Origin of the sequence: Burkholderia sp. IDO3 (genome assembly GCF_003366075.1) — a bacterium.
In the GTDB taxonomy this organism is placed as follows: domain Bacteria; phylum Pseudomonadota; class Gammaproteobacteria; order Burkholderiales; family Burkholderiaceae; genus Burkholderia; species Burkholderia anthina.
Map to the genome: position 1 here is coordinate 172,254 of NZ_CP028963.1, position 56,568 is coordinate 228,821.

The 56,568-nt window shown below is 67.4% G+C and carries 54 protein-coding genes and 1 riboswitch (1 of these 55 cut by a window edge); of the genes, 40 read left to right on the forward strand and 14 right to left on the reverse strand.

What is annotated here, in order from left to right; translation table 11 throughout:
* Positions 1–201: 201 nt before the first annotated feature.
* Positions 202–1,779: a TIGR04222 domain-containing membrane protein gene (locus DCN14_RS15190; protein WP_096506669.1), complete on the forward strand. Its 1,578-nt coding sequence runs from the start codon at positions 202–204 to the stop codon at positions 1,777–1,779.
* Between the two features lie 149 nt (positions 1,780–1,928).
* Here the strand turns inward: DCN14_RS15190 and DCN14_RS15195 are convergent, their stop codons facing one another.
* The 3 genes from DCN14_RS15195 to DCN14_RS15205 all read right to left on the reverse strand — a co-directional run bounded on the left by DCN14_RS15195 (position 1,929) and on the right by DCN14_RS15205 (position 5,412).
* On the reverse strand, positions 1,929–2,228 hold the full coding sequence (locus DCN14_RS15195; RefSeq protein WP_096506668.1) for a flagellar protein FliT: 300 nt from the start codon (positions 2,226–2,228) through the stop codon (positions 1,929–1,931).
* A gap of 22 nt (positions 2,229–2,250) precedes the next feature.
* On the reverse strand, positions 2,251–3,753 hold the full coding sequence (gene fliD / locus DCN14_RS15200; protein WP_096506667.1) for a flagellar filament capping protein FliD: 1,503 nt from the start codon (positions 3,751–3,753) through the stop codon (positions 2,251–2,253).
* A 171-nt stretch (positions 3,754–3,924) separates the two neighbouring features.
* Complete coding sequence (locus tag DCN14_RS15205; RefSeq protein WP_096506666.1) at positions 3,925–5,412, reverse strand: flagellin; 1,488 nt, start codon at positions 5,410–5,412, stop codon at positions 3,925–3,927.
* Between DCN14_RS15205 and DCN14_RS37990 the strand changes: the two genes are divergently transcribed.
* Entirely contained in the window at positions 5,411–5,695 is a 285-nt protein-coding gene (locus tag DCN14_RS37990) for a hypothetical protein (protein ID WP_143331694.1), read from the forward strand. The two genes, DCN14_RS15205 and DCN14_RS37990, sit on opposite strands and share 2 nt — an antisense overlap.
* Positions 5,696–5,930: 235 nt before the next feature.
* Positions 5,931–6,143, forward strand: coding sequence for a 30S ribosomal protein S21 (gene rpsU / locus DCN14_RS15210; protein WP_006401410.1), 213 nt, complete (start codon positions 5,931–5,933; stop codon positions 6,141–6,143).
* A gap of 122 nt (positions 6,144–6,265) precedes the next feature.
* Here the strand turns inward: rpsU and DCN14_RS15215 are convergent, their stop codons facing one another.
* Positions 6,266–8,389: a TonB-dependent receptor gene (locus tag DCN14_RS15215; protein WP_096506665.1), complete on the reverse strand. Its 2,124-nt coding sequence runs from the start codon at positions 8,387–8,389 to the stop codon at positions 6,266–6,268.
* A 228-nt stretch (positions 8,390–8,617) separates the two neighbouring features.
* On the opposite strand from DCN14_RS15215, the gene DCN14_RS15220 reads away from it, so the two are divergent.
* On the forward strand, positions 8,618–9,931 hold the full coding sequence (locus DCN14_RS15220; RefSeq protein WP_240327369.1) for a PepSY-associated TM helix domain-containing protein: 1,314 nt from the start codon (positions 8,618–8,620) through the stop codon (positions 9,929–9,931).
* 13 nt (positions 9,932–9,944) lie between these two features.
* Here the strand turns inward: DCN14_RS15220 and DCN14_RS15225 are convergent, their stop codons facing one another.
* Positions 9,945–10,547 carry a DNA-3-methyladenine glycosylase I gene (locus tag DCN14_RS15225; RefSeq protein WP_096506664.1) on the reverse strand — a complete coding sequence of 201 codons (603 nt, stop codon included), beginning with the start codon at positions 10,545–10,547 and terminating at the stop codon, positions 9,945–9,947.
* A gap of 141 nt (positions 10,548–10,688) precedes the next feature.
* Between DCN14_RS15225 and DCN14_RS15230 the strand changes: the two genes are divergently transcribed.
* Both DCN14_RS15230 and DCN14_RS15235 read left to right on the forward strand, forming a co-directional pair.
* On the forward strand, positions 10,689–11,570 hold the full coding sequence (locus tag DCN14_RS15230) for a BadF/BadG/BcrA/BcrD ATPase family protein (RefSeq protein ID WP_096506663.1): 882 nt from the start codon (positions 10,689–10,691) through the stop codon (positions 11,568–11,570).
* Between the two features lie 291 nt (positions 11,571–11,861).
* Positions 11,862–12,695, forward strand: coding sequence for a Cof-type HAD-IIB family hydrolase (locus DCN14_RS15235; protein ID WP_096506662.1), 834 nt, complete (start codon positions 11,862–11,864; stop codon positions 12,693–12,695).
* A gap of 105 nt (positions 12,696–12,800) precedes the next feature.
* On the opposite strand, the gene aqpZ is transcribed toward DCN14_RS15235, so the two are convergent.
* Positions 12,801–13,544, reverse strand: coding sequence for an aquaporin Z (aqpZ, locus tag DCN14_RS15240; protein WP_096506661.1), 744 nt, complete (start codon positions 13,542–13,544; stop codon positions 12,801–12,803).
* Between the two features lie 300 nt (positions 13,545–13,844).
* Here aqpZ and DCN14_RS15245 point away from each other — a divergent pair, with 300 nt between their 5' ends.
* Positions 13,845–14,141 carry an H-NS histone family protein gene (locus tag DCN14_RS15245; protein WP_096506660.1) on the forward strand — a complete coding sequence of 99 codons (297 nt, stop codon included), beginning with the start codon at positions 13,845–13,847 and terminating at the stop codon, positions 14,139–14,141.
* 101 nt (positions 14,142–14,242) lie between these two features.
* On the opposite strand, the gene DCN14_RS15250 is transcribed toward DCN14_RS15245, so the two are convergent.
* Positions 14,243–15,307, reverse strand: coding sequence for a glycosyltransferase family 4 protein (locus DCN14_RS15250; protein WP_096506659.1), 1,065 nt, complete (start codon positions 15,305–15,307; stop codon positions 14,243–14,245).
* A 665-nt stretch (positions 15,308–15,972) separates the two neighbouring features.
* On the opposite strand from DCN14_RS15250, the gene flhD reads away from it, so the two are divergent.
* The 24 genes from flhD (at position 15,973) to metF (ending at position 40,890) form a co-directional block, all read left to right on the forward strand.
* Positions 15,973–16,293: a flagellar transcriptional regulator FlhD gene (gene flhD, locus DCN14_RS15260; protein WP_096506658.1), complete on the forward strand. Its 321-nt coding sequence runs from the start codon at positions 15,973–15,975 to the stop codon at positions 16,291–16,293.
* A 92-nt stretch (positions 16,294–16,385) separates the two neighbouring features.
* Positions 16,386–16,940 carry a flagellar transcriptional regulator FlhC gene (gene flhC / locus DCN14_RS15265; RefSeq protein WP_096506657.1) on the forward strand — a complete coding sequence of 185 codons (555 nt, stop codon included), beginning with the start codon at positions 16,386–16,388 and terminating at the stop codon, positions 16,938–16,940.
* 177 nt (positions 16,941–17,117) lie between these two features.
* Positions 17,118–17,978: a flagellar motor stator protein MotA gene (gene motA, locus DCN14_RS15270; protein ID WP_096509040.1), complete on the forward strand. Its 861-nt coding sequence runs from the start codon at positions 17,118–17,120 to the stop codon at positions 17,976–17,978.
* A 13-nt stretch (positions 17,979–17,991) separates the two neighbouring features.
* A complete protein-coding gene (gene motB, locus DCN14_RS15275) occupies positions 17,992–19,011 on the forward strand; it encodes a flagellar motor protein MotB (protein ID WP_096509041.1) in 1,020 nt (339 codons plus the stop codon).
* Positions 19,012–19,118: 107 nt separating this feature from the next.
* Positions 19,119–19,496, forward strand: a complete 378-nt coding sequence (locus DCN14_RS15280) for a response regulator (protein ID WP_096509042.1) — start codon at positions 19,119–19,121, stop codon at positions 19,494–19,496.
* A 33-nt stretch (positions 19,497–19,529) separates the two neighbouring features.
* Positions 19,530–21,731 (forward strand): chemotaxis protein CheA, encoded by a 2,202-nt coding sequence (gene cheA / locus DCN14_RS15285; RefSeq protein WP_096509043.1) that lies wholly within the window; start codon positions 19,530–19,532, stop codon positions 21,729–21,731.
* Between the two features lie 48 nt (positions 21,732–21,779).
* Positions 21,780–22,295: a chemotaxis protein CheW gene (gene cheW / locus DCN14_RS15290; protein ID WP_096509044.1), complete on the forward strand. Its 516-nt coding sequence runs from the start codon at positions 21,780–21,782 to the stop codon at positions 22,293–22,295.
* Between the two features lie 37 nt (positions 22,296–22,332).
* A complete protein-coding gene (locus DCN14_RS15295; RefSeq protein ID WP_115531414.1) occupies positions 22,333–24,261 on the forward strand; it encodes a methyl-accepting chemotaxis protein in 1,929 nt (642 codons plus the stop codon).
* Positions 24,262–24,264: 3 nt separating this feature from the next.
* Positions 24,265–25,242 (forward strand): CheR family methyltransferase, encoded by a 978-nt coding sequence (locus tag DCN14_RS15300; protein WP_096509062.1) that lies wholly within the window; start codon positions 24,265–24,267, stop codon positions 25,240–25,242.
* On the forward strand, positions 25,239–25,967 hold the full coding sequence (cheD, locus tag DCN14_RS15305) for a chemoreceptor glutamine deamidase CheD (RefSeq protein ID WP_115531415.1): 729 nt from the start codon (positions 25,239–25,241) through the stop codon (positions 25,965–25,967). Before DCN14_RS15300 ends, cheD begins: the two co-directional genes overlap by 4 nt.
* On the forward strand, positions 25,964–27,055 hold the full coding sequence (locus DCN14_RS15310) for a chemotaxis response regulator protein-glutamate methylesterase (protein WP_115531416.1): 1,092 nt from the start codon (positions 25,964–25,966) through the stop codon (positions 27,053–27,055). Before cheD ends, DCN14_RS15310 begins: the two co-directional genes overlap by 4 nt.
* A gap of 67 nt (positions 27,056–27,122) precedes the next feature.
* Positions 27,123–27,518 carry a chemotaxis response regulator CheY gene (gene cheY, locus DCN14_RS15315; protein ID WP_096508167.1) on the forward strand — a complete coding sequence of 132 codons (396 nt, stop codon included), beginning with the start codon at positions 27,123–27,125 and terminating at the stop codon, positions 27,516–27,518.
* A 1-nt stretch (position 27,519) separates the two neighbouring features.
* On the forward strand, positions 27,520–28,251 hold the full coding sequence (cheZ, locus tag DCN14_RS15320; protein ID WP_096508168.1) for a protein phosphatase CheZ: 732 nt from the start codon (positions 27,520–27,522) through the stop codon (positions 28,249–28,251).
* A 244-nt stretch (positions 28,252–28,495) separates the two neighbouring features.
* A complete protein-coding gene (locus tag DCN14_RS15325) occupies positions 28,496–28,999 on the forward strand; it encodes a DUF2844 domain-containing protein (protein WP_096508227.1) in 504 nt (167 codons plus the stop codon).
* 16 nt (positions 29,000–29,015) lie between these two features.
* Positions 29,016–30,272, forward strand: a complete 1,257-nt coding sequence (locus DCN14_RS15330) for a DUF3443 domain-containing protein (protein WP_096508169.1) — start codon at positions 29,016–29,018, stop codon at positions 30,270–30,272.
* Between the two features lie 142 nt (positions 30,273–30,414).
* Positions 30,415–30,912 (forward strand): VOC family protein, encoded by a 498-nt coding sequence (locus DCN14_RS15335; protein WP_096508170.1) that lies wholly within the window; start codon positions 30,415–30,417, stop codon positions 30,910–30,912.
* Between the two features lie 400 nt (positions 30,913–31,312).
* Positions 31,313–32,509 (forward strand): flagellar biosynthesis protein FlhB, encoded by a 1,197-nt coding sequence (gene flhB, locus DCN14_RS15340; protein ID WP_096508171.1) that lies wholly within the window; start codon positions 31,313–31,315, stop codon positions 32,507–32,509.
* Complete coding sequence (flhA, locus tag DCN14_RS15345) at positions 32,506–34,608, forward strand: flagellar biosynthesis protein FlhA (RefSeq protein WP_096508172.1); 2,103 nt, start codon at positions 32,506–32,508, stop codon at positions 34,606–34,608. Before flhB ends, flhA begins: the two co-directional genes overlap by 4 nt.
* Positions 34,605–36,380 (forward strand): flagellar biosynthesis protein FlhF, encoded by a 1,776-nt coding sequence (gene flhF, locus DCN14_RS15350; protein ID WP_096508173.1) that lies wholly within the window; start codon positions 34,605–34,607, stop codon positions 36,378–36,380. Before flhA ends, flhF begins: the two co-directional genes overlap by 4 nt.
* Positions 36,373–37,182, forward strand: a complete 810-nt coding sequence (locus tag DCN14_RS15355) for an AAA family ATPase (protein WP_096508174.1) — start codon at positions 36,373–36,375, stop codon at positions 37,180–37,182. Before flhF ends, DCN14_RS15355 begins: the two co-directional genes overlap by 8 nt.
* A 15-nt stretch (positions 37,183–37,197) precedes the next feature.
* The gene (locus DCN14_RS15360) at positions 37,198–37,932 is read left to right on the forward strand and encodes an RNA polymerase sigma factor FliA (protein ID WP_096508175.1); all 735 of its coding nucleotides are present in this window, start codon (positions 37,198–37,200) and stop codon (positions 37,930–37,932) included.
* A 77-nt stretch (positions 37,933–38,009) separates the two neighbouring features.
* Positions 38,010–38,132: riboswitch (S-adenosyl-L-homocysteine riboswitch) on the forward strand.
* 32 nt (positions 38,133–38,164) lie between these two features.
* Positions 38,165–39,583 (forward strand): adenosylhomocysteinase, encoded by a 1,419-nt coding sequence (ahcY, locus tag DCN14_RS15365; RefSeq protein WP_096508176.1) that lies wholly within the window; start codon positions 38,165–38,167, stop codon positions 39,581–39,583.
* A gap of 98 nt (positions 39,584–39,681) precedes the next feature.
* A complete protein-coding gene (locus tag DCN14_RS15370; RefSeq protein WP_096508177.1) occupies positions 39,682–40,035 on the forward strand; it encodes a phage holin family protein in 354 nt (117 codons plus the stop codon).
* A 24-nt stretch (positions 40,036–40,059) separates the two neighbouring features.
* Positions 40,060–40,890: a methylenetetrahydrofolate reductase [NAD(P)H] gene (gene metF / locus DCN14_RS15375; protein ID WP_096508178.1), complete on the forward strand. Its 831-nt coding sequence runs from the start codon at positions 40,060–40,062 to the stop codon at positions 40,888–40,890.
* A 94-nt stretch (positions 40,891–40,984) separates the two neighbouring features.
* Here the strand turns inward: metF and DCN14_RS15380 are convergent, their stop codons facing one another.
* Positions 40,985–42,463 carry an amidase family protein gene (locus DCN14_RS15380; RefSeq protein WP_096508179.1) on the reverse strand — a complete coding sequence of 493 codons (1,479 nt, stop codon included), beginning with the start codon at positions 42,461–42,463 and terminating at the stop codon, positions 40,985–40,987.
* Between the two features lie 79 nt (positions 42,464–42,542).
* Positions 42,543–43,235, reverse strand: coding sequence for a dienelactone hydrolase family protein (locus DCN14_RS15385; protein WP_096508180.1), 693 nt, complete (start codon positions 43,233–43,235; stop codon positions 42,543–42,545).
* A 270-nt stretch (positions 43,236–43,505) separates the two neighbouring features.
* Here DCN14_RS15385 and DCN14_RS15390 point away from each other — a divergent pair, with 270 nt between their 5' ends.
* Together DCN14_RS15390 and DCN14_RS15395 are read left to right on the forward strand one after the other, a co-directional pair.
* Positions 43,506–44,585, forward strand: coding sequence for a nitronate monooxygenase (locus DCN14_RS15390; protein WP_096508181.1), 1,080 nt, complete (start codon positions 43,506–43,508; stop codon positions 44,583–44,585).
* A gap of 499 nt (positions 44,586–45,084) precedes the next feature.
* Positions 45,085–46,227, forward strand: a complete 1,143-nt coding sequence (locus DCN14_RS15395; RefSeq protein ID WP_096508182.1) for a branched-chain amino acid ABC transporter substrate-binding protein — start codon at positions 45,085–45,087, stop codon at positions 46,225–46,227.
* Positions 46,228–46,321: 94 nt separating this feature from the next.
* Here the strand turns inward: DCN14_RS15395 and DCN14_RS15400 are convergent, their stop codons facing one another.
* On the reverse strand, positions 46,322–47,536 hold the full coding sequence (locus DCN14_RS15400) for an MFS transporter (RefSeq protein ID WP_096508183.1): 1,215 nt from the start codon (positions 47,534–47,536) through the stop codon (positions 46,322–46,324).
* A 282-nt stretch (positions 47,537–47,818) separates the two neighbouring features.
* On the opposite strand from DCN14_RS15400, the gene DCN14_RS15405 reads away from it, so the two are divergent.
* The 3 genes from DCN14_RS15405 to DCN14_RS15415 all read left to right on the forward strand — a co-directional run bounded on the left by DCN14_RS15405 (position 47,819) and on the right by DCN14_RS15415 (position 50,521).
* Positions 47,819–48,478: a pyridoxamine 5'-phosphate oxidase family protein gene (locus tag DCN14_RS15405; protein ID WP_096508228.1), complete on the forward strand. Its 660-nt coding sequence runs from the start codon at positions 47,819–47,821 to the stop codon at positions 48,476–48,478.
* A gap of 354 nt (positions 48,479–48,832) precedes the next feature.
* Entirely contained in the window at positions 48,833–49,126 is a 294-nt protein-coding gene (locus DCN14_RS15410) for an H-NS histone family protein (RefSeq protein ID WP_096508184.1), read from the forward strand.
* 237 nt (positions 49,127–49,363) lie between these two features.
* On the forward strand, positions 49,364–50,521 hold the full coding sequence (locus DCN14_RS15415) for a cation diffusion facilitator family transporter (RefSeq protein ID WP_096508185.1): 1,158 nt from the start codon (positions 49,364–49,366) through the stop codon (positions 50,519–50,521).
* 31 nt (positions 50,522–50,552) lie between these two features.
* Here DCN14_RS15415 and DCN14_RS15420 read toward each other — a convergent pair whose 3' ends face one another.
* The 3 genes from DCN14_RS15420 to DCN14_RS15430 all read right to left on the reverse strand — a co-directional run bounded on the left by DCN14_RS15420 (position 50,553) and on the right by DCN14_RS15430 (position 52,403).
* Positions 50,553–51,023, reverse strand: a complete 471-nt coding sequence (locus tag DCN14_RS15420; protein WP_006477376.1) for an Lrp/AsnC family transcriptional regulator — start codon at positions 51,021–51,023, stop codon at positions 50,553–50,555.
* A 79-nt stretch (positions 51,024–51,102) separates the two neighbouring features.
* Positions 51,103–51,762: an exonuclease gene (locus DCN14_RS15425; RefSeq protein WP_096508186.1), complete on the reverse strand. Its 660-nt coding sequence runs from the start codon at positions 51,760–51,762 to the stop codon at positions 51,103–51,105.
* Positions 51,759–52,403 (reverse strand): MBL fold metallo-hydrolase, encoded by a 645-nt coding sequence (locus tag DCN14_RS15430; RefSeq protein WP_096508187.1) that lies wholly within the window; start codon positions 52,401–52,403, stop codon positions 51,759–51,761. Before DCN14_RS15430 ends, DCN14_RS15425 begins: the two co-directional genes overlap by 4 nt.
* Positions 52,404–53,060: 657 nt before the next feature.
* Here DCN14_RS15430 and DCN14_RS15440 point away from each other — a divergent pair.
* Positions 53,061–53,672, forward strand: a complete 612-nt coding sequence (locus tag DCN14_RS15440) for a septal ring lytic transglycosylase RlpA family protein (RefSeq protein ID WP_096508188.1) — start codon at positions 53,061–53,063, stop codon at positions 53,670–53,672.
* Positions 53,673–53,756: 84 nt separating this feature from the next.
* Here the strand turns inward: DCN14_RS15440 and rsmI are convergent, their stop codons facing one another.
* Positions 53,757–54,635: a 16S rRNA (cytidine(1402)-2'-O)-methyltransferase gene (gene rsmI, locus DCN14_RS15445; RefSeq protein WP_096508189.1), complete on the reverse strand. Its 879-nt coding sequence runs from the start codon at positions 54,633–54,635 to the stop codon at positions 53,757–53,759.
* A 46-nt stretch (positions 54,636–54,681) separates the two neighbouring features.
* Here rsmI and DCN14_RS15450 point away from each other — a divergent pair, with 46 nt between their 5' ends.
* The 3 genes from DCN14_RS15450 to DCN14_RS15460 form a co-directional block, all read left to right on the forward strand.
* Positions 54,682–55,110 (forward strand): YraN family protein, encoded by a 429-nt coding sequence (locus DCN14_RS15450; RefSeq protein ID WP_172441947.1) that lies wholly within the window; start codon positions 54,682–54,684, stop codon positions 55,108–55,110.
* Between the two features lie 126 nt (positions 55,111–55,236).
* Positions 55,237–55,821: an SIS domain-containing protein gene (locus DCN14_RS15455; RefSeq protein WP_096508191.1), complete on the forward strand. Its 585-nt coding sequence runs from the start codon at positions 55,237–55,239 to the stop codon at positions 55,819–55,821.
* 17 nt (positions 55,822–55,838) lie between these two features.
* Positions 55,839–56,568, forward strand: partial view of a BON domain-containing protein gene (locus DCN14_RS15460; protein WP_096508192.1) — the 5' portion only. Its footprint extends 68 nt past the window's final position; only the first 730 of its 798 coding nucleotides appear in the window; its start codon is at positions 55,839–55,841; its stop codon lies beyond the right edge, outside the window.

The following is a 56,568-nucleotide window of genomic DNA, read 5'->3' on the forward strand; positions in this document are numbered from 1 at the left end:
TGTCCGCAGAGCGGCGTTGTGCAATCGGTCGAGTCCGCATGACTTCCCGGTGCTGTGCAGTCACGTCGACGCAAGGGCGTATCGGCGTCGGCCGGTCGTTTCCTGCGTGGTTTCACCGTCGCGCCGGTATGCGAGAATCCCTCGCAACGACAACTCCAGACGTCGATCGCGGCGGCCGTCCGCGCATCGCGCCGACTTTCGATGGCAGCCCTTCCGTCCTCTCCGACCACAGGCGATGTCTGCGTGCCGACCGACGCGCAGCAGGCGCTGCTCGCGCGCCTGCAAGCCTATTCCCCCGATGACTCGAATGCCGCGCTGCCGTACAGCCGGCGCCTTGCCGACGCGCAAGGCTGGACGCATGCGCACGCGCTCGCCGTGATCGACGAATACAAGCGCTTCGCATTCCTTGCACAAGCGGCCGGGCATCCGGTTACGCCGTCGATCGCGGTCGACGCCGCGTGGCATTTTCATCTGCAATACACGGTCGAGTACTGGGACGTGTTCTGCGCCGGTGTACTGCACGCGCGCCTGCATCACATGCCGGGCACCGGTGCGCCGGACGAAGCCGAGGTGTATGCGCAGCGCTACCGCGACACGCTCGGCAGCTATCGCCGGCTGTTCGGCTGCGAGCCGCCCGAAGCGATCTGGCCATGTCCCGATGCGCGGCCGGCCGACGCCGGAGCGCCGCGGGCGGAAGCGGGCAGGGCAGCAGCGGAGCCGGAGCGTGCGGCCGGTCCCGCAGTCCGCCGGACATGGCGCGACCGGCTGCCGAAGGCGATCGTGCCGGCGGCTGCCGCGAGCGTCATTGCGACGGCCGCATCGGCACGGGACTTCGACGTCCTGAACTACACGGGCCCGCAATTTCTCGCGTTCTATGTACCCGTCTGCATCGCCGCGCTGCTGCTGATCGTGGTGCTGCAACAGATCGAATACCGGTGTCGGCGCAGGCGCGCGCAGGAAGTCGCGTCGGGCCTGACGGTCGAGGAGGCCGCGTATCTCGTCGGCGACGAGGCGCGAGCCGTGCAGGTCGCGACGCTGTCGCTCGTTCGCTCGGGTGCGATCGACTTGCTGCCGGGCGGGCGAGTCGGTGCACGTGTGCTGGGGGCGCGCGTGCAGATCGTCGATGCGTCACGGGCCGGCGCATACGCGGGCGAATGCGAATGGCTGGCGGCACAGCCTGCCGGGGAAGCGAGCTTCGGCGCGTTCCGTCAGCTTCTTGCGCGCCGCGTGTCCGGCTATGCGAGCGCGTTGCGCGGGCGCGGCTGGCTGTGGGCTTCCGGTGAAATGCGGGCGGCGCGGATGGCCGCGCGTGCGGTCGCGCTGGTCGTGCTCGGCACGGGGGCGGCGAAGCTCGCGGTCGGGCTCGGTCGGGGCCGGCCGGTTCTGCTGCTCGCCGTCAGCATGGTGGCATTCGCGATCGCATACCGCATCGTCGCGCGGCGTCTGACGGGTTTCGGACGCAGCGGCCTGACGGTCGGCGCACGGACGGCGCTCGCCGCCCAGCGGAGCGCGCGCCGTGACGAACCTGATTCGCCGGACGCGCTGTTGTGGGCCGCCGCGCTGTCCGGCGCCGGCGTGCTCGCGGGCACCGCATGGGCCGCGCATTCGATCCTGCTGATGGAGCCGCCGCCGGTGCCGCCAAGCGCTGCCCGCGGCGGCGGATCCGTTGGTTCGACGTCCAGCTCGTCCGATTCCGGGACGAATTGCTCGTCGTCGAGTTCGTGCAGCTCGAGCTCGTGCAGTTCGAGCAGTTGCGGCGGGTGTTCGTCGAGTACCTGAATGCGATTCGCGTTGCGCCGTGCCGTCGGTGCGTACCGGATCGACGGACAAAAAAAATACCCGCGCGAACGCGGGCACGAGTCGAACGAGCACGCCCTTACTTCGGCGTGTAGTGCTTGTTGTCCGTCGGTACGTCTTCGCGGGCGCCGTTACAGGCGCGCCATGTGGTGATATTCGCTGACGGCCTGCACACGCCCCATGGCCGCGTGATACTCGTCGGCGAGTTCGCGCTGCGCGAGATGCGCTTCGGCAAAAATACGCGCGTTGCTGGCCTGAATGCGGCGAATCGCGGCGAGACCTTCCGGCGGCTGGCTCGCCGTCATCGTCATGAGCAGCGGCGAGCGGACTTCCGCGAGACGCGCGGCTTCCGCCCAGTCGGCCATCGACGCTGCGTGTTCGATGTCGTCGGTGAGCGCGTTCAGCCGCTCGATCAGTTCGTGCTGTTCCATTTTTCCGCCTCGTGCACGCTGCTTACTTGTTGTTCGACAACGCGCCGGCGCTGTTCGTGCCGCCGAACAGCTGCGTCAGGTATTGCGAATTGTTGTTCATCGTCGCCATCAGCGTGTTCAGCGCGGTGAATTGCGCCTGGTACTGGTTCGTCAGTTGAGTCGTGTAGTCGGCCAGGTTCGACTGCTGTTGCGTGATGCTCTTCAGGTCGGCGTTGAGTGCGGACGTCCGCACGTCGATCAGGCCGCCCGTCTGGGTGAATTTGGTGATGGCCGTCGACATTTGCGCGCCGATGCCGTTGGTCGAGTTGAACAGTGCGGCGACGCCCGCCGCGTTGTTCTGCAGCGCGGTATTGAGCTTGGTGCTGTCGGCCTGCAGCGTACCGTCGGCCTGCAGCGTGATGCCGATCGACGACAGCGTCAGCGTCGAGTTGCCGCTCTTCACGCCCGTCGTGGCGAGCGACGCGAGCGTGTTCTTGATGGTGTTCAGCGTCGAGTCGCCGAGCAGCGGGCCTTGCGTGGTCGCGCCGGACGTGAACTGGGTGAGCGTGCCCATCGTCGTGACGAGGGTGTTGTACAGGCTCACGAAATTGTTGATCGCCGTGGCTTGCGACTTCGTGTCGGGCGCGATCGTCAGGGTCTGCGCCTGCGCGTCGCCGACCGCGGCGGACGTCAGGTTCAGCGTGACGCCGGCGATCGCCGAAGTCACCGTGTTGGTCGAGCTCGTTGCGCTGATGCCGTTGATCGAGAACGCGGCATCCTGGCCGGGCGTGCTCTGCGACCAGGCGGCATTGGGGTTGATGGACGTGAAGGTCGACGGACCGCCATTCTGGCCGGGGACGGACGTGACGCCGAGATTCGACAGTCCGGCGTCGTCGCTCAGATTGCTGACCGCGACGCTGATCGTGTTGGACGCGCCGGTCGATGCCGAACTCAGCACGAGGTGGGCGCCGTCGGTGCCGGTGACGACCGTTGCCGTGATGCCCGGGTTGCCCGATGCGCCGTTGATCGCGGCCGCGATGCCGGCCACCGTGTTGTTCGAGCTGTCGACGTTGACGGAGAACGACTGGGTGCCGAGCGACAGGGCCAGCGTGCCGCTGCCGAGGCCCTTGGTCGGGTCGGTGAAGCCGACCGACGACAACGCCTGCGCGGACGCGACCCGGCTCACGTTCACGTTGTAGGTGCCGGCGACCGCGCCCTGGCCGGCCGTCGCGGTGAGGCCGTCGCCGCTCGGCGTCGCGGTGAAGGTGCTCTGCAGCGTGCCGTTGGTGAGGGTCGTCAGGCCGGCCTGCAGCGCGCTCAACGCGGCCGACAGCGTGCCGTACGCGGAAATCTGGGTGTTGTCGGAGGTTTGCTGCGCGGTCAGCGCGGATGTCTGGCCGGCCGTTTTCGCGTTCACGAGCGCCGTCACGAGGGAGTTGACGTCCATCGTCGTGTTGCCGGTCGAGCCGCTGATGATCGACTGCGCGGCTTGCTGAAGCGCGCTGTCCGCGTTGGCGCTGGACGTACTGGTGTTGACGGTGGACATATGATGGCTCCGTGCCCCGGATGAGCGATGCGTATGGGGTTATCGAACGCGTAATGCGTGAAGGCCTGCGGTGTTGCGTTTTCGGTTGATTTCGGCCTGTACAGGCCAAAGCGCCCGGGGCGCCGCGCGTTGCTTTGCGCGAAACCCCGGGCGTGACAGCGAGAAGCGATATTACTGCAGGAGCTTCAGGACCTGCTGCGGCAGCGAGTTCGCTTGCGCGAGCACCGAGATGCCGGCCTGCTGCAGCACCTGTGCCTTGCTCAGGTTCGCGGTTTCCTGCGCGAAGTTCGCGTCCTGGATTTGCGACTGGGCTTGCGACAGGTTGGTCGACTGCGTTTGCTGCGTCGTGCTGATCGCGGTGAAGCGGTTTTGCGCGGCGCCGAGGTTTGCCTGCATGTTGTTGACGGTCGCCAAGGCATTGTCGATCGATTCCATTGCCTGCGTTGCGCCGTCCGTCGTGCTGATATCGATGTTGGCGACCTTCGGCGGCGCATTGTTGGCATTGACCGAGGTGATGCCGCTGGATGCGGCGGCAGCATTCGCGCCCATGAAAAACGCACCGTTGCTCGTCAGGAACGACGTGGCGGTCAGCGAGCCGCCTGCGGTACCGGTTGCGTTGGTCACCGTGAACAAGGCGTTGATTGCCGGAGTCGACAGGCCCGCGCCGTTCTGATCGAAGAACTGGAAGTTGCCCGAGCCGTCGGTCTTGACCGTCACCGATGTGATGGCAGCACCTGAAGTGACTGCTGCGCCGCTCTGATCAAGACTCAGGCCGGAAATCGTGCCGAGGAGGGTGCCTGCAGTACCGGGCGCTGCCGTAGTGTTGGCGGTGTTGCCGGCGTTGATCGCAGCCAGGTCCGTGACTGCCGCCGCGTTGGCTGCCGTCTGGGTCGCCGTACCCGAGAGTGCCCCCTTCGGCGTGAGCGTGAGCGCCGTGCCGGAGCCGGTCACGGTGCCGGAGAACAGGGAACTGGTGGCCGTTGCCGACAATGCTTGGTTGTTCTGGTCGGTGAACGTGAAGCCGCCTTTGCCGTCGGCCAGGACGTTGATCGACGTAACCGTTGCGCCACTCGTGACCGCGTTGCCGTTGTTGTCGAGGCTAAGGCCCGACAGCGTGCCGACTGTCGAACCTTTTGCCGGCAGGCCGGTACCCAGGGTGAACGCAGAAACGTTCTGCGTCAGGTTCAGCGAAATCGTCTGACCGACGTTTGCGCCAACCTGGAAGCTGATGTTACCTGCCGAACCATCCAGCACATTCTTGCCGTTGTAGTTCGTTTGCGAAGCGATACGGTTCACTTCAGCGATCTGCTGCGTGACTTCCTGTTGCAGCGCTTGCTGGTCGCTCGACGACAGCGAGCCGCTCGAGGATTGCACGGCCAGCTGGCGGATACGCTGCAGGCTCGACGTGATCTGCGACAGGCCGCTCGATGCGGTCTGGATCATCGACACGCCGTCGTTCGCGTTCGACACGCCCTGGTTCAGGCCGTTGATCTGCGTTTGCATGCGGGTCGCGATTGCGAGGCCTGCCGCGTCGTCGGCCGCGCTGTTGATGCGCTTGCCCGAGGACAGGCGGGTGATTGCCTGCGACAGGGCGTTTTGCGAGCCGTTGAGGTTCTGCTGAGCAACCAGCGAGTTGATGTTGCTATTGATTCCGAGCATGGAAATTCTCCTGTTTAAGCCGAAAGCCCTGGAAAGCCGTTTTGGCATCGGCGGAAGCACTCGTTCATTGCTGGCCGCCTCAGAGCAGGATTTCGGCGGCCCAAAACAAAACTTGAGGGCATCGTTATCATTCGGCCCGATTTTTTGTCGTTCTTTGTCATTTCGACCGGACCCGACACGGCGCCGGATAAAAACGGGGGCGGAATGGCTCGGCTGCGATGTGGTGCGGATGCGCACGCGCGATCGACAAAAGGATGGTTTTGTCTGTGATTCCCTGATATGATGGCGGGCTGAATTGAGATTTTCTGTCACGCCTATGCCGTTACGGCATTCCTGCTGGCAGTCAAACGCGGCGCTGCACGCGGCTTGTGAAGCGTACTCGCGGTGCTTTCCGCCTCTCTTTTCCGGCCTCCGAGGCCGTATTTCCGCTCGTTTCGCCTGTTGTGGGAACGCCCGGATGGCCGGTGCGTGGCGCTTGGCCGCTACGTTTTTGACCGTTTAAGCAATTTAGGAACGACATGACGACGATTCTTCTGAAAGAAAACGAGCCGTTCGAAGTGGCGATTCGCCGCTTTCGCCGTGCTATCGAAAAAAATGGCCTGATCGCTGAACTGCGCGAACGCCAGTCCTACGAAAAGCCGACCGCAGTCCGCAAGCGCAAGAAGGCAGCAGCCGTCAAGCGCCTGCACAAGCGCCTGCGCAGCCAGATGCTGCCGAAGAAGCTCCACTAAGAGCGTCTGACGGTTCGCCGCGAAACGGCGGAGTGTGCTTCGAAAGAAGCCGCTCCGCCGTTTTGCTTTTTGGCGCCGGTTTGGCGGTTTCGACCGGCGGCTCGGGCCGCCGGCCGCTTCGCTCAGAAGTCGATTTTTGCGTTCAGGCTCACCGTGCGCGGGTCGCCCGGCTTCACATAGTCGGCGTACTGGTATTCCCAGTAGCGGCGGTTCAGCACGTTGTCGATCGATGCGCGCAGCGTCACGTCGTGGCGGCCGATGCGCGTCAGGTAGCGCGCGCCGGCATTGACGACGAGGAAGCCGGGCGCGTCGAGCCCGCCCGCCGCGCGTAGCGGCGTCGCGCCGGTGAATTTCGCGTCGATGCCGAGCGTCAGGCCCGGAACGCCCGGCACCGCATAGCCGAGGTCGCCCGCAAGCACGAAGCGTGGGGCGCCCGCGACGCGGTTGCCATTGTTGCCGATCCCGTTCGCATACCACGCGTCGAGCAGCATCGCATCGACGCCCGCGTGCCAGCGCGCGCCGAGTTTCGCGCGCGCGCCGAATTCGATCCCCTGGATCACCGATTCGCCATCCTGCACGTAGACGTTCGCGGCGTTCGCATATTCGGCGCTGCGCTCGACGCGGAACAGCGCGGCCGTCGCGCTCCAGCGCGCATGCTCGCTCTTGATCCCCAGTTCGTACTGCTTGCTGCGCAGCGGCTTGAGCGTCTGGCCGGCGTTGGCGTAAACGTCGTTCACGCGGCTGCCGGGCTCGAGCGATTCGGTGTAGCTCGCGTATGCGGTGGTGGTCGGCGCGAGCTTGACCATCACCGCGAACGTCGGCGTCACGACGCCGTTCCGGCTGTAGCCGGGATCTTCGGCGCCGCTCGACTCGAACGAGCGCTGCTCGTAGTTCATGTAGCGCACGCCGGCGAGTACCGACCAGCGTTCGGTGAGTTGCACGGTGTCGCTCGCGAACAGCGATTTCTGCGTGATCTCGCTCGTGCGGTACTGGACGAAGCCGTGCGGGCTCTCGTAGCGGTACGGGTTCGGCGAATAGAGATTGCCCGTGCCGAGCGGCACGTACACGCTGTTCGCCGAATAGTCGTTCGTCTGTTTCTGCCATGACGCGCCGAGCACGATCTGGTGGCTGAACGGGCCGGTGCGCACCTTGCCCTCGACCATCGCGCGCCACTGGCTGAAGCGGTTGTCCTCCAGCCCGGCATAACGGCTGTCCGAGTAGTCGCCGGCCGCATTCTCCAGGGACAGCGTGCTTTCGTTGCGGTCGCGCGTCGACCGGCTGTAGCTGTACGCGACGTCGAGCTGCCAGTCGGGCGCGAGCTGGTACTGCAGCCCGGCCGTGTAAAGCTGCAGGTTTGTGTTCAGGTACTGGTCCTTGCCGCCGAGATTCGTCGTGCCGCCGCTGATCGTCGCGGGTAGCGCGCCGCCCGGATAGCCGCCGACGAAGATCGACGGCGTCTGGCCCGACGCGCGGCGCTCCTGGTACAGCGCGCCGAACGTCACCGACAGGTCGCGGGTGAGGTTCGCCTGCAGCGCGAGCGACACGCTGTCGCGGCGAATGTTGCCGTCGTTGTACGTCTTGCCCTCCTCGTGCGTCGCGTTCAGCCGCGCGCCGAACATGTTGTCCGGCCCGAAGCGCTGGCCGAGATCGGCGTGCTCGGTCCAGACGGCGGTGCTGCGATAGCCGACGTCGATGCTGCGCACGGGTTCGGCGGTCGGCTGCTTCGTCACGTAGTTGACGACGCCGCCAGGCGTCACGAAACCGTAGAGGAAACCGCCGAGCCCTTTCAGCAACTCGACGCGTTCGAGCTGCTCGTACGGCATGGTGACGCCGTACGAGATGAACGGCAGCCCGTCGATCTTGTAGCCGTTCTGCCAGTCGAGCTGCATGCCGCGCACGGTCACGTAGTTGGCCCACGCGCTGTATGCGCCGCTGTTGTCGGACACGGCCGCATCGTTCGCGAACACGTCGCCGAGCTTGTACGGCTGACGTGCCTCGAGTTCTTCGGACGTCACGATGGTCGTCGAGAACGGCGTGTCGAGCTGGCGGCGCGCGCCGAGCGCGCCGGCCGACAGCTCGTCGGTCAGGTGCTGCGGCGAATCGTGCGCGGCCGTGATGTTGAGGGCCGGCAGCAGCGCGGCATCGCCGGGCGAATCGTCCGCGTGCGCGAGCGACGCGGCGAAGCAGGCGAGGACGGCCGCCATACGGCGCGGGCGAACGGGAGGACAGGCGAGGCAGACAGTCATGGCAGGTGAATAAAAACGCGAGTAAGAATCATTCTCGTTGCGTTAAAATGTCGCGCATCGTATCAAAACTCGCGTCACGCGCAACAATTCCATGCCGCGCGCAAGGACTTCCGGCCGAGCATCGTCACGGCGGGACGGTTGTCGCGGCGCCTTACAGCCAATGACCTGCATCACGTCGATCCCGAGCCGCCATTCGTGCCGGCCCGCTTTCCTTTCGCGGGGCGCGCGATGAATGCGCTCCTGCGACCGTTTCTCGTTCGCCTGCACCGCTGGTTCGGTCTGGCGATCGCGCTGTTCCTGTTCGTCGCGGGCCTCACCGGCGCGCTGATCGCATGGGATCACGAGCTCGACGCCGCACTGAACCCGGATTTCTACGTCGCGCGCAGCGATGCCGCACCGCTGACGCCGCTCGCACTCGCGGCGCGCGTCGAGGCTGCCGATCCGCGCGTCCAGGTGACTTACCTGCCGCTGGCAACCGAGCCGGGACACACGCTGCAGGCGGGCGTGACGCCGCGCGCCGATTCGGCGACCGGCCGGTTGCCCGTGCTCGATTTCAACCAGATCGCGGTCGATCCCGCGACGGGCGCCGTGCAAGCGCGCCGCGAATGGGGCGCGCTATCGCTCGCGCGGCTCGATCTGATGCCGTTCATCTACCGGCTGCACTATTCGCTGTTTCTGCCCATGTATGGCGGGATCAACTTCGGGTTCTGGGTGATGGGCATGGTCGGCATCGTCTGGGCGCTCGACAGCCTGATCGCGCTGGTGCTCGCGTTTCCGAACCCGAAGAGCTGGCGCAAGTCGTTCGCGTTTCGCGTGCGCCGCGGCGGTTATCCGCTCGTATTCGATCTGCACCGCTCGGGCGGTGTCTGGGTGTGGGGACTGCTGCTGGTCGTTGCCGTCACATCGATTTCGATGAATCTCGCCGTGCCGCTCGTGCGTCCGCTCGTGTCGCTGGTTTCGCCGCTTGCCGAGACGCCGTACACGAATCCCGAACATTTTCCGCCGGCCCCGCCGGGCAGCCATGTGCTGCCGCGCGAGCGGATCGTCGAACTCGCGCGCTCGGCCGGACGCGAAGCCGGGATCGCCGCGCCGCCCGGCGCGCTGCTGTTCGCGCCGGCGATGAACGTCTACGCGGTCGGGTTCTTCACGCCCGGCAACGACCACGGAGACGTCGGGCTCGGCAACGCGTGGCTCTACTGGGACGCGGTGACCGGCAAGCCCGTTGCCGCGCAGGTGCCGGGCCGCGGCTCGGCCGGCGACCTGTTCATGCAGGCGCAGTTTCCGCTGCACTCGGGGCGGATCGCCGGCGTGGCGGGCCGTATCGCGGTGAGTGTGCTCGGCATCGTCATCGCGATGCTCAGCGTGACGGGTATCTGCATCTGGGTGAAGAAGCGCAGCGCACGGGTGCGGGCGGCGCGCAGCGTGCGCGCGGGCAGCCGCGCCGACGTCGTTACGCGTGGCGCGCCAGGCGACAGGCCAGGCCGCGACGGGGCGCGGGCGCCTGCCGATGCCCGGCGAGTTACCGATCCGGCCGGCCGATAAGGCTTCGCCGCTTTCAGCCCGCGTTGCCGCGCCGCGCCGGCTGCTTGCCGCCGAGCGCCGCACATTGCGCGTGGCACGGGCAGCCGACCTCGTGGTCGTTGACCATCCCGGTTGCCTGCATCAGCGCGTAGCAGATCGTCGAGCCGACGAACTTGCAGCCGTACGCCTTCAGCGCCTTGCTGAGCGCATCGGACTGGGCGGTCGACGCGGGGGCGTCGCGATACGACTGCCACGCATTCTGGATCGGCGTATGGTCGACGAACGACCACATGAATTGCGCGAGCGACCCGTGCTCGTCACGAATGCGCTGCACGGCCCGCGCATTGGTCACCGCGGACTCGACCTTCGCGCGGTTGCGCACGATGCCCGGATTCTCGAGCAGTTTCTCGATGCGTTTCGGCGTGAAGCGCGCGACCGCGTCGACGTCGAATTCCGCGAAGGCTTCGCGATAGCCGGCCCGCTTGTTCAGGATCGTCGACCATGACAGCCCCGCCTGCGCACCCTCCAGGATCAGCATTTCGAACAGGTGGCGGTCGTCACGCGACGGCACGCCCCATTCGGTATCGTGATAGTGAGCATCCGCTTCCGTCTTCACCCAATTGCACCGCTGCGACATCGTCCGCCTCGTTCCAGTGTCGATTCGATCGTGCCAGCATAGCGGAAGCCCCATGCACGGGATAGCTGGCCGAACGGCAGATGGGCGTGCGGTGCCGATCCGGTTAAGCTTGGCGCCTGTTCGAATCAGCGGGGTCAAGGCATGACGGCATTACTTTTTGCGATCGGCATCGACGGTGGCGGCACGGGCACGCGCGCGGTGCTGGCCGATCGGCACGGGAACGAGCTCGCGCAGGGGCGCGGCGGTCCGTCGGGCCTTGGCCTCGGCATCGAGCGCGCGTGGGCATCGATCGGCGCGGCCTGTGCCGACGCGTTCGGGCGCGCGGGGGGCGCGTTCGACTGGTCGCAGTGCGCGCTCGGCTGCGGGCTCGCGGGCGTCAACAATGCCGCGTGGCTTGCCGCGTTCCGCGCGCAGGCGCCGCTCGGCGCGCTCGCGATCGAGAGCGACGCCTATACGACCGTCGTCGGCGCGCACGGCGGCGCGCCGGGGCTCATCGTCGCGCTCGGCACGGGCAGCATCGCGGCGTCGCTCGATGCGGCGGGCACCTGCCGCATTTCGGGCGGCTTCGGCTTTCCGTCCGGCGACGAGGCGAGCGGCGCATGGCTCGGCATGCGCGCGCTCGCGTACGCGCAGCAGGCGCTCGACGGTCGCGTGCCGCGCGACGCGTTCGCCGACGCGCTGTTCGCGGAGACGGGCGCGCACGACCGCGACGCACTCGTCCAGTGGTCGTGCGATGCGAGTCAGACGATCTACGCGAGCCTTGCGCCGATCGTGCTTGCACACCGCACCCATCCTTATGCTGCCGCGCTGATCGCGCAGGCCGGCGACGAGATCGGCAAGATGATCGATGCGCTCGATCCGCATCAGGCGCTGCCGGTCGCGCTGTGCGGCGGGCTGGCCGACGCGCTTGCGCCGGCGGTGCCGGCGCGCCATGCCGCCCGGCTGCGCGCACCGATCGACGATTCCGCGCACGGTGCGTTGCGGCTCGCGCTGCGGACGTTGAAAGAAGCCGAAGCGGGTTGAACGGGAAAACGGCAGACTTGCCGGCGAAGGGCGAAGGGCGAAGGGCGAAGGGCGAAGGGCGAAGGGCGAAGGGCGAAGGGCGAAGGGCGAAGGGCGAAGGGCGAAGGGCGAAGGGCGAAGGGCGAAGGGCGAAGGGCGAAGGGCGAAGGGCGAAGGGCGAAGGGCGAAGGGCGAAGCCCGGCACACCGTCCCCGTCCCCATTCCCAGCCGCCCAACCGCCCGACGCGTCCACGTGCACGACGTTAAAATGACGGTTCCGCAGAATCCTGCGCGTCTTTTACCCCGCCCGATATGTACAAAGTCATCGCCACCGATCTCGACGGCACCCTGCTGAACAGCGACCACCAGCTCGATCCGTACACGATCGAGACCGTCCGCCGGCTCGACCGCGACGGCCTGCAGTTCGTGATCGCGACGGGGCGCCATTACGCGGACGTCGCCGGCATCCGCGACGTGCTGGGCATTCGGCCATACCTGATCACGTCGAACGGCGCGCGCGTGCATGCGCCGGACGACACGGCGATCCATGCGCAGGACATCGATCCGGCGATCGTCCGCGGCCTCGTGCAGCCGGGCGTGGTCGGCGCGCACGGGCGCGTGATCGTCAACCTGTTCACCGACCGCGGCTGGCTGATCGATCGCGACGCGCCGCACCTGCTCGAATTCCACCAGGATTCGGGTTTCCGGTACGACGTGATCGACATGGCCGCGCACGACGGCGCCGACATCGCGAAGGTGCTGTATATCGGCGAGCCGGCCGATCTGGCCGTGGTCGCCGAGCAGATGCGCGCGCAGTTCGGCGATGCGCTGTACGTCACGTACTCGCTGCCCGACTGCCTCGAAGTGATGACCGCGAACGTGTCGAAGGGCCGTGCGCTACGGGCGGTGCTGGCGCGGCTCGGCGTCGACGCCGGCCGCTGCATCGCGTTCGGCGACAACATGAACGACATCGATCTGCTCGAAACCGCCGGTCATGCGTTCATGATGAACAACGCGAATCCCGATCTGATCGCGCACCTGCCCCACATCCCGCGCATCGGCAACAACTTCGACGCGGGCGTCGCCCGTCACCTGCGCACGCTGTTCGCGCTCGAGGACACCCTCGACGGCGTCGCCGCTTCCTGAACGGAAATGAAAAACGGGCGCCCAGGGCGCCCGTCGAAATGACCTGCCTCGATATTGTTGGACAGCGTGAGGCTCGCTGCTCTGCTCGCGTGACCCCGTAGTGTTTTATTCGCTTGTGCGAGCGGATGCGGGCAGCAGGTCGACGGTATCGTCGCGCCCGGCGACCAGCGGGTAAATGATCCCGGCGAGCACCGCGCCGATCAGCGGCGCGACCCAGAACAGCCAGAGCTGGCCGATCGCATCGCCGCCGACGAACAGCGCCGGGCCGGTCGAGCGGGCCGGGTTCACCGACGTGTTGGTGACCGGAATCGAGATCAGGTGGATCAGCGTCAGGCACAGCCCGATCGCGATCGGCGCAAAGCCGGCCGGCACACCGCGCTTGTCGGTCGCGCCGAGAATCACGAACAGGAAGAAGCCCGTCATCACGACTTCGCAAATGAACGCCGCGCCGAGCGAGTAGTGGCCGGGCGAGCGATCGCCGAAGCCGTTCGTCGCAAAACCGCTGCTGACGACGTCGAAGCCCGGCTTGCCGGAAGCAATCAGATACAGCACGAACGCGCCGATCGTGGCGCCGACGACTTGCGCGACGATGTACGGTGCGAGATCGCGCGCCGGGAAGCGGCCGGCGACCGTCAGGCCGACGCTCACGGCCGGATTCAAATGACAACCCGAAATATGGCCGATCGCGAATGCCATCGTCAGCACGGTCAGGCCGAATGCAAGGGCGACGCCGGCAAAGCCGATGCCGAGGCCCGGAAAGGCGGCAGCCAGCACGGCGCTTCCGCACCCGCCGAGCACCAGCCAGAACGTGCCGAATACCTCTGCAGCCAGACGCTGAGAAAGATTCATGTAAGGACCTCGTTCGAGTGGATTGATGACAGTCGGACGACGCGTTGAATAATCTCATCGCCCGGATTCGGTCTGGATTATAGGAAATGAATCGGCTCGGTGAGGGTCAACGATTGTTAAATTTGAATGGCTGACGAATGGCTCTTATTAGAATAAGTCCGCATTCTCGATATAGCCGAATCGGTTAAAAATGACAGCATTAATTTCGAAGGGCAGCGCGTCAGTGCAGATGACGTAACAGGTGTCGATGTTCCGGCCGGACTCGCCGGAACCGCATCATCGAAAAAGGGGAGTCGAAAAGTGTCTCAATACGCGAAACTCAAGGCGCAGATCGCGGATCTGCAGGCCCAGGCGGAAGACGTGCGGCGTCAGGAAGTGGCGGCGGTGATTGCCGACGTCCAGCGAATGATTGCCGAATATGGCCTCACGGCCCAGGATCTGGGCTTCTCGGAGCGAGCGCGACGCGGCCGGCCGCCGAAAAAGGCGCCGCTGCCGCCGAAATACCAGGATCCGAAGACGGGTGCGACCTGGAGCGGACGCGGCAAGCCGCCGAATTGGATCGCCGGGAAAAACCGCGATCGTTTCCTGATCGAATGACCTGTAAAAAAGAAAAAGCCGCATCGACGATGCGGCTCTTTGGTTTTACGCACCGAATTTCGGCGCGAACTTTACAGAATATTTCCCGATGAGTTTCGGCGTCAGGCGCTCGCGACCCGGCGCAAGGCCGGTTGTTTTGCCGCCGTGCAAAGCGATTCGTAAGTTTCGACATAACGTCGCGCCATCGCTTTCGCGCTGAAACGCGTGTCGAAGCGTGCACGAATCGCGTCGCGCGACAGGCTGTCGATCCGGTGCAGCGCACCGACCGCGCCCTGCACGTCCTCGACGATGAAGCCGGTTACGCCGTCCTCGATCACCTCCGGCACCGAGCCGCGGTTGAACGCCACGACCGGCGTGCCGCAAGCCATCGCTTCGATCATCACCAGCCCGAACGGCTCCGGCCAGTCGATCGGGAACAGCAACGCCTTCGCGCCCGACAGGAACGCCGGCTTCTGCGCTTCGTTGATCTCGCCGATGAATTCGACATGCGCTTCGCCGAGCAGCGGCTCGATCACTTCCTTGAAGTAGTCGGCGTCGGCCTTGTCGACCTTCGCGGCGATCTTCAGCGGCAGCCCGCTTTGCGCGGCGATCCGGATCGCGGTGTCGACGCGCTTTTCGGGACAGATCCGGCCGAGGAACGCGAGATATTCGGGCTTCACGCCGGGCTGCGGCGTGAGCAGCGTGTCGGGCAGCCCGTGATACACGGTGCCGGCCCACGCGGCTTGCGGCAGCGGCTTGCGCTGCGAGTTCGAGATCGACACGACCGGCGATTCCGGAAACGCGTCGAACACCGGCTGCAGCTCCGGCAGGTCGAGGCGGCCGTGCAGCGTCGTCACGTACGGGGTGTCGAGACGCGACATCAGCGCGAACGGCAGGTAGTCGAGGTGGAAGTGCAGCACGTCGAATTCGTGCGCGACGCGGGCCACCTGCTCGATGAGCCGCATATGGGGCGCCATCGAATCGCGAATCGACGGGTCGAGCCGCAGTGCGCGCGGCCACGCCGCCTCGAGACGGGCGGACGTGACGGAGTCGCCGCTGGCGAACAGCGTCACGTCGTGGCCGAGCTCGACGAGCGCCTCGGTGAGGTAGGACACGACACGCTCGGTGCCGCCGTAGAGCTTCGGCGGGACAGCTTCGTAAAGCGGCGCGATCTGGGCAATACGCATGGGCGTTCTCCAGTGTCGACCAGCGTGAGCGCTCGAGTGCGTGTGCTGGTCCGATGCAAGGGTTTCGGAACTCGCCGACGCACGCTTTGTGCGGTACGTGGCCCGGTTCGTGGCGCGGTGCGCGGGACGTCGGGCGGCAAGCTGCGGGGCGGGCCGGCGCGGCTCACGCCGCCGCCCATTGGAGTCCATTATCGATATCGCCTTCCGGGGTTCGAGTGTTTTTTCAAACACTTAAGGCTTGTTACACGATGAAATACGCGAAAACCCCGATAAAAAGGGCGCATAAACACGAAGCGAGACGGACGCAACTATTGTTGCGCTATCGTGAAAAAGCACTATAATTTTTACCGATTCACTCGCCGGCAGCCTTGCCGGACGGTCTTTCGCCGAATTCGCCCGATGCCGAAACCCATTCGGTCGAATCCGCGCCCAACGCGCCCCGCCGCTTTCTTCCTTTCAATTCGCCTTGTCGGAAAAATTCCTACACGGTTTACAGACAAATCCTGCATGGCATACGCCACTTCGCTGATACCGGCATAAATGCCGTTTGGCCAAAATTCGCCCTGTAAGACTATAAACGTGCCGATCCGGCGCCGAGGGCGACGTGATCGAGCAAACGTTTTCATAACACGAAAGGCCAAAGCAAAGTTTTTAACGGGGGAATCATGAGCGCTACCAGCGAAATGCTCAGTGAGATCAAAGAGGTCAATCTGTCGTACCTCCTCCTCGCGCAGCGCCTGCTGCGGGAAGACAAAGCGATGGGCATGTTCCGCATGGGAATCTCGCAGGAACTGGCCGATGTGCTCGCGAACCTCACGCTCGCCCAGACGGTGAAGCTCGCCGCGTCGAACCAGATGCTGTGCCGTTTCCGCTTCGACGATCACGCGTTGCTGGCCTCGCTCGCCGACAAAGGGCGCAGCGACGTCGTCACGCACGCGCACTCGGCCATCCTGATGGCCGGACAGCCGGTCGAAAGCATCCGCTGATCCTCCCCGCCTTGCGTTCGTCCCGGCGTAGCGCGCCGGCGGGCGGCGTATTGGCCATTCTCCGAACAACGTCACGCGGACGGTTATTCACCATGGCAAGCAAAAGCGTCGTGATCGAGGTGAAGGAAATCACCCTCGCCATCGAACTGATCGAACTGGGCGCCCGGCTGCAGCTGCTGGAGGCGGAGACGAGCCTGTCGCGCGACCGCCTGATCAAGCTGTACAAGGAACTGAAGGGCGTATCGCCGCCCAAGGGGATGCTGCCGTTCTCGACCGACTGGTTCATGACGTGGCAGCCGAACATCCACTCGTCGCTGTTCTACAACATCTACCGGTTCATGCAGGACCACGGTCGCTGCGAGCCGATCCAGTCGATCGTGAAGGCGTACCGGCTGTATCTGGAACACGTGAGCCTGTCCGGCGACGAGGCTGCGCTGAGCCTCACGCGCGCGTGGACGCTCGTGCGCTTCTTCGACTCGGGGATGCTGCAGACGACCCCGTGCACGCGCTGCGGCGGCCACTTCGTCGCGCATGCGCATGATCCGCATCAAGGTTTCGTCTGCGGCCTGTGCCAGCCGCCGTCGCGCGCGGGCAAGACCCGCAAGGCCGCCGCCGCACGCGCGGAGCTGGCCGCCGCGGCCGCCTGAGCGCCGCCGGGCGCGGGGCGGGCGGGAGCCACCCGGCTCCGCGCGCCCCGCGAACCGGCCGGGATTGCTGGTAAACACCGCCGCGCCGCCGCCCCACGGCCGCCAAAGTTTTCCTGACGACTGCCGTAAACCTGTTTAACGGCGGTCTCCCCGCCGGTCTTTCGTGAGGGACAGGCAGTGCTGATTATCGTGGGAACACTCGTGACGCTGTTGTCCGTCTTCGGCGGTTATGCGCTGGCAGGCGGGCACCTGGGCGCACTGGTCCAGCCGCTCGAGATCCTGATGATCGTGGGCGCGGGCGTCGGCGCATTCGTCCTCGGCAACGGCATGAAGACCATCAAGGCGACGCTGCGCGTGCTCCCGACGCTCTTCAAGAGCTCGAAGTACACGAAGGACGTCTACATGGAGCTGATGGCGCTCTTGTACGTCGTGCTCGCGAAGGCGCGCAAGGAAGGCACGCTGACGCTCGAGGCCGACATCGACGATCCGGACAAGAGCCCGATCTTCACGCAATACCCGAAGATCCTCGCCGATCGCCACATCGTCGAATTCCTGACCGACTACCTGCGCCTGATGGTGGGCGGCAACATGAATGCGTTCGAGATCGAGAGCCTGATGGACGAGGAGATCGAGACGCACCACGCGGAAGGCGAAGCGCCCGCGCACGCGCTGATGCGCGTCGGCGACGCGATGCCGGCGTTCGGGATCGTCGCGGCCGTGATGGGCGTCGTGCACACGATGGCGTCGGCCGACAAGCCGCCCGCGGTGCTCGGCGCGATGATCGCGCAGGCGCTGGTCGGCACGTTCCTCGGGATACTGCTGTCGTACGGGCTGATCGGGCCGCTCGCGAGCCTCGCGGAGCAGCGCGTCGCCGAATCGACCAAGATGTTCCAGTGCATCAAGGTGACGATCCTCGCGAGCCTGAACGGCTATGCGCCGGCGATCGCGGTCGAGTTCGGCCGCAAGGTGCTGTTCTCGACCGAGCGTCCGTCGTTTGCCGAGCTCGAAGAGCACGTGCGCCGCGTGAAGGCGAAGTGACGCGGAGCGCCCGATGAGCAAGAACACGGATCGCGCGATCGTCGTGAAGCGGGTGGCGCCGCAGAAGAAGGGCCATCACGGCGGCGCATGGAAGCTCGCGTATGCGGATTTCATGACCGCGATGATGGCGTTCTTCCTGCTGATGTGGCTGCTGGGCTCGGTCACGCCGGTGCAATTGAAAGGAATCGCCGACTACTTCAACACGCCGCTGAAGGCCGCGCTGTTCGGCAGCGGCGATCGCAGCGCGCAGGAAGCCAGCATCATCAACGGCGGAGGGCGCGACCTGTCGAGCCTCGACGCGGGCACGCTGCGCCGCACGGACGGCACGACGCCGCTCGCGGAGCGCGTCGCGAAGCCGATCGACGAGCAGTCGCGCGCGCAGGCGCAGGGTGCGCTCGAGCGGCTCGAGCAGGCGCGCCTGCACGATCTGCAGATCAAGCTGATGGCGGCGATCGAGGCGAACCCGACGCTGCGCCAGTTCAAGCAGCAGATCCGCATCGATTCGACGCTGATGGGCTTGCGCATCGAGATCGTCGATACGCAGAAGCGGCCGATGTTCGCGATGTCGAGCGACCAGGTCGAGCCGTACATGCGCGACATCCTGCGCGAGATCGGCAAGACGCTGAACGACGTGCCGAACCGGATCATCGTCCAGGGCCACACCGACGCGGTGCCGTACGCGGGCGGCGAAGGCGGCTACAGCAACTGGGAGTTGTCCGCCGACCGTGCGAACGCGTCGCGCCGCGAGCTGATCGCGGGCGGCATGGACGAGGCGAAGGTGATGCGCGTGCTCGGCCTTGCATCGACGCAGAACCTGAACAAGGCCGATCCGCTCGATCCGGAAAACCGCCGGATCAGCGTGATCGTGCTGAACCGCAAATCCGAAGACGCGCTGATGCGCGACGACCAGACGACCACGACGCTGTCGGCCGACGCGGCGGGCTCGAAGCTGCTGGCGCAGCAGCTCGGCGGCCCGTCGGCGGCGGCGCGACCGGTGCTCGCGAGCGCCGTCGCCGTGGTGCCGAAACCCTGACGTTTCCCCGATGCCGAGACACGCATGAAACAACCCTCACGCCCACTTTGTCCGCTGCCCCCCGAGGGGGCTGTCAGCCACCCTGGAGCGGCTCCGCGGAGGCTGACATGATCCGGACCATTCTCGCCATCGACGACTCCGCGACCATGCGTGCGCTGCTGCAGGCGACGCTTGCGCAGGCGGGCTACGACGTGACGGTGGCGCCGGACGGCGAAGCCGGCTTCGACATGGCCGCCACCGTCGCGTACGACCTGGTGCTGACCGACCAGAACATGCCGCGCAAGAACGGGCTCGAAGTGATCGCCGCGCTGCGCAAGCTCACCGCGTACGCGGACACGCCGATCCTCGTGCTGACGACCGAAGGCAGCGACGCCTTCAAGAACGCCGCGCGCGACGCGGGCGCGACCGGCTGGATCGAAAAGCCGATCGACCCGGCCGTGCTGGTCGATCTCGTCGCGACGCTCTCCGAGCCGGCGGCGTCCTGACATGAATGCGACGAACCCAACCGGTGACCGGGCATGACTCTCGACATCACGCAGTTCTACCAGACCTTTTTCGACGAAGCGGACGAGCTGCTCGCGCAGATGGAGCAGTTGCTGCTGAACCTCGACGTCGGCTCGCCCGATCCCGAGGATCTCGCCGCGATCTTCCGCGCCGCGCATTCGATCAAGGGCGGCGCGGCGACGTTCGGCTTTTCCGCGCTGACCGAGACGACGCACATCCTCGAATCGCTGCTCGACCGCGCGCGCAACCATGAGCTGACGCTGACCAAGGAAATGGTCGACGCGTTCCTCGAGACCAAGGACGTGCTGTCCGACCAGCTCGTCGACTATCGAGCGAGCGCCGAACCGGACGCGGCGGCTGCCGCGGCGATCTGCGCGAAGCTCGAACGGCTGAAGGCCGAGAGCGGCGCGGGGGCATCCGGTGCGGCGCCGGCCGCGCCCGCCGTCGCTGCGGTCGCACCGGCACCTGCACCGGCCGTCACCGGTGGCGCGCCCGATCACGTGGTCGAGCAGGCCGTCGCGGCCGCGCATCCGGCGGCCGACACGATCGATGCCGCCGGCGCCGCCGAAGACGGCCCGCACCTGAAGATCACGCTGAAGGGCGTCGACGCGAAAGACCAGGCGCTGCTCACCGAAGAGCTCGGCAATCTCGGCGTGATCGTCGGCCGCGAGGAAGCGGGGGGCGACCTGACGCTGTGGCTCGAATCGGACGTGCCGTCCGACGATATCGTCGCCGTGTGCTGCTTCGTGATCGACGACAGCCAGATCCGCGTTGCACGCGGCACCGCACCCGCCGCACCCGCCGCAGCGCCGGCCGAGGCCGTAGCGTCCGAACCCGCCGCGCGGGTCGAGGTGTTCGCACCGGCCGCCGCCGTGCCGCAATCGCCGGCGCCCGCCGCCGCGGAACCGGTGCAGTCGGCACAACCGGCACCGCACGCGGAACCCGCCGCATCGGCCGCCGCGCACCACGACGACAAGCGCGCGCGCCCGGCCGCCGCGGCCGCATCGGGCGCCGAAGGCAGTTCGATCCGCGTGGGTGTCGAGAAGGTCGACCAACTGATCAACCTCGTCGGCGAGCTCGTGATCACGCAGGCGATGCTGGCGGAAACGGCCAGCGCGTTCGATCCGGCGCTGCACGATCGCCTGTTCAACGGCATGGCGCAGCTCGAGCGCAACGCGCGCGATCTGCAGGAAGCGGTGATGTCGATCCGGATGATGCCGATGGACTACGTGTTCAGCCGCTTCCCGCGGCTCGTGCGCGACCTCGCCGGCAAGCTCGGCAAGCAGGTCGAGCTCGTCACGTTCGGCCAGGCGACCGAGCTCGACAAGAGCCTGATCGAGCGGATCATCGATCCGCTCACGCACCTCGTGCGCAACAGCCTCGACCACGGGATCGAGACGGTCGACAAGCGCGTGGCCGCCGGCAAGGATGCGGTCGGCCAGCTCGTGCTGTCGGCCGCGCATCACGGCGGCAACATCGTGATCGAAGTCAGCGACGACGGCGCGGGCCTGAACCGCGAACGCATTCTCGCGAAAGCCGCGAAACAGGGCATGCAGGTGCCCGACAGCATCAGCGACGAAGAGGTGTGGAACCTGATCTTCGCGCCGGGCTTCTCGACCGCCGAGACGGTGACCGACGTGTCGGGCCGCGGCGTCGGGATGGACGTCGTGAAGCGCAACATCCAGTCGATGGGCGGTCACGTCGAGATCACGTCGCAGGCCGGCCGCGGCACGACCACGCGGATCGTGCTGCCGCTCACGCTCGCGATCCTCGACGGGATGTCGGTGAAGGTCGGCGGCGAGATCTTCATCCTGCCGCTGAACTTCGTGATGGAGTCGCTGCAGCCGTCGATCGACGACATCTACACGGTCGGCAACGGCGAGCGCGTGGTGCGCGTGCGCGGCGAATACCTGCCGCTCGTCGCGCTGCACGAAGTGTTCTCGGTCGAGGACGCGCGCACCGACCCGACCCAGGGGATCGTCACGATCATGGAAACCGAGGGGCGCCGCTTCGCGATGCTGATCGACGAGCTGGTCGGCCAGCAGCAGGTGGTCGTGAAGAACCTCGAAACCAACTACCGCAAGGTGCACGGCATCTCGGCGGCGACCATCCTGGGCGACGGCAGCGTCGCGCTGATCGTCGACGTCGCGGCGCTGAACCGCGAAACCCGTGCGATGCACGGCGCCCGAGCCGGCGCCGAGCTCGCGATCTTCTGACTCTCGCCATTCAACCCATCGGGGGCAAACGTGTCTGCTGAAGTCCAAATGATCAATCCGGCCGCGGCGAACGCGGCCAGCAGCCGCCGCGACGCCGGGCAAGGCGATGCGACGGGCCAGGAATTCCTCGTGTTCACGCTCGGCGACGAGGAATACGGGATCGACATCCTGAAGGTGCAGGAAATCCGCGGCTACGAGAGCGTCACGCGCATCGCGAACGCGCCGGATTTCATCAAGGGCGTGATCAACCTGCGCGGCATCATCGTGCCGATCGTCGACATGCGGATCAAGTTCCATCTGGGCCGCGTCGAGTACGACCACCAGACCGTCGTGATCATCCTGAACGTCGCGCATCGCGTGGTCGGGATGGTGGTCGACGGCGTGTCGGACGTGCTCACGCTGCAGGCCGACCAGATCATGCCGGCGCCGGAATTCGGCGCGACGCTGACGACCGAGTACCTGACGGGCCTCGGCACGGTCGACGGCCGGATGCTGATCCTGATGGACATCGAGAAGCTGATGTCGAGCCGGGAAATGGCGTTGATCGAAGCGATTGGCGCGTAAGCGCGCCGCGCGCGCAGGAACTTCGGGAGAATCCGCAATGTTGCATAACTGGTCGATCCGCACGACGCTCACGGCGGTCGGACTCATCCTCGTGTGCCTGGCTGCCGCGGTCGGCGGGCTCGGCCTCTACGCGCTCAATCACGCGAGCCGCTCGCTCGACGAGATCGCGCACGTCGACCTGCCGGCGATCCACGCGCTCGACGATACGTCGTCGTACCTGCTGCGCGCACGCGTGTCGCTCGACCGCTTCCGTTCGCTGACCGAGGCCGGCAACACGGCCGAGGCCGGCAAGGTGCTCGACCGCGCGCAGGTGCTCTACACGAAGTCGAACGAGAACTGGCAGGCGTTCCAGACGACGCCGAAGCCCGGTGTCGACCAGGCGCTCGTCGACGCGCTTTCCACGCGCTACACGGCGCTCGTGAAGGAAGGCGTCGAGCCGGAATTCGCGGCCGCGCGCGCGGGCGACATGACCGCGTACCACGCGGTCGCCGACACCCGGATCAGCCCGATGTTCGTCGCCTACGACCAGGCCGCGTCGGCCGTGATCGCATCGCTGCAAAAGCGCGCGAACGAGCGCCAGGCGACGACGCAGTCGCAGATTTCGCTGATGATCGGCCTGATCGCGGCCGGCATCGCGATCGCGTTCGTCGTCGTGATCGCGATCCGCTTCGCGCTGCGCGGGCTGATCGTGAAGCCGCTCGAGGATGCGATCGCGCACTTCGAGCGCATCGCCGGCGGCGACCTCACGCAACCGGTGAACGTGTTCAGCAAGAACGAGATCGGCCGCCTGTTCGGCGGCATCAAGCGGATGCAGGACGCCGTGACGACGATGGTGCAGGCCGTGCATCGCGGCACCGAGTCGATCGACGTCGGCGCGCGCGAGATCTCGACCGGCAACACCGACCTGTCGCAACGTACCGAAGAGCAGGCCGCATCGCTGCAGGAAACCGCATCGAGCATGGAGCAGCTGACCGGCACCGTGCGGCAGAACGCGGAGAACGCGCGGCAGGCGAGCCAGCTCGCGGTGAATGCATCCGACATCGCGACGCAGGGCGGCGAGGTGGTCGGCCAGGTCGTGTCGACGATGCAGGACATCGCGGCGAGCTCGGGCAAGGTCGTCGACATCATCGGCACGATCGAGGGCATCGCGTTCCAGACCAACATCCTCGCGCTGAACGCGGCGGTCGAAGCCGCGCGCGCGGGCGAGCAGGGCCGCGGCTTCGCGGTGGTCGCGGGCGAAGTGCGCTCGCTCGCGCAGCGCAGCGCGAGCGCCGCGAAGGAAATCAAGCAACTGATCGGCGATTCGGCCGGGAAGGTCGAAAGCGGGTCGGCGCTCGTCGCGCGCGCCGGCTCGACGATGGACGAGATCGTCCAGGCCGTGCGCCGCGTCACCGACATCATGGGCGAGATCAGCGCCGCGTCGGACGAGCAGTCGACCGGCATCGAGCAGGTCAATCGCGCGGTTGGTCAGATGGATTCGGTCACGCAGCAGAACGCGGCGCTCGTCGAGCAGGCTGCTGCGGCGGCGGCGTCGCTCGAGGAACAGACGCGCCAGATGAAGTCGGTCGTGTCGAGCTGGCGCGTCACGGGCGGCATCGCGCTCGCGCCGTCGCGCGGCGCCGTGCGCCCGGCCGCGGCGCCTGCGCTGCCGTCGGCAAGCCGTTACGAAACCGCGCCGGCACTGCCGGCGCCGCAGGCCGCCGCCCAGCCCGCGCGCCGCGCGGCGCCGGCTTCGCCGGCGGCGGGCCCGGCCGCGAGCCACGAACCGAAGCGCGCGGCCGATAGCGGCGCGCGCACGCGGAAGGACGCGCCGGCCGCGAGCGGCTACGGCCCGCGTCTGTCGAAGACGGCCGCCGCGGCGCCCAAGGCGGCCGACAAGCCCGCGCTGCTGCGTCCGGCGCTGAACGGCGAGAAGCCGGCGCTGGCCGCCGCCGGCACGTCCGACGACGACTGGGAGACCTTCTAAGCCATGTCGGCCGCGCGCGCACCGTTTCGACCCGATGCACCGGACGCCTCGCCTCGCGCGGGCGAGCCGGGGCGCGACTTCGCGTTCACCGGCGCGGATTTCGCACGCATCCGCGCGCTGATTCATCAACGCGCGGGGATCTCGCTGTCCGAGCACAAGCGCGACATGGCGTACAGCCGTCTCGCGCGCCGGCTGCGCGCCCGCGGGCTCGACACGTTTCGCGACTACCTCGACCTGCTCGAACAGGAGAACGATCCGCTCGAGTGGGAAGCGTTCACCAACGCGCTGACGACGAACCTGACCGCGTTCTTCCGCGAGTCGCACCATTTTCCGATCCTCGCGGATTTCGTGAAGGGCCGCGCGGCACCGGTGTCGGTGTGGTGCTCGGCGGCGTCGACCGGCGAAGAGCCGTATTCGATCGCGATCACGCTGATCGAGGCGCTCGGCGAATCGGCCGCGCGCGGCGCATCGATCCTCGCGACCGACCTCGACACGCAGGTGCTCGCGAAGGCCGAGGCCGGCATCTATACGTACGACCAGGTCAAGCATCTGGCGCCGGAGCGGCTCAAGCGCTTCTTCCTGAAAGGCACCGGCGCGCAGGCCGGCCGCGTGAAGGTGCGCCCGGAGCTGCGCGCGATGATCCGCTTCGAACAGCTGAACCTGACCGATGCCGACTACGGGATCGCGAAGCCGTTCGACGCGATCTTCTGCCGCAACGTGATGATCTATTTCGACAAGCCGACGCAAGGGCAGGTGCTGTCGCGCTTCGAACCGCTCGTGAAGCCGGGCGGGCTGCTGTTCGCCGGTCATTCGGAAAACTTCACGTACGTCACGCAGGCATTCCGGCTGCGCGGGCAGACGGTGTACGAACTGACGCGCGATGCCGTGCCGGGCACGCGTGCGCGCGGTGTCGCGGCGGTGTCGCCGCGCGCACACGTTCGCGCCGCGGGCGCCGCGCCCGCTTACGGAGACCGCGGATGAGCGCGTTGCCGATCGCGACCAATCGCTACTTCGACAATCACTTCGAACGCCCCGGCGTGAAGCTGTTGCCGAACGAGTTCTACACGACGTCCGAGGACATGGTGCTGATGACCGTGCTTGGCTCGTGCGTCGCCGCCTGCCTGCACGATCCGTTCGCGGGCATCGGCGGGATGAATCACTTCATGTTGCCCGACGACGGCGCCGATGCGGGCGCGGCCGCGTCGGAATCGATGCGCTACGGCGCGTACGCGATGGAAGTGCTGATCAACGAACTGATCAAGGCGGGCGGGCGCCGCGAACGCTTCGAGGCGAAGGTGTTCGGCGGTGCGGCCGTGCTGGCCGGGATGACGACCATCAACATCGGCGATCGCAATGCGGATTTCGTGCGCCGCTATCTCGCGCTGGAGCGCATTCGCATTACCGCGGAGGATCTGCAGGGCGTGCATCCGCGCAAGGTCGCGTTCATGCCGCACACGGGGCGCGCGATGGTGAAGAAGCTGCGGCTGCAGGTGCCGGGCGTGACCGAGCGCGAAGCCGCGGAGGCCAACCGCGTGCGCGCCGCGCGGCCGCGCGCGCACGTCGAGCTGTTCGCGGCGCAGCGGCCGGCCGCGCCGCCGCCGGCGCGTCCGCGCATCGAGCTGTTCGGCGCGCGCGGCGCCGGTGGTGCGCCGGCGACGAGCGCGAATGCCGGCGCGGCCAACCTTTCGAGAAAGCAGGAGGCATGACCGCAGTGCAGAAGATCAAAGTGTTGTGCGTCGACGACTCGGCGCTGATTCGCAGCCTGATGACGGAGATCATCAACAGCCAGCCCGACATGACGGTGTGCGCGACCGCACCCGATCCGCTGGTCGCGCGCGAGCTCATCAAGCAGCACAACCCGGACGTGCTCACGCTGGACGTCGAAATGCCGCGCATGGACGGGCTCGACTTCCTCGAGAAGCTGATGCGGCTGCGGCCGATGCCGGTCGTGATGGTGTCGTCGCTGACCGAGCGCGGCTCGGAGATCACGCTGCGCGCGCTCGAACTCGGCGCGGTGGATTTCGTGACGAAGCCGCGCGTCGGGATCCGCGACGGCATGCTCGACTACGCGGAAAAGCTCGCCGACAAGATTCGCGCGGCGTCGCGCGCCCGCGTGCGGCAGGCGCCGCAGCCGCAGGCCGCCGCGCGCGCGGCGGCCGGCCAGCCGGCTGCGCCGATGATCAACAACCCGCTCGTCAGTACCGAGAAGCTGATCATCATCGGCGCATCGACGGGCGGCACCGAGGCGATCCGCGAAGTGCTGACGCCGCTGCCGCCGGACGCGCCGGCGGTGCTGATCGCGCAGCACATGCCGCCGGGCTTCACGAAATCGTTCGCGCAGCGGCTGAACGGCCTGTGCCGGATCGCGGTGAAGGAAGCCGAGCACGGCGAGCGCGTGCTGCCGGGCCATGCGTACATCGCGCCGGGCCATGCGCACCTGCTGCTCGCGCGCAGCGGGGCGAACTACATCGCGCAGCTGTCGGAGGAGCCGCCGGTGAACCGTCACCGGCCGTCGGTCGACGTGCTGTTCCGCTCGGCGGCGCAGCACGCGGGCAAGAACGCGATCGGCGTGATCCTCACGGGGATGGGGCGCGACGGCGCGGCCGGGCTGCTCGACATGAAGCGCGCGGGCGCCCACACGTTCGCGCAGGACGAGGCGAGCTGCATCGTGTTCGGCATGCCGCGCGAGGCGATCGCGCTCGGCGGCGCGGAAGAGGTGGCGCCGCTTGCGGAGATGAGCCGGCGCGTGATGGCGCGCCTCGCGACGATGGGCGACCGCGTACAGCGGGTCTGAATGAAATGTCACGGGACGCGTGCAAGGTTGCGCGGCCCGACGGTAACGAATCTGCAAAGGAACGACGATGGACAAGAGCATGAAAATCCTGGTGGTGGACGATTTCCCGACGATGCGCCGGATCGTCCGCAACCTGCTCAAGGAACTGGGCTACGCGAACGTCGACGAAGCCGAGGACGGCGCGGCCGGCCTGGCGCGCCTGCGCGGCGGCGGCTTCGACTTCGTGATCTCCGACTGGAACATGCCGAACCTCGACGGCCTCGCGATGCTGAAGGAAATCCGCGGGGACGCGACGCTGTCGCACCTGCCGGTGCTGATGGTCACGGCCGAGTCGAAGAAGGAGAACATCATCGCGGCCGCGCAGGCCGGCGCGAGCGGCTACGTCGTGAAGCCGTTCACGGCCGCGACGCTCGACGAGAAGCTGAACAAGATCATCGACAAGATGGCGAAGGCCGGGAGCTGACGTGAACGAGCCGATTCATGCGGCGCTCGCCGGCGCGGGGTTCGACGCCGACAGCCACGCCGAAGGCGCCGACCTCGCGAGCGACCGCATCCTCGCGCGCATCGGCCAGCTCACGCGCACGCTGCGCGATTCGATGCGCGAGCTCGGGCTCGACAAGCATGTCGAGCGCGCGGCCGAAGCCGTGCCCGACGCGCGCGACCGGCTGCGCTACGTCGCGACGATGACCGAGCAGGCGGCCGAGCGCGTGCTGAACGCGATCGAGATCGCGAAGCCCGTGCAGGAGCGCATCCAGAACGAGGCCGAGGCGCTCGATGCGCGCTGGGCGCAGTGGTACGCGGCGCCGATCGAGCACGCGGAAGTGCGCGAGCTGATGGGCGACACGCGCGCGTTCCTGCACGGCTTGCCCGACGCGACGTCCGCAACCAGCGCGCAGTTGCTCGAGATCATGCTCGCGCAGGACTTCCAGGATCTGACCGGGCAGGTGATCAAGAAGATCATGGACATGGTCTACCTGATCGAGCAGCAACTGCTCACCGTGCTCGTCGAGAACATCGCGCCCGAGCGGCGCGAGCAGTTCGCGGCGACCGCGGCCGCGCTCGCGGCCGAGCACGTGAGCACGACCGGCAGCCCCGAGTCGCTGCTGAACGGGCCGCAGGTCGCGCCCGAAGGCAAGTCCGACGTGGTGCAGGACCAGGCGCAGGTCGACGACCTGCTCGCGAGCCTGGGCTTCTGACCCTGCGGCATCGCGCCGGCCCTCCATATCGTGGAGCGGCCCGGTGCGCATGGCTTTCACGTTTCCCCCGGGCCCGCCGCGAGCGGGCCGCGCTGCGTCGATTTGACACTCGGACACACTCCGCAGGCATACTACGCGTCAGCAGCAACGAAGCGTCATTCTTACGACTTTCATTGGTTGACCTGCGGCGCCGAGCCTGACAGCGGGGCCGACGGCAACGAAGCCAGTCCCTTTGGGGGGGAACGTGAAGCTGAAACGCTTGGGCTGGACCGCCGCGCATGCGGCGGTTGCGATGGGTGTGCTGTGGACCGTCCACGCACAGGCCGAACTGGGCGGCGCGCCGATGTCGCCGCCGGCGGACGATCACGCGGCCACCGTGCGCGCGCTGCAGCGCGCGATGCGCTCGGCCGACGGCGCACAGGCGAGCGCGGCCGCCTATACCGTGCGCGAAATCACGCTCGGATCGGGCACCGTCATCCACGAATACACGTCCGCGGCCGGCACCGTGTTCGGCCTCGCGTGGCGCGGGCCGGCGATGCCGGATCTGGCGTCGCTCCTCGGCAGCTATTTCCCGCAGTACACCGCCGGCGTTCAGGCGGCGCACGCGGCGCGCGGCTGGCGCGCACCGGTGTCCGTCGACACGAGCAATCTCGTGATCCGCACGGGCGGCCACATGGGCGCGTTCGCGGGCCAGGCGTGGCTGCCGACGGCGCTGCCTGCCGGGCTGACCGGCACCGACATCCAGTGACAGCGGGAGAGCGACCTTGCGAATTCCTCGTACATTCAAGCGCTGGCTCGGCCTGCTGAGCCTGGCGGCCGCGACGGCCATGCTCGTGACGGCATGCGGCGGCGGCGACGGCGGCGATAACAACAACAACGGTAACAACGGCAATAACGGCGGCAACGCCGGCGTATCGGACGGCAATACCGCCAATACGGCCGTGATCACCGTCGGCACCGGCGTCGCGCGCGTGATCAACATCCCGACCGTCAGCGTGAAGATCTGCGTGCCCGGCACGTCGAACTGCCAGGTGGTCAACAACGTGCTCGTCGACACGGCGTCGTACGGGCTGCGGCTGGTCGGCAGCGCCGTGTCGGGCGTGCTCGGCAGCCTGCCGCAGGTGACGAGCGGCGGCGCGCCGGTCGCCGAATGCGGCAAGTTCGTGTCCAGCTACACGTGGGGCACGGTGCGTACCGTCGACCTGACGATCGGCTCGGAGCAGGCGGGCTCGCTGCCGGTGCAGATCATCGGCGACCTCGGCACGACCGGCGTACCGAGCTCGTGCACCAACGGCGGAGCGTCGGCGAACTCGGCCAGCGATCTCGGCGCGAACGGCATTCTCGGCATCGGGCCGGCGCCGGTGGACTGCGGCACGAACTGCGCGACGTCGACGTCGGCGACCTACAACAACTACTATGCGTGCCCGAACGGCAATTCGAGCTGTGCGGTTGCGCTGGTGCCGATTGCGCAGCAGGTCGCCAACCCGGTTCATCGTTTCGCGACGGACAACAACGGCGTGATCGTGCAGATGCCGAGCATTTCCAACAGCGGGCAGAGCAGCGCGACCGGCCAGCTGACGTTCGGGATCGGCACGCAGAGCAACAACGCGCTCGCCGCGTCGACGGTGATGACGTCGGCGACGACGGGCGACGTGAGCGCGACGTTCCTCGGCGGCAGCGTGACCGCGTTCTTCGATACGGGCTCGAACGCGTATTTCTTCAGCGACTCGTCGCAGACGAAGTGCTCGACCAACACGCAGTTCTACTGCCCGTCGTCGACGGCGACCTACACGGCGACGCTGACCGGCCAGAACGGGACGACGGGCGGCGTGTCGATGTCGATCCAGAACGCCGATTCGCTGTTCGCGAACCCGTCGACGTTCGCGTTCAACGACATCGCCGGCCCGTTCGGCGCGTCCGGATGGCTCGATCTCGGCATGCCGCACTTCTACGGCAAGACGATCTACTTCGGGATGGACAAGACCGCGAGCGGCGGCGCGGCGCCTTACGTCGCGTTCTGATCGCGCACGCGGCACGGCAGCAAAAGGGGGCGAGCGATCGCCCCTTTTTTATCCCCGGGGCGGCCTCGGGCGGCGTACGGATCCAGCGCCTACGATATAAGACCAGGCACGGATGCCCGCAAGACATCGAGGAGGCAGCATCATGAGCCGGCGCTTTCAACGCATCACGCCGTTCCTGTGGTTCGACCGCGACGCCGAGGCGGCCGCCAACTTCTACGTGTCGGTGTTCGACGACGCGCGCATCGTGCACGTCGCGCGCTACGGCAAGGCCGGTGCCCAGGTGTCCGGGCACGCGGAGGGCGCGGTGATGACCGTGTCGTTCGAGCTCGACGGGGTGGCGTTCCTCGCGCTGAACGGCGGTCCGGCGTTTCCGCTCACGCCGGCCGTGTCGTTCGTGGTGAACTGCCGCGACCAGCACGAGATCGACCGCTACTGGGCGGCGCTGTCCGATGGCGGCGACGAGCGCGCGCAGCGGTGCGGCTGGCTGCGCGACCGCTTCGGCGTGTCGTGGCAGGTCGTGCCGGTGCAGATGTCCGGGTTGATGACGGGCGACCCGGCGCGCGCCGAGCGCGTGATGGCGCAGGTGATGAAGATGAGGAAGCTCGATCTCGGGCTGCTGCAGCAGGCGGCGGCCGGGTAGGAACCGCGCCCGCATGCCGGCCTCGCGTGGCCGGCATGCGGGCCGGTGCGCCCTGGCGTGCGGCGCTGCCGCCTCGGGGCGGCTTGCCCGCCGCTTCACCTCCGGGTCTAATCCGCCGCATCGCCGCATCGCCGCATCGCCGCATCGCCGCATCGCCGCATCGCCGCATCGCCGCATCGCCGCATCGCCGCATCGTCCCTTCCTCCCTTCCTCCGTCGTCACCTTCACCGTCCCCCCGCCGCGCCGCCGTTCGTGCCCCCGATTCCCCCGCCTCAAGCCCGTCCGATTCCCTGAAATACCCCCCTTTCCCGGCTTTGCTCGACCGATCGGCGTTTGACGCGCGCATGAATAATCGGTGTCACTGGAAAGCGGCATTTCGCCGTACCCGACTGGAGGCCCCGTGGCAGACGAGAGCGATCTCGACAGAACCGAAGCCGCCACTCCGAGACGCCGCGAGAAGGCGCGCGAGGAGGGGCAGGTCGCGCGTTCGCGCGAACTGGCTTCGTTCGCGCTGCTCGCGGCCGGGTTCTATGGCGCATGGCTGCTCGCGGGTCCGTCGGGTGCGCATCTGCAGACGATGCTGCGCGGCGCCTTCTCGTTCGACCGCGCGACGGCGTTCGACACGAACCGGATGCTGTCCGCGGCCGGCAGCGCGAGCGCCGAAGGCTTCGCCGCGCTGCTGCCGCTGCTCGCGCTGACCGGCCTGGCCGCGCTGGCCGCGCCGATGGCGCTCGGCGGCTGGCTGATCTCGCAAAAGACCTTCGAACTGAAGTTCGACCGCCTGAACCCGATCTCCGGCCTCGGCCGCATCTTCTCGATCCAGGGGCCGATCCAGTTGGGGATGTCGCTCGCGAAGACGCTCGTCGTCGGCGGGATCGGCGGGATCGCGATCTGGCGCAGCAAGGACGAACTGCTCGGCCTCGCGACCCAGCCGCTCGGCGCGGCGCTTGCCGACGCGCTGCATCTGGTCGCCGTGTGCTGCGGCACGACCGTTGCCGGGATGCTGGTCGTCGCCGCGCTCGACGTGCCTTACCAAATCTGGCAGTACAACAAGAAGTTGCGCATGACGAAGGAAGAAGTGAAGCGCGAGCATCGCGAGAACGAAGGCGATCCGCACGTGAAGGGCCGCATCCGCCAGCAGCAGCGCGCGATCGCGCGGCGCCGGATGATGGCTGCCGTGCCGAAGGCCGACGTGGTCGTCACGAACCCGACGCACTTCGCCGTCGCGCTGCAATACACGGATGGCGAGATGCGCGCGCCGAAGGTCGTCGCGAAGGGCGTGAACCTCGTCGCCGCACGCATCCGCGAGCTCGCGGCCGAGCACAACGTGCCGCTGCTCGAAGCGCCGCCGCTCGCGCGTGCGCTGTATCACAACGTCGAACTCGAACGCGAGATTCCCGGCTCGCTGTACTCGGCCGTCGCCGAGGTGCTTGCGTGGGTCTACCAGCTCAAGCGCTTCCGCGCGGAAGGCGGCGCGTTCCCGGCGGCGCCGGTCGATCTCGTCGTGCCGGCCGAGCTCGACCAGGGCACGTCGGTGCCGGCCGACGACGCGCGCGAGGAAGCCGACGACGCACTAGGCACGCGAGGCGCGGCATGAGCACCCCGACCACCGGCCTGTTCGGCAAGCGCCCGAACCCGTTCGCCGGCACCAACCTGCGCGCGCTCGCCGGCCCGATCCTCATCTGCATGATCCTGGGGATGATGATCCTGCCGCTGCCGCCGATGCTGCTGGATCTGCTGTTCACGTTCAACATCGCGCTGTCGGTGATGGTGCTGCTCGTCAGCATGTATACGATGAAGCCGCTCGATTTCGCGGCATTCCCGAGCGTGCTGCTGTTCTCGACGCTGCTGCGCCTGTCGCTGAACGTCGCGTCGACGCGCGTGGTGCTGCTCGAGGGCCACACCGGCCCCGACGCGGCCGGCCAGGTGATCGAGGCGTTCGGCCACTTCCTCGTCGGCGGCAACTTCGCGGTCGGCATCGTCGTGTTCGTGATCCTGATGATCATCAACTTCATGGTCATCACGAAGGGCGCGGGGCGGATCGCCGAAGTGTCCGCGCGCTTCACGCTCGACGCGATGCCGGGCAAGCAGATGGCGATCGACGCCGACCTGAACGCGGGCCTCATCAACGAAGAGCAGGCGCGCAAGCGCCGCACCGCGGTCGCGCAGGAAGCCGAGTTCTACGGGTCGATGGACGGCGCGTCGAAGTTCGTGCGCGGCGACGCGATCGCCGGCCTGATCATCATGGCGATCAACGTGATCGGCGGGCTGATCGTCGGGATGGTCCAGCACGACATGAGCTTCGCCGCGGCGGGCACCAACTACACGCTGCTGACGATCGGCGACGGCCTCGTCGCGCAGATTCCGTCGCTCGTGATCTCGACGGCGGCCGGCGTGATCGTGTCGCGCGTCGCGACCGACGAGGACATCGGCACGCAGATCACCGGCCAGTTGTTCGCGAACCCGCGCGTGCTGGTCATCACCGGCTCGATCATCGTGCTGATGGGGCTGATCCCGGGCATGCCGCACTTCGCGTTCCTCGCGCTCGGCGGCGGCGCGATCTGGCTGGCGCGCACCCAGACCCGCCGCGCGGCGGCCCGCGTGGCGGCCGGCGACGTGACCGAGATCGCGCCGCCCGCCGCGCTGCCGGGAGAAAGCCACGAAGCGACCTGGGACGACGTGCAGCTGATCGATCCGCTCGGCCTCGAAGTCGGCTACCGGCTGATTCCGCTCGTCGACAAGAACAGCGACGGCGAGCTGCTCAAGCGCATCAAGAGCATCCGCAAGAAATTCGCGCAGGAAATCGGCTTCCTGCCGCCGGTGATCCACATCCGCGACAACCTCGAGCTGCGGCCGAACGCGTACCGGATCGCGCTGAAGGGCGTCGAGATCGGTACCGGCGAGGTGTTCCCCGGCCAGTGGCTCGCGATCAACCCGGGCCAGGTGACGGCCGCGCTGCCGGGCGCGCTCACGCAGGATCCGGCGTTCGGGCTGCCGGCCGTGTGGATCGACGTCGCGATGCGCGAGCAGGCGCAGGTGTACGGCTACACGGTGGTCGATGCGAGCACGGTGGTCGCGACGCACCTGAACCATCTGGTCGTCCAGCATGCGGCCGAACTGCTCGGCCGCCAGGAAGTGCAGGCGCTCGTCGAGCGCACCGGCAAGGACGCGCCGTCGCTCGTCGAGGATCTCGTGCCGAAGACGATCTCGCTCACGACGCTGCAGAAAGTGCTGCAGAACCTGCTCGACGAAGGCGTGCCGATCCGCGACATGCGCACGATCCTCGAATCCGTGTCCGAACACGCGGGCCGCGGCGACGCGTACGAGATCACCGCCGCGGTACGGCTGTCGCTCGGCCGGGCGATCACGCAGCAGTGGTATCCGGGCGCGGGCGAGATGCAGGTGATGGGTCTCGATTCGAATCTCGAGCGCGTGCTGTCGCAGGCGCTCGCCACCGGCGCAAATCCGGGCCTCGAGCCGGGCCTTGCGCACAACCTTCTGACCGGCACGCAGCAAGCGATGCTGCGTCAACAGAATCTCGGGCTGCCGCCCGTGCTGCTCGTGCAGCACGCGTTGCGCGCGATGCTCGCGCGTTTCCTGCGCCGCAGCCTGCCGCAATTGAAAGTGCTGTCGTACGCCGAAGTGCCGGATACACGCACGATCAAAGTCGTTAACGTCATCGGGGGTCCCGCTTGAACATTCGCAAATTCACCGGCGCGACCAGCCGCGACGCGCTTCGCCTCGTGCGCGAAGCACTCGGCGCCGACGCCGTCGTGCTGTCGAACCGCACGCTCGATGACGGTAGCGTCGAAATCGTTGCACTCGCCGATTCGGACCTCGCCGCGGTCGCGCCGTCGGCTGCCGTCCGCCCGCGCGCGAGCGCGCCGCGGCCGGAGTCCGTGCCGGCCGCCGCGGTGCCGGGCATCGTGTCGCGCCCGGGCGCCGCGCCCGCACGTCCGGCCGGCAATCCGTATGCCGCCGGCGCCGGCGGCCTGCCGGACGTGTTCTCGTCGGTGTTCGGCGCCAGCGCCGAAGCGGCGGAGCCGGCCGCGTTCGACGCCGACACGAATGCGCCGGCCGAGCTGTCGCCGTCGCGCGCCGCGTCGGCGTCCGCAGCCACCGCGCCCGCGACGCCCTCCGAACCCGCGCCGTGGCTCGTCGAGCATGCGAAGCGCCTGACGCAGCAGCGCGACGCGCTGATGATCCGTACCCACGCGGCACCCGCCGCGCCGCAAGCGCCGGCCCCCGCACCGCAGGACGCGGCGCCGGCCGGCTGGGCGCGCGACATCGTGCGCGACGCCGAACGCCGGATGCCGGCCGCGACCGCGGCCACCGCCCGTACGAACGACACCGCCGCCGCCCGTGCGAACGACGCGGACGCCGCGAAGCCGGCCGAGCGCGCGCGCCTGTCCGCCGACGCGGCCGCCGTGGTCGCCGACGCCGTGAAGTCGCGTATCGAAAGCGTCGTCAACGACACGGTGATGCACGAGCTCGGCGCGATGCGCGGGATGATGCAGGAGCAGTTCGACAGCCTGATGTGGCACGATCGCCAGCGCCGCAGCCCGGTGCACGGCGCGCTGACCAAGCACCTGTTCGCGGCCGGCTTCTCCGCGCAGCTCGTGCGGATGCTGGTCGACAACCTGCCGCCGGGCGACGGCACGCAGACCTTCGAGCAGGCTCTCGAATGGGCGCAGTCGGTGCTCGCGGCGAACCTGCCGGTGCTCGACAGCGAGGATGCGCTGATGGAGCGCGGCGGCGTGTTCGCGCTGATGGGGCCGACCGGCGTCGGCAAGACGACCACCACCGCGAAGCTCGCCGCGCGCTGCGTGATGCGCTTCGGCGCGAGCAAGGTCGCGCTGCTGACCACCGACAGCTACCGGATCGGCGGTCACGAGCAACTGCGCATCTTCGGCAAGATCCTCGGCGTGCCGGTGCACGCGGTGAAGGATGCGGGCGATCTCGCGCTCGCGCTGTCCGAACTGCGCAACAAGCACATCGTGCTGATCGACACGATCGGCATGAGCCAGCGCGATCGCGCGCTGTCCGACCAGATCGCGATGCTGCACGGCGCGAACGCGCCGGTGCAGCGCCTGCTGCTGCTCAACGCGACGAGCCACGGCGACACGCTCAACGAAGTCGTCCAGGCGTACCGCAGCGCGGGCGAGCATCCGCAGGCGGCATCTCCGGGCCTCGCCGGCTGCATCCTGACCAAGCTCGACGAGGCGACGCACCTGGGCGGCGTGCTCGACACGGTGATCCGCTACAAGCTGCCCGTTCACTACGTGTCGACCGGCCAGAAGGTGCCGGAGAACCTGTATGTCGCGACGACCCGCTTCCTGCTGAAAAGCGCGTTCTGTGTGCCGCGCGACGGCTCGCCCTTCGTGCCGCAGGACGAGGACATGCCGACGCTGCTTTCCGCACTGACCGTACGTTCCACCGCCGAACTGCACGAGGTGCGATTTGGATAAACGGATCATCGACCAGGCCGAAGGGCTGCGCCGCCTGCTGGCCGGACGCGCGTCGCGCGTCGTCGCGGTGACGGGCGGCCCGGCGGGCGTCGGCTGCACCACCACCGTCGTGAACCTCGCGGCGGCGCTGGCCGCGCTCGGCAAGGACGTGCTCGTCGTCGACGAGCGCGCCGGCGCGCGTTCGGCCACCGCGACGCTCGCGGGCGCACGGCTGCGCGACGGCGAACGCACGCGGGTGGCCGCCGGCTTCGGCCTGTGCGCGGCCGGGCAGGGCGGCTACAGCGATGCGCAGTTGAGCGACTTCATCGACGGCCAGGCCGACATCGTGCTGGTCGATGCGCGGCCCGGCGCCGACGGCGCGCTCTCGGCGCTCGCGCGCGAGGCGCACGACGTGCTGATCGTCACGCGGGTTTCCGCGAAGGCGATCACCGAAGCCTACGCGTGCATGAAGCGCCTGCACTTCGCGCAAGCGCTCGCGCAGTTCCGCGTGCTGACCAACCACGTCGGCAACCACGCGGACGCGAAGACCGCCTTCGACAACCTGGCGGGCGTCGCGAACCGCTACCTGACGGTGTCGATCGCGGATGCCGGCTGCGTGAGCGCCGACCCGCTCGTCGAGCGGGCGCGCGAACTGATGCACACCGCGGTCGACGCGTTCCCGTCGTCGGCGGCCGCGCGCGACTACCGGCAGATTGCCGCCGACTTGCTGTACTGGCCGATGCGCCCGCGTTCGGGGGCGGGCCGCGCCGTCCACGCGGGCGGCAAGCCGTCGTACGAGGCGAGTGCGGCCCACGCCGCGTGAGCGAAGGAGAGAGCCATGATGTACAACGCTCAAGGAAAGATGACCCAGGCCGACGTGCTCGCGCAATACGCGCCGCTCGTGCGGCGCCTGGGGTTGCAGCTCGTCGCGAAGATGCCGGCGAGCGTCGATCTCGACGACCTGATCCAGGCCGGCATGATCGGCCTGATGGATGCGGCCGGCCGCTACAAGGAAGACCAGGGCGCGCAGTTCGAGACCTATGCGACGCAGCGCATTCGCGGCGCGATGCTCGACGAGCTGCGCAGCAACGACTGGCTGCCGCGCAGCCTGCGCAAGACGTCGCGCGAGGTCGAGCACGCGGTGCACCAGGTCGAGCAGCAGCTCGGCCGCTCGGCGAGCGAGGCCGAGATCGCGCAGCACCTGAAGATGCCGCTCGACGAATACCAGGGGATGCTGCAGGACCTGCACGGCAGCCAGCTCATCTACTACGAGGATTTCGACCGCGCGGCCGACGACGAGCCGTTCCTCGACCGCTATCGCGTCGATCACGCCGATCCGCTGTCGGCGCTGCTCGACGACCATCTGCGCGATGCGCTCGTCGACGCGATCGAGCGGCTGCCCGAGCGCGAGAAGCTGCTGATGTCGCTGTATTACGAGCGCGGGCTGAACCTGCGCGAGATCGGCGCGGTGCTCGAAGTCAGCGAGTCGCGCGTGTGCCAGCTGCACAGCCAGGCCGTTGCGCGGCTGCGCGCGCGGTTGCGCGAACAGGCGTGGGTCGGCGCGGAAACCTGACCCTTTCATTGTGCCCACGCGCGCCGACGCCGCGCGTGCCGCGCAATTCTCGCGCCGATTTGCTACAATCCCTCCCGTTTTCCGAGGAGCGTTGCGACGGACCTTCTGCGTCCGCCAGGCTCGGAGAGCTTCACCAAGCAGCCGTGCGGCGAGATGTTGGATGCGCGCCGGCCCCGCTTCCTGAACGGCGCTCACGTCACCAATCTAGAAACTTTTTAGAAAGGAGGGCGTGATGAACGCCATTATCGATTCCCAGGCTTCCAAGGATTACGTCGTCGCCGACATGGCGCTTGCCGGCTGGGGCCGCAAGGAACTGAACATCGCCGAGACCGAAATGCCGGGCCTCGTGCAGATCCGCGACGAATACAAGGCGCAGCAGCCGCTGAAGGGCGCGCGCATCGCGGGCTCGCTGCACATGACGATCCAGACCGGCGTGCTGATCGAGACGCTGAAGGCGCTCGGCGCCGATGTCCGCTGGGCGTCGTGCAACATCTTCTCGACGCAGGACCACGCGGCTGCCGCGATCGTCGAATCGGGCACGCCGGTGTTCGCGTTCAAGGGCGAGTCGCTCGACGAATACTGGGAGTTCTCGCACCGCATCTTCGAATGGCCGAACGGCGAATTCGCGAACATGATCCTGGACGACGGCGGCGACGCAACGCTGCTGCTGATCCTCGGCTCGAAGGCCGAGAAGGACCGTTCGGTGATCGCGAAGCCGACCAACGAGGAAGAAGTCGCGCTGTACAAGTCGATCGCGACGCACCTCGACGCCGACCCGACCTGGTACTCGACGCGTCTCGCGCACATCAAGGGCGTAACCGAGGAAACCACGACCGGCGTGCACCGCCTGTACCAGATGGAAAAGGACGGCCGCCTGCCGTTCCCGGCGTTCAACGTGAACGACTCGGTCACCAAGTCGAAGTTCGACAACCTGTACGGCTGCCGTGAATCGCTCGTCGACGGCATCAAGCGCGCGACCGACGTGATGATCGCGGGCAAGGTCGCGGTCGTCGCGGGCTACGGCGACGTGGGCAAGGGCTGCGCGCAATCGCTGCGCGGCCTCGGCGCGACCGTGTGGGTCACCGAAATCGATCCGATCTGCGCGCTGCAGGCGGCGATGGAAGGCTACCGCGTCGTGACGATGGAATACGCGGCCGACAAGGCCGACATCTTCGTGACGGCGACCGGCAACTTCCACGTGATCGGCCACGATCACATGAAGGCGATGCGCCACAACGCGATCGTCTGCAACATCGGCCACTTCGACTCGGAAATCGACGTCGCGTCGACCCGCCAGTACCAGTGGGAAAACATCAAGCCGCAGGTCGACCACATCATCTTCCCGGACGGCAAGCGCGTGATCCTGCTGGCCGAAGGCCGCCTGGTGAACCTCGGCTGCGCGACCGGCCACCCGTCGTTCGTGATGTCGAACTCGTTCGCGAACCAGACGCTCGCGCAGATCGAACTGTTCGTGCGCGGCGCCGAGTACGAAAACAAGGTGTACGTGCTGCCGAAGCACCTCGATGAAAAGGTCGCGCGCCTGCACCTCGCGCGCATCGGCGCGAACCTGTCCGTGCTGTCGGACGAGCAGGCTTCGTACATCGGCGTGCAGAAGGACGGCCCGTTCAAGCCGAACCACTACCGCTACTGATGCGTCGCCGCCGCCGTGCCGCGCACGCCCCGCTACGGGGCGCGCGGCGCGGCGGCGGCGCCTGACCGCACAGATCGACAACCGAACCGGAGCCCTCCATGAGCGTCATCCTCACCTGGGTCATCAACGCCCTCGCGCTGCTGATCATCACGTACCTCGTGCCGTCGATCCACATCAAGAGCTTCGGCACCGCGCTGATCATCGCGGTCGTGCTGGGCCTGATCAACACGGTGATTCGTCCGGTGCTGATCCTGCTGACGCTGCCCGTCACGATCGTCACGCTCGGGGTGTTCATCCTCGTCGTGAACGCGTTGTGCTTCTGGTTCGCGTCGTCGCTGCTGAAGGGCTTCGAGGTGTCGGGTTTCTGGTCCGCCTTCTTCGGTTCGATCCTGTACAGCATCGTGTCGTGGCTGCTGTCCGCGCTGATCTTCGGGCAGCGCGACTTCGGCTGACGGCGCGGGCCTCTCTTCCGAATCATGAAACCGATCGAACTCTCGTTTGAATTCTTCCCGCCGAAAACGGCGGAAGGCGTCGAGAAGCTGCGCGCGACGCGTGCGCAGCTGCTGCCGCTGAAGCCGAAATTCGTCTCCGTGACGTTCGGCGCCGGCGGCTCGACGCAGCAGGGCACGCTCGATACCGTGCTCGACATGCAGAAGGACGGCCTCGAGGCCGCCCCTCACCTGTCGTGCATCGGCTCGTCGCGCGACAGCCTGCGCGCGATCCTCGACCAATACCGCTCGCACGGCATCCGGCATATCGTCGCGCTGCGCGGCGACCTGCCGTCGGGGATGGGCGCGGTCGGCGAGCTGCGTTATGCGTCCGAGCTCGTCAGCTTCATCCGTGCCGAGCATGGCGACTGGTTCCACATCGAAGTCGCCGGCTATCCGGAGTACCACCCGCAGTCGCGTTCGCCCAAGGCCGATCTCGAGAACTTCGCGCGCAAGGTGAAGGCCGGCGCGAATTCCGCGATCACGCAGTACTTCTTCAACGCCGACGCGTATTTCCGCTTCGTCGACGATGCGCGCAAGCTGGGTGTGGACGTGCCGATCGTGCCGGGCATCATGCCGATCACGAACTTCTCGCAACTGATGCGCTTCTCGGAAATGTGCGGCGCGGAAGTGCCGCGCTGGGTCGCGCGCCGGCTCGAGAGCTTCGGCGACGATCGCGACGCGATCCGTGCATTCGGCGCGGATGTCGTCACCGATCTGTGCCGGCGCCTGATCGACGCGGGCGTGCCGGGGCTGCACTTCTACACGCTGAACGCGGCGTCCGCGACCCGGACGATCTGCGATCGACTCGCCGGCTAAGCGCCGCGCGACGTCCGCATGCGAAAAGCCCCGCCGGTTCTGCCGGCGGGGCTTTTTTATTGCCGCGGCGCGGTTCGGTTCGGCCTGGCCCGGTTCAGCGCTGCGCCTGCATCAGCGGCGGGCGCCGGTCGAACCACGGCCGCGCCTGTTCGAGCTGGCGCGCGAGCCGGAGCAGCAGCGCATCGTCGGCATGGCGCGCGACGAACTGCACGCCGATCGGCAGCCCGCGTGCGTTCCAGTAGAGCGGCACCGACATCGCGGGCTGCCCGGTCAGGTTGAACAGCTCGGTGCAGCCGGCCCACGCGAACGCCTTCTCCGACGCCTTCGACAGCATTTCCTGCAGCAGCGGCTTCACCGGCAGCACGCCGAGCAGCTTCATCTGCGCGGCTTCGAACGACGTCGGCTGCAGCTCGCCGATCTTGACCGGCGGGCCCGCGAGCGTCGCGCACAGAATCGCGTCGTAGCGCGACACGAGGCCGGCCACCTGCACGGTGAGCTGGCGCTGCCATTCGAGCACGTCCGGCAGGCGGGCACGCGCCACGCGCCGGCCGACGACCGCCATCGCCCACGTCGCGGGCTCGAACTCGCCGCGCTTCGGCGTGCGCCCGGTCAGCGCGCGCGCGCCGAGCACCATCTCCTCGGCGATCGTCGCCCACAGCGTGAGGAAGGTTTCGGCCGCGCGGGCATGGTCGATGTTCAGCGTCGCCGGTTCGACGTGATGGCCGAGCGATTCGACGAGCGCGGCCGCGTCGTTCAGCGCGGCGAGCGTATCGCCGGCGAGTGCGGGCGCGAGCATCGGATCGACGACGAGGCCGATCCGCAGCGGGCCGGGCGGCGTGTCGAGCGCGCCGAGGTAGGTGCCGGGCGCGCCGGGCGGCAACGTCTGCCCGGTCGTCACGTCGAGCAGCAGCGCGCTGTCGCGCACGCTGCGCGCGACCGCGTGCTGCACGACCAGCTCGCCGTTCGACGGCAGGTCGACCAGCAGCGGGTTGCGGCTCGGCTTCAGGCCGAACAGCCCGCAGCACGACGCCGGAATCCGGATCGAGCCGCCGCCGTCGGACGCATGCGCGATCGGCACGATGCCGGCCGCGACGGCCGCCGCCGCGCCGCCGCTCGAACCGCCCGGCGTGTGATCGAGGTTCCACGGGTTGCGGCACGCGCCGAACAGCTGGGGTTCGGTGTACGGCATCTGGCCGATCTCGGACGTGTTGGTCTTGCCGAACACGTTGAGCCCCGCCGCGCGGCTTCGCGCGATCACCGGCGAATCGTCGGCGGGCACGAAGTAGCGGTAGTGCCGGCTGCCCATCGACAGCGGCAGCCCGGCGACCGCCGCGCCGAGATCCTTCACGAGATACGGGACGCCGGCGAACGGTGCGTCGGCGCCGGCATCGGCGGCCGGCTCCGCCCGCTTGCGCGCGGCGTCGTAGTCCTGCAGCACGATCGCGTTGACCGCGCCGTTGACCGCTTCGGCCTGCCCGATCGCGGCGTCGAGCAGTTCGCGCGGGCTCGCCTTGCGTTCGCGCACGAGCGCGGCGAGGCCGATCGCGTCATGCGCGAGATAGTCCGAGTGCATCGCTGTCACCCCCGTTGTGACTCGTGGCGATGAAAGGAGAATAACGCGGGGCCGGCCCCGCGGCCGGCCATGCTTGCGCTTACAGCTGCTCGGCGAGGAACGTCAGCGTGCGGCCGTGCGCGAGCGCCGATGCGCGCTGATGGTACGACGCGCGATCCGTGCAGTTGAAGCCGTGCTCGGCGCCCGGGTACACGTGGAACGACGCGTTGCCGCGGCCCGCGAATGCGCCCTTCACCTGTTCGACGGCCTCGAGCGGGATCCCGTGATCGTTTTCCGCGTAGTGGAACAGGATCGGCTGCGTGACCTTGCCGGCGAGGTCGAGCGCATTCTGGATGCCGCCGCCGTAATAGGCGACCGCCGCATCGACCTTGCCCGCGGCTGCCGCGCGATACGCGAGCTGGCCGCCGAAGCAGTAGCCGATCGCGGCGATCTTGCCGGCGACTTCGGGGCGTGCGCGCAGCGCGTCGGCGGCCGCGCCGATGTCCGCGACCGCGAGGCCGATGTCGGTCTTCTTCATCAGCTCGATGCCTTTGTCGCGATCGGCACCTTCATAGGTCAGCTCGACGCGCGGCTGCGTGCGCCAGAACACGTCCGGCGCGAGCGCGACGAAGCCGTCGGCCGCGTACTGATCCGCGACCGCGCGGATGTGCGAGTTCACGCCGAAAATCTCCTGGATGATGATGACGGCGGGGCCTTTGCCGCGCTTGGGCAGCGCGAGATAGCCGCCGAAGCTGTCGTTACCGGTCGGGATGTCGATCCATTGGGCAGTCACGTTTGAACTCCTGGCGAACGGGTGCGCGCGATGCGCGCCGTGGGTGGAAGAGGGGCGGCCTAGTGTGCCACCAATCCCGGGGTGGTGCAGCGCGCGCAAGGTATGCGCTCGCGATGCGGACGTGCTTCTCCCGCACGTTGTCGAACCCGCTTCTCGCGCAGCGATCGTTTCGATCTCGATTATTCATTTTTCGGCGCCGCGCCGCTTCGATAGAGTCGATGTGTCGGCCTTTACAAAGCGCTTTCGCGCATCGTCATCGAAGGATTCGCCATGTCCGCCCGTTCATTCTCCACACCGTTTTCCGAACGCTTCGGCCTGCGCCTGCCGCTCGTGCAGGCGCCGATGGTCGGCGCGACCACGGCCGCGATGGTCGCGGCCGCTTCCAATGCCGGCGCGCTCGGCAGTCTCGGCGCCGGCGCGTTCGCGCCCGATCGTCTCGCGGCCGAAGTCGACGCCATTCGCGCGGCGACCGATCGTCCGTTCGCCGTGAACCTGTTCGTGCTCCCCGATGCCTCGCCCGACGCGGCGACCGTGGCGCGTGCGCTCGCCGCGATCGATCCGCTGAATGCGACGCTCGGGTTGCCGCCGGGCACCGCGCCCGCGCGGTATGCGCCCGACTTCCGCGCGCAGCTCGATGCGCTCGTCGCACTGCGCGTGCCGGTCGCGAGCTTCACGTTCGGCGTGCTCGACGCGGCCGACGTCGCGCGCCTGAAGGCCGTCGGCACCTACGTGATCGGCACCGCGACGCACGTTGCCGAAGGGCTCGCGTGGCAGGCGGCCGGCGCCGACGCGTTGTCCGCGCAGGGTGCCGAGGCCGGCGGGCATCGCGGCACCTTCATCGGCCCGGCCGACGATGCGCTGATCGGCACGCTCGCGCTGGTGCCGCAGCTCGTCGACGCGACCGGCCTGCCGGTGCTCGCCGCGGGCGGCATCATGGACGGCCGCGGGATCGCCGCCGCGCTCGCGCTGGGCGCGCAGGGCGCACAGCTCGGCACCGCGTTCCTCGCCTGCGCGGAGAGCGCGATCGCGGCCGACTGGAAAGCGCGCCTGCTCGCGAGCGCCGATACGTCGACGCAGGTGACGCGCGCGATCACCGGGCGCCATGCGCGCGGGTTGCGCAACACGCTGATGGCGCGGCTCGGCGAGCGTGTCGCCGACGCCGCGCCGTATCCGGTGCAGAACGCGCTGACGCAGCCGCTGCGCCAGGCGGCCGCGCGCGCGAACGACGGCGACTATCTGTCGCTGTGGGCCGGGCAGGGCGCGCCGCTCGCGCGGCGACGCGACGCCGCGCTGACGACGTCGCAACTCGTCGCGGCGCTCGACGCCGAATGGCGTGCGACGCTCGCATGAATGGATCGACACCTGTCCGAACGTTTCGATGCCTGCATGAAAGCGTCGATGCCCGCACGAGCCGTCCGGAAGCGGTCTGAACGGTTCGTCGCAGATCCCGAAACGCGCGTGTTGTCACGCGCGTTTCATTCAACGATCCCGTGCACAAAATACCGAATCGAAATGGCGCGGGAATGCTTTAAAGCGAGCTTTCATCCAGCTTCTGACGATTAGCGGAAACCCTTATCCGGCGGGGCTTGCAGCGATATTCGAGTGGTTATTCCAAAGCGCCGTATCGGTAGTGTTACCACTACCCCAAAAAAGTCCCACAAATTAATTTGATCACCTACACTTGCGCGCAAGTACGGGCGGGCAGTTGCTAAAAGCGGCTGTTTCTCCACGTGCTTGAGGCCAAGTGCATGAACGATGCAACCGGCGAATCGTCCAGTGAATGCAAACACAGGGATGGCAGCGGGGCACCGGGCGATGGCGTTTATTGGGACCGAAACTGGAGACTTACATGAATATCAAGATGCAAAAGCTGTTGCCGATCACCGCTGCGGCGATGCTGTGCGTTGCAGCTGCAAGCAACGCGGCCGCCGATCAAGTCGTCAAGATCGGCCACGTCGCGCCTTTGACGGGCGGTATTGCACACCTGGGCAAGGACAACGAAAACGGTGCACGTCTCGCAGTGGAGGAGATCAACGCGAAGGGTCTCTCGATCGGCGGCCAGAAGATCACGCTGCAACTGGATGCGCAGGATGACGCGGCCGACCCGCGCCAGGCCACGCAGGTTGCGCAGAAGCTCGTCGACGACAAGGTCGTCGCGGTGGTCGGCCACCTGAACTCGGGCACGTCGATCCCGGCCTCGAAGATCTACAGCGATGCGGGCATCGTGCAGATCTCGCCGTCGGCGACCAACCCGGCATACACGCAGCAAGGCTTCAAGACCACGTACCGCGTGGTGGCGACCGATGCGCAGCAGGGCCCGGCACTGGCGAACTACGCGCACTCGAAGGGCATCAAGAGCGTGGCGGTGGTCGACGATTCGACCGCTTACGGCCAGGGTCTCGCGAACGAGTTCGAGAAGAAGGCGAAAGCGCTCGGCCTGAAGGTGATGTCGCACGACGCGACCAACGACAAGGCGGTCGACTTCCGCGCGATTCTGACCAAGATCAAGGGCGAGAATCCGGACGCAATCATGTACGGCGGCATGGACGCCACCGGCGGCCCGTTCGCGAAACAGGCGAAGCAGCTCGGCCTGCGCGCGAAGATCTTCGCGGGCGACGGCGTGTGCACGGAGAAGCTGGCCGACCTGGCCGGCGATGCGACCGACAACATCGTGTGCTCGGAAGCGGGTGCGTCGCTCGAGAAGATGCCGGGCGGTGCCGCGTTCAAGGCGAAGTACGAGAAGCGTTTCGGCCAGCCGATCCAGATCTACGCACCGTTCACGTACGATGCCGTGTACATCATCGTCGATGCGATGAAGCGCGCGAACTCGACGGACCCGGCGAAGATCCTCGCGGCCATGCCGGCGACGAACTACACGGGCGTGATCGGCACGACGACCTTCGACTCGAAGGGCGACCTGCAGCACGGCGTGATTTCGCTGTACAACTACAAGAGCGGCAAGAAGACGCTGCTCGACGAAGTGAAGATGTAAGCTGAAAAGCGGTCGACAGAAGGGGTGAAGGCGCGCCTGCGGCAACGCAGGCGCGCTTTCTTTTGAGGGAGCCGCATCAGGCGCGGCGCGCCCGTCAGATCTTCAGATGCGCGAGCACCTTCGGCGCGACGCCCGCGACGAGCGCCGCGCACAGCGCGACCACCGACAGCCCGATGGTCAGGTTCGCGGCTTGCGCGACCGCGCCGATCACGACCGGACCGAACAGCAATCCGAAATACGCGAGCCCGGCCACGTGCGCGAGGCCTTCGGCCGCGTGGATTCCCTTCACGCGCGCGGCCGCGGCGAACAGCACGGGCATCATGTTCGCGAGGCCGAGGCCCATCAGCGTGAAACCCGTCAGTACCGCTATCGGGTTCGGCAGCAGCAGGGCGCCGACCATCCCCGCGCACGCGAGCGACGCGCTGACGAACACGAGCTGCGGTGCGCCGAAGCGCGCCCGCACGGCGTCGCCCGCGAAGCGCGCGATCGCCATGCCGCCGGAGAAGGCGGCATACGCGGCGCTCGCGAGCGCCGGGCTCGCCGCGACCACGTCGCGCATGTAGACCGTCGCCCAGTCGTACATCGCGCCTTCGGCGATCAGCGCGACGAGCGCGATGCCGCCGAGCATCCACAGCGCCGACGAGCGCCAGCGATTGCCGCCGCCATGCGCGTGTTCGTGATGCGGCACGTGCGGCAGCACGGCCGGGCTCGCGGCCAGCAGCACCGCCGCGCTGACGGCCGCCGCGAGCGCCAGGTGCACGGCCGGCGCCATGCCGGCCGACAGCAGCGCACCGCCGGCCGCCGCGCCCGACATCCCGCCGATGCTGAACATCCCGTGCAGCGACGACATGATCGGCTTGCCGAGCGCGATCTCGACCGCGCTCGCCTCGGCGTTCATCGCGACGTCCAGCGTGGCCATCGAGAAACCGAACAGCGCGAGCACGACGAGCAGCATCCAGTAGTCGGGCACGACGAGGATCAGCGCCGCGCACGCGGACAGCACGAGGCCGCCCGCGAGGCACGCGGTTTGCGAGCCGACGCGCGCGATCCAGCGCGCGATCGTCAGCATCGCGGCGATCGAGCCGCCCGCGACCGCGAACAGCGCGATCGACAGCAGCCCCGGGCTCAGCGCGAACTTGTCGCGCACGGTCGGCACGTGCACGCCCCAGGACGCGTACATCATGCCGGCGATGAAGAACAGCGCCATCGTCGCCGTGCGCGCGCGCTGGCGGACCGGCAGGGCCAGCACGCGATGCGCGTCGGGCGCGGCGGCGAAATCGGACGAGGATCGGGAGGAAGATTCGGACACGGGATGCTCTTCGATGGAAAATGCGCAGGCGCGTCGCGCCCGTCTGATTCGTCCGATTCTATCGAACCGCTTACCGTCTTGCCGGCGCACTGGCCGTCCGGCCGATCGGGCGCGACCGCACGCGGCATCGGCGCGGGCGCATTCGTTATCCATCCGGCCGATGCGTGGCAGGTCGCGCGCGCAGGTAACATCGATGCACATGCGTGGTGCCCGGCGCGTGGCACGCATTGCGCGCCCGTCCGCCGTCATCGCCGCGTCCGCCTTTCGACCGCAGGAGTCACCGTGAACATCGATCCCGCCCTTGCCCTGCACCTGCTGCACCGCTGCGCGCTGGGCACGCTCGCGACCCACGCGCGCGACCCGCAGGGTTTTCCGTATCCGACGGTCGTCCCGTTTGCGCCCGATGCAAGCCATCGGCCCGTGATTCTCGTGAGCCGTCTTGCCGAACATACGCGCAATCTCGCCGCCGACCCGCGCGCGGGCTTTCTCGTGGTCGACGCACCGGACGGCGACGTGCTCAATGCCGAGCGCGCGACGCTGCTCGGCCGTTTCGTGCCGCTCGGCGACGATCCGCATGTCGCCGCACGCTACGTGCGCTACGAACCGGACGCCGCGCGCTATCTCGCGCTCGGCGATTTCACGTTCTGGGCGCTGGACATCGAGCGGCTGCGCTATATCGGCGGTTTTGGCCGGATGGGCTGGGTGGACGGCGCGGGGCTCGACGCGCGGCCGCCGCTCGGGTTCGACGAAGAACGGGCGCTCTGGGGCGCCTACGATGCGAGCGATGCGCGCCGCGACGGGCTCGAACTGCTCGGCGTGGACCGCCACGGCGCCGACTGGCGCTGCGACGGCCGCCGCGTACGCACGCCATTCGATGTAACGCCGGCTGATTCGGACGCATTGCGCGATCGGCTGATTGCATGCGCGCGTGATGTGACGTGACGTCGCGCATGCCGGTTTGCGCGTTTGGCAGGCCGCGAGCGGCGATTTTCGCAAACTTGTCGCCAGATGAAAGCTTCGATTTTGCGCATGCAGGGTAATTGCGTATGCTGACAGGCCTAATACGCGATCGGTAATGTCCTAATCTCTATGTAACCGCGAACAAATTTGAGAAAAGGCCGTGGCGGCCCAAAATGACGTGTGTGATTTACAATTGGTCTCGGGATTTTCATGAATCCCGCTTCTATCAAATCTTTTTTGTGCTAATCTCTGCCTTCGAAAATCCGAGGCACCAATATTCCATGAATGGTTAGCCGGCTGCAGACCGGTGCCATTGGTCATATAGAAAGGGAAACTATGTCTTCTTACAAGGACCTGCTGGCCCAGCGGGAGAAGCTGGAGAAGCAAATCGAAGAAGCGAAGTCGCGTGAATACGCTGAAGTGCTGAATGACGTGAAGCAGAAAATTGCCGACTACGGTTTTTCGCTCGCGGAACTCGGCCTGAGCCGCGCGAAGGCAGGTAAAGTCGGTCGTCCGCGCGCAGGCGTGGCGGCAAAATACCGCGATCCGGAAACGGGCGCGACGTGGTCGGGCCGCGGCAAGCCGCCGCGCTGGATCGCCGGCAAGGACCGCGAACAATTCTCGATTTAAGCAAACGTTTAAGTCGTTGTCTCAAAAGAGCCGCGTATCCGTGCAGGAGCGCGGCTTTTTTGTATGGTGGTATCGGAATGTATGCGTGGTGTCATGAAAATGTCAGAAACGCCGTGTGAATGGGAATGCAACCCGTTCGCATAACCGGTTGATTTAACTGGGGAATTTAGGGTTATCGGAATGCCCGGAGGGCTTCGTTTGATAGAATTCCGTACCCCAACCGATATCTCGTATTTCATGTCCACGTTTTCCGGTGACGCGCAAAGCGCCGATAAGCACGCGGTCGCGCGCAAGAGCACCCTCGTCAGTATTGTGCTGAATGTCGTGCTTGCGACGTTTCAGATCGTCGTGGGGGTGGTTGCGCATTCGCAGGCGTTGATTGCCGACGGCGTTCATTCGATTTCCGATTTGATCTCGGATTTTGTCGTGCTGGTTGCGAATCGTCATAGTGGCGCATCGCCGGACGCCGACCACAATTACGGGCACAGCCGTTACGAGACGGTCGCATCGCTGTTTCTCGGTGCGATCCTGATCGCGGTCGGTATCGGCATGCTCTGGCGTGCCGGCAATCGTCTCGTAAATCTCGAAAACATTCCGGCCGTGCATTTCTCCGCGCTGATTGTCGCGCTGACGGTGCTCGTGTCGAAAGAGGCGCTGTTCCGCTACATGCTGCGCGAGGCACGGCGCGTGCGTTCGGCGATGCTCGTCGCGAACGCCTGGCATGCGCGCTCGGATGCCGCATCGTCGCTCGTCGTGGCGATCGGCATCGTCGGCAGCCTGGCCGGGGTGCGGCTGCTCGATCCGATCGCGGCCGCGATCGTCGGCTTCATGGTCGCGCGCATGGGCTGGACGTTCGGCTATGACGCGTTGCAGGACCTGTCCGATCGCGCGCTCGACACGACCGACACGGACGAGATCCGTGCACTGCTCACGGCGACGCCCGGCGTGCGCGACGTGCACGACCTGCGCACGCGCAAGATGGGCGATGCCGCGCTCGTCGACGCGCATATCCTGGTCGATCCGATGATCTCGGTATCGGAAGGGCACTACATCGCGGAAACCGCGCGTGCGCGTGTGTTGCGCGATCCGCGCGTGCTGGATGCGCTGATTCACGTCGATCCGGAGAACGATGCGGCGCGTCGTCCGGCGCTCGCGCTGCCCCCGCGCGTCGAAATCACGGCGCGGCTCGACGAAGCGCTCGCGCAGCGCGGGCTGCGTGCGGACGCGATCGACCTGCACTACCTGAGCACGGGGCTGGAGATCGACGTGACGCTCGCCGCGGATGCGGGCGATACCGACGCGGCGCTGGCCGGCCGGCTCGACGTCGATGCGCTGAAGCGCCAGTTCGGCGCGCGCCGGATCGGCTTCACGCGCGCGCTGCCTGCGCCGGCGTGACGCCGGCGCGCTCGCGAGCGCGCGCCGCGCGTTACAGCGGCAACTGCGTGTCGAACTTGATTTCGCGCAGCACGACGCTCGTGCGTACCTGCGACACCGCCGGGATCTTGAAGATCCGTTCGTGCAGGAAGACGTCGTAGGCCTTGATGTCGGGGGCGACGATCTTGAGGATGTAGTCGGCTTCGCCCGTCGTGCTGTAGCACTCGGTGACTTCCGGGCAGGTCGCGATCTCGCGCTCGAACTGCTCGACGCCGCCTTCGTTGTGGCGGGTCAGGTGCACGTGCGCGAGCGCGCACACATGCAGGCCGAGCTTCTCGCGATCGAGCAGCGCGGTATAGCGCTGGATCACGCCGGATTGCTCCATGTCCTTGATGCGGCGCCAGCACGGCGTGCTCGACAGGCCGACCTGATCGGAAATTTCCTGAACGGAACGGCGCGCGTCGAGCTGCAACAGGCGAAGGATTTTTTGCGAAAAGGAATCGAGCGTCACCTGCGCCTCCATGCGGCAGCTACAACACGCTGAATGTTAGAGGGCCGGGAAAGGAAAGGCAATCTGACGGCGTGTCGATGAGCGAGATTCGCTAATTTGTGCGCGGATCCGTGGGATTTTGCCCCGCCCCCGCGTGTTCCGACCGGTCGGTGTCGGACACGGCGAGGCCCGCGAGCGCAGCCTGCTGACGGCGCAGGTCGGCGAGCATGTTGCAGAACAGCGCGCCTTGCTCGATGGCGTCGTCGAGCGCGACGTGCGTATGCGGGTGATCGTCGAACCAGTGCTTCGGAAAGCGCGGCTTGATGGCCTTGCGGTACGGCAGGCCCGTTATCGCGAACGCGAGCGTCTTGATGTCGAGCGCCGACCACGAGAACGGGCAGCGGCCCGCGAAGCGCATCATGTACCAGAACATGAACGTGAAATCGAAGCCGGCCGGCATCGCGACGAACACCGGCTTGCCGGGCAGCGCCTCGACCCACTCGACGTACGCGACGAGTGCGGCCTCGGGCGCCTGCAGGTCGCGCCGGCATGCGGCCCACGCGTCGGGTTCGGTCTTCCACCACGCTTCCTGTACCGGATGGGCGTGGGCGCCGGGCAGCGTCTCGAGGTTCGCCGAGAACGTCGCGATCAGTTGCTTGTCCTCGGTATAGGCGGCCGACGCGAAGCTCAGCATCGAGTGCGGGCCGGGAATCGGGCCGTCGGCCTCGACGTCGGTGCTGACGTAGATTTCGGGGATGGCGGTCTGGTTCATCCGTATGCCTTGTCGGACACGAACGGATTCGTGCGGCGCTCGTCGCCGAAGGTGGACACAGGGCCGTGGCCCGGCACGAACGTGACGTCGTCGCCGAGCGGCCACAGCTTTTCCTTGATCGAACGCACGAGGTCCGCGTGATTGCCGCGCGGGAAGTCGGTGCGGCCGATCGAGCCGGCGAACAATACGTCGCCGACGATCGCGACGCGATGCGCGCGGCTGAAGAACACGACGTGACCGGGCGTGTGGCCCGGGCAGTGATAGACCTCGAGCGTTTCGTCGCCGAACTTTACGGTGTCGCCGTCGTTCAGCCAGTGATCCGGCTCGAAGGTTTCGGCGGCCGGAAAGCCGAAGCGCTGGCTCTGCATCGGCAACTGCTCGATCCAGAAGCGTTCGTCTTCCTGCGGCCCCACGATCGGCACGCCGTAATGCGTGGCGAGCGCCTTCGCACCTGCGCAGTGATCGACGTGCCCGTGCGTGAGCAGCACTTTCTCGACCTGCACGTTCTGCCGCGCGATCTCGTGTTCGATCCGTTCGAGATCGCCACCCGGATCGACGACGGCGGCGCGGCCGGTCTTTTCGCAGACGAGCAGCGAGCAGTTCTGCTGGAATGGCGTGACCGGGATGAGCGTGACTTTCATGAGGGCACCGGCGGCTAAAAGGAGCGATTGTACCGGTCGCGCGAGCCGCCTGCCGGCCCTGCCGAGGGGCGCACGGCGCACGCCGTGCGGGCAATCCCGGAGCATCCGATTGTTACCGCCATAGTGAGAATCAATGGCTGGGGAGGGGCAGATTTCGAGATGGGGTTTTGATTTATGTATAATGCGCCCCATTGCGCGTGAATTTCACGCAATTCGCTGGTGTTTCGGCCCCGTTAAATGGGGTGTCGGATTCACCGTCAAGCATCGACCGCCGGGGAGTCCGGCGGTGTATCCAGCACCGAGCATTCGGTGCTCACGTCTTGTCCGGCCGGGTGCTGCGCGCCCGCCTGCGGCCTTGCTGCCGCGCCGCCGGATGAGGCCTGTGCCGCCGTTCCTGTGCGTTGGCTGTATGCGACGCGCGCGAACGTGAAAGCCATGTTCGATGGCGGCATGTGGGGTCTGGTCAGGCTGCCGGGGACAGGTTGCGCCAGACGTGAAAACTAATCAGGACGGTTGCGGCAGAGACGAAAGCCGCGCCCATGCTAGCCGCCTGCTCGCATCCGAGCGGGGCGTGCACGCATTTGCCGTCCGGGCCGCGTATCTGCGTTGTTGAGCAGCGTTGTATCGGTGCGGCCCGAACCAGAAGGCGACACGTCGATGAATTTTCGATTTCCGACTCGATTCGGGACCATTGCAATATTTTTTGCGTTGACGGGCTGTGCGGTGCCACCCAGCCAGACCACCGGCAACGCCAATCAGAAGGGCGCGGTCGACAAGACGGCCGCTGCCGCGAAAGCGGACAGTGACAAGCAGCAACTGAATTTCGATTCCGCGCTGGCGTCGATGCCGGCTGCCGACAGCAAGGACGCGAACAAGTCTTCGCTGGCGGACGCCGAGCCGATCGACGGCAAGGACGTATCCGATTTCCGCCAGACGGGCCGGGCTTCGTGGTATGGCCGCGATTTCCACGGCCGCCGCACCGCGAACGGCGAGCGCTTCAACATGAACGCGCTGACCGCCGCGCATCGCACGCTGCCGCTGTCTTCGTACATCAAGGTGACGAACGCGTCGACCGGCAAGTGGGTCGTCGTGAAGGTCAACGATCGCGGGCCGTTCAAGCGTGGCCGTGTGCTCGACCTGTCGTATGCGGCCGCCAAGATCATCGGTCTCGTGCATGCCGGCACGGGCCGCGTGAAGATCGAAGGGCTGTCGCCGCAGGAAGCGCGCGAGGCGCGCGACGAGATGTTCGCGTCGCTGTCGTCGAAGTAACGCGACGGTTTGTCCGTCCATGCAAAAAGGCTGCCTCGGGCAGCCTTTTTTCGCTTCAGCGGTTTGTGCCGCGCACGTCGCGCGTCAACCTTCCTTCAGCGTCAGCGCGCGTGCGTACAGTGTGTTGCGCGACGCGCCCGTCAGCGCCGCCGCGAGCTTCGCGGCGCTCTTCACCGGCACTTCTTCCAACAGCAGCTTGAGCAGCGCGTCGTGCGCGGTGTCGTCGGCTTCGTCGCGATTGGCCGGCGCGCCTTCGACGACCAGCACGAACTCGCCGCGCTGCCGGTTCGCATCGCCGTCGAGCCAGGTCTGTCCTTCGGCCAGGGTGCCCTGGAACAACTGCTCGTGTAGCTTGGTGAGCTCGCGCGCGATCAGCAGCCGGCGTGCGGGGCCGAATGCGTCGGCCAGTGCGGCGACGGTTTCGGCGATCCGGTGCGGCGCTTCGTAGAACACCAGCGCATACGGATGCTGCACGAGCGCCTGCAGTGTGCTGGCGCGCTGCTTCGTCTTCGGCGGCAGGAAGCCCGCGAACGTGAACGTGCCGGCCCAGTCGCCCGCCACGCTCAGCGCGGTCACGGCCGCGCTCGCGCCCGGCAGCGGAACTACCGCGAAGCCCGCGGTGCGCACGGCGTCGACGAGCCGCGCGCCGGGGTCCGAAATGCCGGGCGTGCCGGCGTCCGACACGTACGCCACGCGTTCGCCCGCGCGCAGCAGCTCGATCACGCGCAGCGCGGCTTCGCGTTCGTTGTGCTCGTGCACGGCGACGAGCGGTTTCGAGATCCCGTAGCGGGCGAGCAGCTGGCCCGTGTTGCGGGTGTCTTCGGCGGCGATGCGGTCGGCGAGGCCGAGCACGTGCAGCGCGCGCAGCGTGATGTCGGCGGTGTTGCCGATCGGCGTCGCGACCACGTAGAGCGTGGCGCTCGGGTAATGCTGCGTTTGCGCGAGTTCGAGGAGGGCAGTCATGGCAGGCAATGCGCGCAATCGCGGCGCAAGCGGAACAAGGACGGCATTGTGCCACGCGCAGCCGGCCGCGCCGGGCGGCGCGCGCGGTTTGCCGGCTGCCGGCGACAACTTTTCCGGCGCCGCTCGATCCAAACCCGTCGGCGCGGCGTTCGAGCAGCGTGCGCGGCAGTTCCTCGAGCGTCGCGGCCTCGCGTTCGTCGCGGCCAACGTGACGATGCGCGGCGGCGAGCTCGACCTCGTGATGCGAGCGCCCGACGGCGTGCTCGTGTTCGTCGAGGTGCGTGCGCGGCGCAGCACGCGGCATGGCGGTGCGGCCGCCAGCGTCGGCTGGCGCAAGCGGCAGCGTTTGATCGCGGCGGCGCTCGGTTTCTGGGCGCGGCACGGCGCGGGCGCCGCGTGCCGCTTCGACGTCGTCGCGTTCGAGGCCGGCCGGCTCGAATGGCTGCGCGACGCATTTCGTACCGACGATGTGTAGCCGCGAGCTGTGACGAGATGTAAAGAGTTCTTGCCGTACCCCCGGAGAGGGTGCCGGAGTGCGGTAAACTCGCCGCACCCATGATGTCGCGCGCTGCGTGCCACGCGCCCAGTTCACCAGGAATCGATGTCAGTCGAACGTATTCAGCAACATTTCCGCGACAGTGCCGCGCTTCACGCCGAGGCGGCCGACGCGCTGTCGCTGCCGATCGCAGCCGCGGTCGATGCGATGTTCGCCGCGCTGGCGAACGGCAACAAGATCGTCGCGTGCGGCGACGGCCCGTCGGCCGCTGCTGCGCACTACCTCGCCGTGTCCCTCGTCGGCGGCTTCGAGCGCGAGCGCCCGGGCCTGCCGGCGATTGCGCTGGCCACCGATGCGTCGCAGGGCGGGCTCACCGGTGCGAGCGCTGCCGATCAGCTGTTCGCGCAGCAGGTGCGCGTGCTCGGGCAGACCGGCGACATCCTGCTGGTGCTCGACGCGGGCGGCGCGTCGCCGCGCGTGCTGGCCGCGATCGACGAGGCGCACGAGCGCGAGATGACCGTCGTCGCGCTGACCGGCGGCAACGGCCATGCAGTCGCCGCCGCGCTGTCCGACACCGATATCCCGATCAGCGTGCCCGCGTCTCGCGCGGCGCGCGTCCACGAAGTCCATCTGCTGACCATCCACTGCCTGTGCGACGGCATCGACGCGATGCTGCTGGGTGAGGATTGAACGAAGGAGAGCCGTCGATGAATCAAAGCCGCGTCAAAGGGACGCTCGTCAGAACCACGTTGCTCGTCGCGCTGACGGCGGGCCTTGCCGTGTCGCTGCAGGGCTGCGTACTCGGCGTGCTGGGTGCCGCGGCAGGCGGCGGCGCGCTGATCGCGACCGACCGCCGTACGCTCGGCGCGCAGACGGAGGATCGCGAGATCCAGGTCAAGTCGCTCACGCAGATCAACAACGGGCTGCCGGATCAGTCGCACGTGAACGTGACGGTGTTCAACCGCCGCGTGCTGCTGACGGGTGAGGTGCCGAACGATGCGTCGAAGCAGCGTGCCGAAGAGATCGTGCGCGGCATCAACAACGTGAACGGGATCGTCAACGAGCTGTCGGTCGAGCCGGCGTCGTCGCTGTCGTCGCGCGCGAACGACTCGTATCTCGAAGGGCGCGTGAAGTCCGAGCTGATCGCGACGAAGGGGCTGTCGGCGAACTACTACAAGGTCGTCAGCGAGCGCGGCAATATCTACCTGATGGGCCTCGTGACGGTCGACGAAGGCAATCGCGGCGCCGATGCGGCGAGCCAGGTGCCGGGCGTCGAGAAGGTCGTGAAGGTGTTCCAGTACATCCAGCCGCAGGACGCGCAGGCGTTGCAGGCTGCGTCGCCGAGCGATGCGTCCGGCGCGCAGGCCGCCGCCGTCCCCGCGGATTCCGCGACGGTCGGTGCGGTGCCCGATGCGTCGGTCCAGTCCACCCCGCTGC

What these genes read in the sequence shown, in the direction of transcription:
- DCN14_RS15190 (WP_096506669.1), top strand. Translation starts at nt 202, where the DNA reads ATGGCAGCCCTTCCGTCCTCTCCGACCACAGGCGATGTCTGCGTGCCG.
- DCN14_RS15195 (WP_096506668.1), bottom strand. Translation starts at nt 2,228, where the DNA reads ATGGAACAGCACGAACTGATCGAGCGGCTGAACGCGCTCACCGACGAC.
- fliD (WP_096506667.1), bottom strand. Translation starts at nt 3,753, where the DNA reads ATGTCCACCGTCAACACCAGTACGTCCAGCGCCAACGCGGACAGCGCG.
- DCN14_RS37990 (WP_143331694.1), top strand. Translation starts at nt 5,411, where the DNA reads ATGGAAATTCTCCTGTTTAAGCCGAAAGCCCTGGAAAGCCGTTTTGGC.
- DCN14_RS15205 (WP_096506666.1), bottom strand. Translation starts at nt 5,412, where the DNA reads ATGCTCGGAATCAATAGCAACATCAACTCGCTGGTTGCTCAGCAGAAC.
- rpsU (WP_006401410.1), top strand. Translation starts at nt 5,931, where the DNA reads ATGACGACGATTCTTCTGAAAGAAAACGAGCCGTTCGAAGTGGCGATT.
- DCN14_RS15215 (WP_096506665.1), bottom strand. Translation starts at nt 8,389, where the DNA reads ATGACTGTCTGCCTCGCCTGTCCTCCCGTTCGCCCGCGCCGTATGGCG.
- DCN14_RS15220 (WP_240327369.1), top strand. Translation starts at nt 8,618, where the DNA reads ATGAATGCGCTCCTGCGACCGTTTCTCGTTCGCCTGCACCGCTGGTTC.
- DCN14_RS15225 (WP_096506664.1), bottom strand. Translation starts at nt 10,547, where the DNA reads ATGTCGCAGCGGTGCAATTGGGTGAAGACGGAAGCGGATGCTCACTAT.
- DCN14_RS15230 (WP_096506663.1), top strand. Translation starts at nt 10,689, where the DNA reads ATGACGGCATTACTTTTTGCGATCGGCATCGACGGTGGCGGCACGGGC.
- DCN14_RS15235 (WP_096506662.1), top strand. Translation starts at nt 11,862, where the DNA reads ATGTACAAAGTCATCGCCACCGATCTCGACGGCACCCTGCTGAACAGC.
- aqpZ (WP_096506661.1), bottom strand. Translation starts at nt 13,544, where the DNA reads ATGAATCTTTCTCAGCGTCTGGCTGCAGAGGTATTCGGCACGTTCTGG.
- DCN14_RS15250 (WP_096506659.1), bottom strand. Translation starts at nt 15,307, where the DNA reads ATGCGTATTGCCCAGATCGCGCCGCTTTACGAAGCTGTCCCGCCGAAG.
- flhD (WP_096506658.1), top strand. Translation starts at nt 15,973, where the DNA reads ATGAGCGCTACCAGCGAAATGCTCAGTGAGATCAAAGAGGTCAATCTG.
- flhC (WP_096506657.1), top strand. Translation starts at nt 16,386, where the DNA reads ATGGCAAGCAAAAGCGTCGTGATCGAGGTGAAGGAAATCACCCTCGCC.
- motB (WP_096509041.1), top strand. Translation starts at nt 17,992, where the DNA reads ATGAGCAAGAACACGGATCGCGCGATCGTCGTGAAGCGGGTGGCGCCG.
- DCN14_RS15280 (WP_096509042.1), top strand. Translation starts at nt 19,119, where the DNA reads ATGATCCGGACCATTCTCGCCATCGACGACTCCGCGACCATGCGTGCG.
- cheA (WP_096509043.1), top strand. Translation starts at nt 19,530, where the DNA reads ATGACTCTCGACATCACGCAGTTCTACCAGACCTTTTTCGACGAAGCG.
- cheW (WP_096509044.1), top strand. Translation starts at nt 21,780, where the DNA reads ATGATCAATCCGGCCGCGGCGAACGCGGCCAGCAGCCGCCGCGACGCC.
- DCN14_RS15295 (WP_115531414.1), top strand. Translation starts at nt 22,333, where the DNA reads ATGTTGCATAACTGGTCGATCCGCACGACGCTCACGGCGGTCGGACTC.
- DCN14_RS15300 (WP_096509062.1), top strand. Translation starts at nt 24,265, where the DNA reads ATGTCGGCCGCGCGCGCACCGTTTCGACCCGATGCACCGGACGCCTCG.
- cheD (WP_115531415.1), top strand. Translation starts at nt 25,239, where the DNA reads ATGAGCGCGTTGCCGATCGCGACCAATCGCTACTTCGACAATCACTTC.
- DCN14_RS15310 (WP_115531416.1), top strand. Translation starts at nt 25,964, where the DNA reads ATGACCGCAGTGCAGAAGATCAAAGTGTTGTGCGTCGACGACTCGGCG.
- cheY (WP_096508167.1), top strand. Translation starts at nt 27,123, where the DNA reads ATGGACAAGAGCATGAAAATCCTGGTGGTGGACGATTTCCCGACGATG.
- DCN14_RS15335 (WP_096508170.1), top strand. Translation starts at nt 30,415, where the DNA reads ATGAGCCGGCGCTTTCAACGCATCACGCCGTTCCTGTGGTTCGACCGC.
- flhA (WP_096508172.1), top strand. Translation starts at nt 32,506, where the DNA reads ATGAGCACCCCGACCACCGGCCTGTTCGGCAAGCGCCCGAACCCGTTC.
- DCN14_RS15360 (WP_096508175.1), top strand. Translation starts at nt 37,198, where the DNA reads ATGATGTACAACGCTCAAGGAAAGATGACCCAGGCCGACGTGCTCGCG.
- ahcY (WP_096508176.1), top strand. Translation starts at nt 38,165, where the DNA reads ATGAACGCCATTATCGATTCCCAGGCTTCCAAGGATTACGTCGTCGCC.
- DCN14_RS15370 (WP_096508177.1), top strand. Translation starts at nt 39,682, where the DNA reads ATGAGCGTCATCCTCACCTGGGTCATCAACGCCCTCGCGCTGCTGATC.
- metF (WP_096508178.1), top strand. Translation starts at nt 40,060, where the DNA reads ATGAAACCGATCGAACTCTCGTTTGAATTCTTCCCGCCGAAAACGGCG.
- DCN14_RS15380 (WP_096508179.1), bottom strand. Translation starts at nt 42,463, where the DNA reads ATGCACTCGGACTATCTCGCGCATGACGCGATCGGCCTCGCCGCGCTC.
- DCN14_RS15390 (WP_096508181.1), top strand. Translation starts at nt 43,506, where the DNA reads ATGTCCGCCCGTTCATTCTCCACACCGTTTTCCGAACGCTTCGGCCTG.
- DCN14_RS15395 (WP_096508182.1), top strand. Translation starts at nt 45,085, where the DNA reads ATGAATATCAAGATGCAAAAGCTGTTGCCGATCACCGCTGCGGCGATG.
- DCN14_RS15410 (WP_096508184.1), top strand. Translation starts at nt 48,833, where the DNA reads ATGTCTTCTTACAAGGACCTGCTGGCCCAGCGGGAGAAGCTGGAGAAG.
- DCN14_RS15415 (WP_096508185.1), top strand. Translation starts at nt 49,364, where the DNA reads ATGTCCACGTTTTCCGGTGACGCGCAAAGCGCCGATAAGCACGCGGTC.
- DCN14_RS15420 (WP_006477376.1), bottom strand. Translation starts at nt 51,023, where the DNA reads ATGGAGGCGCAGGTGACGCTCGATTCCTTTTCGCAAAAAATCCTTCGC.
- DCN14_RS15425 (WP_096508186.1), bottom strand. Translation starts at nt 51,762, where the DNA reads ATGAACCAGACCGCCATCCCCGAAATCTACGTCAGCACCGACGTCGAG.
- DCN14_RS15430 (WP_096508187.1), bottom strand. Translation starts at nt 52,403, where the DNA reads ATGAAAGTCACGCTCATCCCGGTCACGCCATTCCAGCAGAACTGCTCG.
- DCN14_RS15440 (WP_096508188.1), top strand. Translation starts at nt 53,061, where the DNA reads ATGAATTTTCGATTTCCGACTCGATTCGGGACCATTGCAATATTTTTT.
- rsmI (WP_096508189.1), bottom strand. Translation starts at nt 54,635, where the DNA reads ATGACTGCCCTCCTCGAACTCGCGCAAACGCAGCATTACCCGAGCGCC.
- DCN14_RS15455 (WP_096508191.1), top strand. Translation starts at nt 55,237, where the DNA reads ATGTCAGTCGAACGTATTCAGCAACATTTCCGCGACAGTGCCGCGCTT.